At 39.7% G+C, this 57,671-nt stretch carries 58 protein-coding genes, 1 pseudogene and 1 other annotated feature (1 of these 60 running past the window's edge); of the genes and pseudogenes, 47 read left to right on the top strand and 12 right to left on the bottom strand.

Annotated features, from left to right (window positions below; all coding sequences use genetic code 11):
• Positions 1-80: the final stretch of a Gmad2 immunoglobulin-like domain-containing protein gene (locus tag AC1Q59_RS19015; RefSeq protein ID WP_492367442.1), read on the top strand. The gene continues 325 nt to the left of window position 1, outside the view; 80 of the gene's 405 nt are visible here — the last part of the coding sequence; its start codon lies off the left edge, out of view; the stop codon is at positions 78-80.
• Between the two features lie 24 nt (positions 81-104).
• On the opposite strand, the gene AC1Q59_RS19010 is transcribed toward AC1Q59_RS19015, so the two are convergent.
• The 3 genes from AC1Q59_RS19010 to AC1Q59_RS19000 form a co-directional block, all read right to left on the bottom strand.
• A complete protein-coding gene (locus AC1Q59_RS19010; protein WP_492367441.1) occupies positions 105-299 on the bottom strand; it encodes a DUF3813 domain-containing protein in 195 nt (64 codons plus the stop codon).
• Between the two features lie 2 nt (positions 300-301).
• Complete coding sequence (locus AC1Q59_RS19005; RefSeq protein ID WP_492367440.1) at positions 302-454, bottom strand: hypothetical protein; 153 nt, start codon at positions 452-454, stop codon at positions 302-304.
• Between the two features lie 98 nt (positions 455-552).
• The gene (locus tag AC1Q59_RS19000) at positions 553-1,365 is read right to left on the bottom strand and encodes a Cof-type HAD-IIB family hydrolase (protein WP_492367439.1); all 813 of its coding nucleotides are present in this window, start codon (positions 1,363-1,365) and stop codon (positions 553-555) included.
• A 238-nt stretch (positions 1,366-1,603) separates the two neighbouring features.
• Here AC1Q59_RS19000 and AC1Q59_RS18995 point away from each other — a divergent pair, with 238 nt between their 5' ends.
• From AC1Q59_RS18995 to moaA, 5 genes are all read left to right on the top strand, one after another.
• Positions 1,604-2,371, top strand: a complete 768-nt coding sequence (locus AC1Q59_RS18995; RefSeq protein WP_492367438.1) for a prolyl oligopeptidase family serine peptidase — start codon at positions 1,604-1,606, stop codon at positions 2,369-2,371.
• Between the two features lie 83 nt (positions 2,372-2,454).
• Positions 2,455-2,763, top strand: coding sequence for a metal-sulfur cluster assembly factor (locus tag AC1Q59_RS18990; RefSeq protein WP_492367437.1), 309 nt, complete (start codon positions 2,455-2,457; stop codon positions 2,761-2,763).
• 15 nt (positions 2,764-2,778) lie between these two features.
• Positions 2,779-3,117, top strand: coding sequence for a DsrE family protein (locus tag AC1Q59_RS18985; protein WP_492367436.1), 339 nt, complete (start codon positions 2,779-2,781; stop codon positions 3,115-3,117).
• Between the two features lie 165 nt (positions 3,118-3,282).
• Complete coding sequence (locus AC1Q59_RS18980; RefSeq protein WP_492367435.1) at positions 3,283-4,413, top strand: TIGR04053 family radical SAM/SPASM domain-containing protein; 1,131 nt, start codon at positions 3,283-3,285, stop codon at positions 4,411-4,413.
• Between the two features lie 132 nt (positions 4,414-4,545).
• Entirely contained in the window at positions 4,546-5,562 is a 1,017-nt protein-coding gene (gene moaA, locus AC1Q59_RS18975) for a GTP 3',8-cyclase MoaA (protein WP_492367434.1), read from the top strand.
• A gap of 45 nt (positions 5,563-5,607) precedes the next feature.
• Here the strand turns inward: moaA and ric are convergent, their stop codons facing one another.
• Entirely contained in the window at positions 5,608-6,303 is a 696-nt protein-coding gene (gene ric / locus AC1Q59_RS18970; protein ID WP_492367433.1) for an iron-sulfur cluster repair di-iron protein, read from the bottom strand.
• Between the two features lie 200 nt (positions 6,304-6,503).
• Between ric and AC1Q59_RS18965 the strand changes: the two genes are divergently transcribed.
• The 12 genes from AC1Q59_RS18965 (at position 6,504) to clpB (ending at position 21,472) form a co-directional block, all read left to right on the top strand.
• Positions 6,504-7,781 (top strand): molybdopterin molybdotransferase MoeA, encoded by a 1,278-nt coding sequence (locus tag AC1Q59_RS18965; protein ID WP_492367432.1) that lies wholly within the window; start codon positions 6,504-6,506, stop codon positions 7,779-7,781.
• The gene (mobB, locus tag AC1Q59_RS18960) at positions 7,757-8,329 is read left to right on the top strand and encodes a molybdopterin-guanine dinucleotide biosynthesis protein B (protein WP_492367431.1); all 573 of its coding nucleotides are present in this window, start codon (positions 7,757-7,759) and stop codon (positions 8,327-8,329) included. Before AC1Q59_RS18965 ends, mobB begins: the two co-directional genes overlap by 25 nt.
• 119 nt (positions 8,330-8,448) lie before the next feature.
• Positions 8,449-9,165, top strand: a complete 717-nt coding sequence (locus AC1Q59_RS18955) for a YwiC-like family protein (RefSeq protein WP_492367430.1) — start codon at positions 8,449-8,451, stop codon at positions 9,163-9,165.
• A gap of 297 nt (positions 9,166-9,462) precedes the next feature.
• Positions 9,463-10,494, top strand: a complete 1,032-nt coding sequence (gene argC / locus AC1Q59_RS18950) for an N-acetyl-gamma-glutamyl-phosphate reductase (RefSeq protein WP_492367429.1) — start codon at positions 9,463-9,465, stop codon at positions 10,492-10,494.
• A 14-nt stretch (positions 10,495-10,508) separates the two neighbouring features.
• A complete protein-coding gene (gene argJ / locus AC1Q59_RS18945) occupies positions 10,509-11,738 on the top strand; it encodes a bifunctional ornithine acetyltransferase/N-acetylglutamate synthase (protein WP_492367428.1) in 1,230 nt (409 codons plus the stop codon).
• A gap of 17 nt (positions 11,739-11,755) precedes the next feature.
• Positions 11,756-12,529, top strand: a complete 774-nt coding sequence (argB, locus tag AC1Q59_RS18940; RefSeq protein ID WP_492367427.1) for an acetylglutamate kinase — start codon at positions 11,756-11,758, stop codon at positions 12,527-12,529.
• Positions 12,526-13,668 carry an acetylornithine transaminase gene (gene argD / locus AC1Q59_RS18935; RefSeq protein ID WP_492367426.1) on the top strand — a complete coding sequence of 381 codons (1,143 nt, stop codon included), beginning with the start codon at positions 12,526-12,528 and terminating at the stop codon, positions 13,666-13,668. The genes argB and argD overlap by 4 nt, the downstream gene beginning before the upstream one ends.
• Positions 13,669-13,835: 167 nt before the next feature.
• Positions 13,836-14,291 carry a carbamoyl-phosphate synthase domain-containing protein gene (locus tag AC1Q59_RS18930; RefSeq protein WP_492367425.1) on the top strand — a complete coding sequence of 152 codons (456 nt, stop codon included), beginning with the start codon at positions 13,836-13,838 and terminating at the stop codon, positions 14,289-14,291.
• A complete protein-coding gene (gene carB, locus AC1Q59_RS18925) occupies positions 14,284-17,403 on the top strand; it encodes a carbamoyl-phosphate synthase (glutamine-hydrolyzing) large subunit (RefSeq protein ID WP_492367424.1) in 3,120 nt (1,039 codons plus the stop codon). The genes AC1Q59_RS18930 and carB overlap by 8 nt, the downstream gene beginning before the upstream one ends.
• A gap of 16 nt (positions 17,404-17,419) precedes the next feature.
• On the top strand, positions 17,420-18,376 hold the full coding sequence (gene argF, locus AC1Q59_RS18920) for an ornithine carbamoyltransferase (protein WP_492367423.1): 957 nt from the start codon (positions 17,420-17,422) through the stop codon (positions 18,374-18,376).
• A 205-nt stretch (positions 18,377-18,581) separates the two neighbouring features.
• On the top strand, positions 18,582-18,761 hold the full coding sequence (locus AC1Q59_RS18915) for a YjzC family protein (RefSeq protein ID WP_492367422.1): 180 nt from the start codon (positions 18,582-18,584) through the stop codon (positions 18,759-18,761).
• A 110-nt stretch (positions 18,762-18,871) separates the two neighbouring features.
• Positions 18,872-21,472 carry an ATP-dependent chaperone ClpB gene (gene clpB, locus AC1Q59_RS18910; protein ID WP_492367421.1) on the top strand — a complete coding sequence of 867 codons (2,601 nt, stop codon included), beginning with the start codon at positions 18,872-18,874 and terminating at the stop codon, positions 21,470-21,472.
• A 34-nt stretch (positions 21,473-21,506) separates the two neighbouring features.
• Here clpB and AC1Q59_RS18905 read toward each other — a convergent pair whose 3' ends face one another.
• Positions 21,507-21,698, bottom strand: a complete 192-nt coding sequence (locus AC1Q59_RS18905) for a DUF2929 family protein (RefSeq protein ID WP_492367420.1) — start codon at positions 21,696-21,698, stop codon at positions 21,507-21,509.
• A 217-nt stretch (positions 21,699-21,915) separates the two neighbouring features.
• Between AC1Q59_RS18905 and AC1Q59_RS18900 the strand changes: the two genes are divergently transcribed.
• From AC1Q59_RS18900 to AC1Q59_RS18885, 4 genes are all read left to right on the top strand, one after another.
• Entirely contained in the window at positions 21,916-22,665 is a 750-nt protein-coding gene (locus tag AC1Q59_RS18900; protein ID WP_492367419.1) for a hydrolase, read from the top strand.
• 83 nt (positions 22,666-22,748) lie between these two features.
• Positions 22,749-23,558 (top strand): Rossmann-fold NAD(P)-binding domain-containing protein, encoded by an 810-nt coding sequence (locus AC1Q59_RS18895; RefSeq protein WP_492367418.1) that lies wholly within the window; start codon positions 22,749-22,751, stop codon positions 23,556-23,558.
• A gap of 168 nt (positions 23,559-23,726) precedes the next feature.
• Entirely contained in the window at positions 23,727-24,686 is a 960-nt protein-coding gene (locus AC1Q59_RS18890) for a BMP family ABC transporter substrate-binding protein (protein WP_492367417.1), read from the top strand.
• Between the two features lie 18 nt (positions 24,687-24,704).
• Positions 24,705-24,893 (top strand): ComZ family protein, encoded by a 189-nt coding sequence (locus AC1Q59_RS18885; RefSeq protein ID WP_492367416.1) that lies wholly within the window; start codon positions 24,705-24,707, stop codon positions 24,891-24,893.
• Positions 24,894-24,931: 38 nt separating this feature from the next.
• On the opposite strand, the gene AC1Q59_RS18880 is transcribed toward AC1Q59_RS18885, so the two are convergent.
• A complete protein-coding gene (locus AC1Q59_RS18880) occupies positions 24,932-25,300 on the bottom strand; it encodes a hypothetical protein (RefSeq protein WP_492367415.1) in 369 nt (122 codons plus the stop codon).
• Positions 25,301-25,525: 225 nt separating this feature from the next.
• On the opposite strand from AC1Q59_RS18880, the gene AC1Q59_RS18875 reads away from it, so the two are divergent.
• The 9 genes from AC1Q59_RS18875 (at position 25,526) to AC1Q59_RS18835 (ending at position 35,800) form a co-directional block, all read left to right on the top strand.
• Positions 25,526-26,458 (top strand): beta-ketoacyl-ACP synthase III, encoded by a 933-nt coding sequence (locus tag AC1Q59_RS18875; RefSeq protein WP_492367414.1) that lies wholly within the window; start codon positions 25,526-25,528, stop codon positions 26,456-26,458.
• Between the two features lie 118 nt (positions 26,459-26,576).
• On the top strand, positions 26,577-27,815 hold the full coding sequence (gene fabF, locus AC1Q59_RS18870) for a beta-ketoacyl-ACP synthase II (protein WP_492367413.1): 1,239 nt from the start codon (positions 26,577-26,579) through the stop codon (positions 27,813-27,815).
• Positions 27,816-27,906: 91 nt separating this feature from the next.
• Complete coding sequence (locus AC1Q59_RS18865; protein ID WP_492367412.1) at positions 27,907-28,704, top strand: DUF2268 domain-containing putative Zn-dependent protease; 798 nt, start codon at positions 27,907-27,909, stop codon at positions 28,702-28,704.
• 256 nt (positions 28,705-28,960) lie between these two features.
• On the top strand, positions 28,961-29,944 hold the full coding sequence (locus tag AC1Q59_RS18860; protein ID WP_492367411.1) for an ABC transporter ATP-binding protein: 984 nt from the start codon (positions 28,961-28,963) through the stop codon (positions 29,942-29,944).
• A complete protein-coding gene (locus AC1Q59_RS18855; RefSeq protein ID WP_492367410.1) occupies positions 29,941-30,963 on the top strand; it encodes an ABC transporter ATP-binding protein in 1,023 nt (340 codons plus the stop codon). The genes AC1Q59_RS18860 and AC1Q59_RS18855 overlap by 4 nt, the downstream gene beginning before the upstream one ends.
• Positions 30,964-31,152: 189 nt before the next feature.
• Positions 31,153-32,823: a peptide-binding protein gene (locus AC1Q59_RS18850; RefSeq protein WP_492367409.1), complete on the top strand. Its 1,671-nt coding sequence runs from the start codon at positions 31,153-31,155 to the stop codon at positions 32,821-32,823.
• A gap of 124 nt (positions 32,824-32,947) precedes the next feature.
• Positions 32,948-33,898: an ABC transporter permease gene (locus tag AC1Q59_RS18845; RefSeq protein ID WP_492367408.1), complete on the top strand. Its 951-nt coding sequence runs from the start codon at positions 32,948-32,950 to the stop codon at positions 33,896-33,898.
• A gap of 15 nt (positions 33,899-33,913) precedes the next feature.
• Positions 33,914-34,828, top strand: a complete 915-nt coding sequence (gene opp4C, locus AC1Q59_RS18840) for an oligopeptide ABC transporter permease (RefSeq protein WP_492367407.1) — start codon at positions 33,914-33,916, stop codon at positions 34,826-34,828.
• A 225-nt stretch (positions 34,829-35,053) separates the two neighbouring features.
• Complete coding sequence (locus AC1Q59_RS18835) at positions 35,054-35,800, top strand: YjbA family protein (RefSeq protein ID WP_492367406.1); 747 nt, start codon at positions 35,054-35,056, stop codon at positions 35,798-35,800.
• A 264-nt stretch (positions 35,801-36,064) separates the two neighbouring features.
• On the opposite strand, the gene trpS is transcribed toward AC1Q59_RS18835, so the two are convergent.
• Positions 36,065-37,054 carry a tryptophan--tRNA ligase gene (trpS, locus tag AC1Q59_RS18830; RefSeq protein WP_492367405.1) on the bottom strand — a complete coding sequence of 330 codons (990 nt, stop codon included), beginning with the start codon at positions 37,052-37,054 and terminating at the stop codon, positions 36,065-36,067.
• Positions 37,055-37,161: 107 nt separating this feature from the next.
• Positions 37,162-37,401 (bottom strand) — a binding site (T-box leader).
• A 585-nt stretch (positions 37,402-37,986) separates the two neighbouring features.
• Between trpS and AC1Q59_RS18825 the strand changes: the two genes are divergently transcribed.
• The 5 genes from AC1Q59_RS18825 to AC1Q59_RS18805 all read left to right on the top strand — a co-directional run bounded on the left by AC1Q59_RS18825 (position 37,987) and on the right by AC1Q59_RS18805 (position 43,665).
• Entirely contained in the window at positions 37,987-39,630 is a 1,644-nt protein-coding gene (locus AC1Q59_RS18825) for a peptide ABC transporter substrate-binding protein (RefSeq protein ID WP_492367404.1), read from the top strand.
• 95 nt (positions 39,631-39,725) lie between these two features.
• The gene (locus tag AC1Q59_RS18820; protein ID WP_492367403.1) at positions 39,726-40,661 is read left to right on the top strand and encodes an ABC transporter permease; all 936 of its coding nucleotides are present in this window, start codon (positions 39,726-39,728) and stop codon (positions 40,659-40,661) included.
• Positions 40,662-40,665: 4 nt separating this feature from the next.
• Positions 40,666-41,580, top strand: a complete 915-nt coding sequence (locus AC1Q59_RS18815) for an ABC transporter permease (protein ID WP_492367402.1) — start codon at positions 40,666-40,668, stop codon at positions 41,578-41,580.
• A gap of 79 nt (positions 41,581-41,659) precedes the next feature.
• Positions 41,660-42,727, top strand: a complete 1,068-nt coding sequence (locus AC1Q59_RS18810) for an ABC transporter ATP-binding protein (protein WP_492367401.1) — start codon at positions 41,660-41,662, stop codon at positions 42,725-42,727.
• A 2-nt stretch (positions 42,728-42,729) separates the two neighbouring features.
• The gene (locus AC1Q59_RS18805) at positions 42,730-43,665 is read left to right on the top strand and encodes an ABC transporter ATP-binding protein (RefSeq protein ID WP_492367400.1); all 936 of its coding nucleotides are present in this window, start codon (positions 42,730-42,732) and stop codon (positions 43,663-43,665) included.
• Between the two features lie 36 nt (positions 43,666-43,701).
• Here the strand turns inward: AC1Q59_RS18805 and AC1Q59_RS18800 are convergent, their stop codons facing one another.
• Positions 43,702-43,890: a hypothetical protein gene (locus AC1Q59_RS18800; protein ID WP_492367399.1), complete on the bottom strand. Its 189-nt coding sequence runs from the start codon at positions 43,888-43,890 to the stop codon at positions 43,702-43,704.
• Positions 43,891-44,219: 329 nt separating this feature from the next.
• Here AC1Q59_RS18800 and AC1Q59_RS18795 point away from each other — a divergent pair, with 329 nt between their 5' ends.
• From AC1Q59_RS18795 to pepF, 6 genes are all read left to right on the top strand, one after another.
• Positions 44,220-44,795, top strand: coding sequence for a GNAT family N-acetyltransferase (locus tag AC1Q59_RS18795; RefSeq protein ID WP_492367398.1), 576 nt, complete (start codon positions 44,220-44,222; stop codon positions 44,793-44,795).
• 241 nt (positions 44,796-45,036) lie between these two features.
• Positions 45,037-45,432: a transcriptional regulator SpxA gene (gene spxA / locus AC1Q59_RS18790; protein WP_492367397.1), complete on the top strand. Its 396-nt coding sequence runs from the start codon at positions 45,037-45,039 to the stop codon at positions 45,430-45,432.
• Positions 45,433-45,772: 340 nt separating this feature from the next.
• A complete protein-coding gene (gene mecA, locus AC1Q59_RS18785) occupies positions 45,773-46,426 on the top strand; it encodes an adaptor protein MecA (RefSeq protein WP_492367396.1) in 654 nt (217 codons plus the stop codon).
• A gap of 107 nt (positions 46,427-46,533) precedes the next feature.
• A complete protein-coding gene (cls, locus tag AC1Q59_RS18780) occupies positions 46,534-48,051 on the top strand; it encodes a cardiolipin synthase (RefSeq protein WP_492367395.1) in 1,518 nt (505 codons plus the stop codon).
• Positions 48,052-48,198: 147 nt separating this feature from the next.
• Positions 48,199-49,398, top strand: a complete 1,200-nt coding sequence (locus AC1Q59_RS18775) for a competence protein CoiA (protein WP_492367394.1) — start codon at positions 48,199-48,201, stop codon at positions 49,396-49,398.
• Positions 49,399-49,585: 187 nt separating this feature from the next.
• Positions 49,586-51,403, top strand: coding sequence for an oligoendopeptidase F (pepF, locus tag AC1Q59_RS18770; protein WP_492367393.1), 1,818 nt, complete (start codon positions 49,586-49,588; stop codon positions 51,401-51,403).
• Between the two features lie 49 nt (positions 51,404-51,452).
• Here pepF and AC1Q59_RS18765 read toward each other — a convergent pair whose 3' ends face one another.
• The 4 genes from AC1Q59_RS18765 to AC1Q59_RS18750 all read right to left on the bottom strand — a co-directional run bounded on the left by AC1Q59_RS18765 (position 51,453) and on the right by AC1Q59_RS18750 (position 54,157).
• A complete protein-coding gene (locus AC1Q59_RS18765; protein ID WP_492367529.1) occupies positions 51,453-51,602 on the bottom strand; it encodes a hypothetical protein in 150 nt (49 codons plus the stop codon).
• A 281-nt stretch (positions 51,603-51,883) separates the two neighbouring features.
• A complete protein-coding gene (locus AC1Q59_RS18760; protein WP_492367392.1) occupies positions 51,884-52,762 on the bottom strand; it encodes a ClpXP adapter SpxH family protein in 879 nt (292 codons plus the stop codon).
• 178 nt (positions 52,763-52,940) lie between these two features.
• The gene (locus AC1Q59_RS18755) at positions 52,941-53,576 is read right to left on the bottom strand and encodes a lytic transglycosylase domain-containing protein (RefSeq protein ID WP_492367391.1); all 636 of its coding nucleotides are present in this window, start codon (positions 53,574-53,576) and stop codon (positions 52,941-52,943) included.
• Complete coding sequence (locus tag AC1Q59_RS18750) at positions 53,576-54,157, bottom strand: CYTH domain-containing protein (protein ID WP_492367390.1); 582 nt, start codon at positions 54,155-54,157, stop codon at positions 53,576-53,578. Before AC1Q59_RS18750 ends, AC1Q59_RS18755 begins: the two co-directional genes overlap by 1 nt.
• A gap of 135 nt (positions 54,158-54,292) precedes the next feature.
• Here AC1Q59_RS18750 and AC1Q59_RS18745 point away from each other — a divergent pair, with 135 nt between their 5' ends.
• From AC1Q59_RS18745 to AC1Q59_RS18725, 5 genes and pseudogenes are all read left to right on the top strand, one after another.
• Positions 54,293-54,667, top strand: a complete 375-nt coding sequence (locus tag AC1Q59_RS18745; protein ID WP_492367389.1) for a UPF0738 family protein — start codon at positions 54,293-54,295, stop codon at positions 54,665-54,667.
• A gap of 28 nt (positions 54,668-54,695) precedes the next feature.
• Entirely contained in the window at positions 54,696-55,328 is a 633-nt protein-coding gene (gene yjbM / locus AC1Q59_RS18740; RefSeq protein WP_492367388.1) for a GTP diphosphokinase, read from the top strand.
• 22 nt (positions 55,329-55,350) lie between these two features.
• A complete protein-coding gene (locus AC1Q59_RS18735) occupies positions 55,351-56,145 on the top strand; it encodes an NAD kinase (RefSeq protein ID WP_492367387.1) in 795 nt (264 codons plus the stop codon).
• Positions 56,146-56,165: 20 nt separating this feature from the next.
• Positions 56,166-57,050: an RluA family pseudouridine synthase gene (locus AC1Q59_RS18730; protein ID WP_492367386.1), complete on the top strand. Its 885-nt coding sequence runs from the start codon at positions 56,166-56,168 to the stop codon at positions 57,048-57,050.
• Between the two features lie 210 nt (positions 57,051-57,260).
• Positions 57,261-57,671 (top strand): annotated as a pseudogene (locus AC1Q59_RS18725) (IS4 family transposase); the annotation flags it as partial.

Here is a 57,671-nt window from a genome sequence, read left to right as displayed (position 1 = left end):
CATTAATTTTATGCCTTTTTGAAAAAGGTGCTAACGAAAAAATCATTCATTCTTTGCCGATTGTCCTAGAAAAAAGTTAAGACAGGGGTCTAGCCCCTGTCTTATTAGCCTTTTAGGGAAAGGTTATCAAGCTCTTCCTGCATTTGACTTAACTGGCTTTGTTCGGCCCGTGTTGAATTGGCGAATGCTGAACTAATAGCATTTTGCGCTTTTTGAAATGCCATTTGCTGCTCATCAGCACCAGTATTTTTTGCCAAATCAACAAATCGTCTTGCATCTTGAAATAGCCTGTTTCCCATATTTAAACTCCTCCAAGAGAAGATTCATTCACATTCTTTAACTTTTCAGCCTCAGCTTCAGCATAAGTACTGTGATATGGGATACGCTCAGCGTGTTTTGAAACTGCATCTACACCCTGTTGCACAAATCGTTTAGATTTACTTCGTCTGCCCATTCGAATCCCCTCCATTTGAAGTTTGAAACAGCTATCCCGCTGTCTCGTTTGTTAGTATGCTCTGCCTTAATTATTTTACAAAAGGAGGTTATTGGATATTATTTTAGGTTCAACAATTCCTTTAAATAAAGTGCAACCCCATCTTCTTCATTTGTCAGTGTTACATGATTGGCAATGGATTTGACTTCATCAATAGCATTGCCCATAGCAATACCATGCCCAGCATAATCAAGCATCTCAAGATCATTGTCTTCATCACCAAAGGCAATAATCCTTTTTGCCGGAATGCCGTAATAATCAGCAGCCTTTTTAAGCCCGCCAGCCTTACTTAAACCGGCCTTCACTATTTCAATGACAGGCCATGGCGCTCCCCAGCTTCTATGATTGATAACTTCCGCATGAACGGCCGAAAGATGATCTCGGATAGATTTTACATCGTTCTCGTCCGTGTGGATAAGCAGGCTAGTTGGAGAATCATTCAATAAATTACGCAGATCTCCTGTTGTTACATTCGGCTCGCCAAATCCAAATATTTCAAGAAGCTTTTTGTCCTGATAATGAAAATATACATCATCAATAACCTCAGCGATGATATTATGAAAGCGAAAAGAAGTGCATGCCTCCACAATTTCTTTAGCAACATCTATTTCAAGCGGAGAATGATACATGCCCCAGTTTTTATCCTTTGGATGATGAACAAAGGCACCATTAAAATTGACAATTGGCGTATCCAGATTCATTTCATGATAATAGGTTTCGCTGGAACGGAATGGCCTGCCGGTTGCAATCATAACCACATGACCTTGTTCTCGTGCTTTTTGGATAATCTTTTTTGTGCTTTCTGAAATGGTCTTATCATCCTTTAATAAGGTACCGTCAAGGTCTAAGGCAATTAAATGTTTTTCTGGCAAAATGTTCACACCCTTTTTTATAATATTTAACCAGCAATGAAGGCACAATGCTTATTGCTTGGGAAAAAATGGTCTAACATGGTACACTATCAATGATATTTAACAATAATGAATGGATATGAACGTTAGTTTTAGACTATATCCACTATGTTAACAAATAAACCTATTTTTTTGTAATAAAGTGTATCTTTTTAACAATTGTTTAGATAGGGTTACAGGAAATTTAGGAGGCCTTTACATGATTGGTGTTGAAAAAATTAAAATAGCCGATGTACCGCTGCTCCACATTGCCCAACAGGATCAATGGAATGATGAATTGCCATTTGTCATTTTTAACCATGGTTTTACAAGCAGAATGGAATTTAATCTCCATTATGCTTACCTCTTAGCGGAAAAAGGCTTTCGGGTTGTCCTGCCTGGTGCCCTTTATCATGGAGAAAGAAATGCTGGACAAGATGGATATAAGTTAAGCTTACACTTTTGGGACATCGTTTTGCAGACGATTGAGGAACTTGAAATTATTAAAGAATCCTTCGAAGACAAAAACATCATAGATCCAAAAAGGATAGGTGTTGTTGGCACTTCCATGGGCGGCATTGTAACCTTAGGTGCACTTGTGAAATATCCATGGATCAAAGCGGCTGTCAGTCTGATGGGGAATCCGCACTACGAGAAGTTCTCAGGGATGCAAATCGATGAGCTAAAAAAGAAAGGCTATGAGATTCCCCTTTCGGAGAGAGAATTATCACAATTAAGAGTTAGGCTCAGGGATTACGACTTAAGCTTGCAGCCAGAAAAGCTCAACGGCAGACCTCTGCTTTTTTGGCATGGAGAAAAGGATCCAGTTGTCCCTTTTAAACCAACATATCATTTTTATGAAACAATTATTCCTTTATATCAGGAAAATCCGGAAAAGCTAAAGTTTATCCGTGACAGCCATGCTGGGCATAAGGTAAGTGCTGCAGGAGTTTTGGAAACGGTGAAATGGTTTGAAACCTATTTGTAAAATTCCTGGTGTGCCTGGTTTTCTATTCAGCCAATAATTTGATATGATATCAGTAAATAGGCAAAAAAAAGGAGCGTGTGAAGATGGATCAGGACGTAAAAGACAGCATAATGGGTGCTCTAGAGCTTGTGGTAGACCCAGAACTTGGCATGGATATTGTAAATCTTGGTTTAGTATATGATGTCAAAATGGACGAAGAAGGGTTAACTACGATTGAAATGACATTAACATCGATGGGATGTCCTTTAGCTGGAACAATCGTTGAAAACGTTAAACAGGCGTTAGCAGACATTCCAGAAGTTAAGGGTGTTGATGTAAATATTGTCTGGAATCCGCCATGGTCAAAAGACCGCATGTCAAGATATGCTAAGATTGCATTAGGAATTCGCTAATTAAAGGAGATCTTTATGAAAAATAAAGTTATTTTAGTGAGCTCTGATCAGCTTGGAAAAGGGGATAAAGAGCTAGGGGAAGGTGTTCTTGAAACCTTCTTTACCTTATTAAAACAAAGGGAAGACCTCCCTGCAGCCGTTTTCTGTATGAATCGCGGGGTTTTTACGCTGACTGATGAATCCTTTGTCTCTGTTCACCTTAAGGAGCTTGAGGAAAAAGGTGTAGAGGTCGTCGCATGCAAGACATGTGTAGATTATTATGGAATAGAAGAAAAATTAGCAGCTGGCAAGATCAGCGGAATGCCTTATTTTATCGAGTTAGCATCTAAATATGAAGTTATCACTATTTCTTAGACAGCAGGAAACTTTCCTGCTGTTTTCTTTTTCTTCTTCTTTCTCTATTTATCCGTGAGTATGTGAGATATAGCACTTATTAAATGTTCAATATTTCCTATAATCAAATGGGAAAGATCACTAAGATATACATTTAACACGGAATTCTAGAAGGAGGATTATCCTGTGGCATTTAACCGTGATTTTGATAAAGATCCTTTTATTGTTATTTGGGAATTAACTAGAGCCTGTCAGCTTAAATGTCTGCATTGCCGTGCAGAGGCACAATATAGAAGAGATCCACGTGAATTATCCTTTGAAGAGGGAAAAGCATTAATTGATCAAATTTATGAAATGGACAATCCAATGCTAGTATTTACGGGCGGGGACCCGTTAATGCGCGAGGATGTATTTGATATCGCCGAATACGCAGTGAAAAAAGGTGTACGTGTTTCCATGACACCAAGTGCAACTCCGAATGTAACGAAAGAAGCAATTGAAAAGGCAAAGAATGTAGGATTATCCCGCTGGGCATTCAGCCTTGATGGGCCAAACGCTAAGGTTCATGACCATTTCCGCGGAACATCAGGTTCCTTCGATTTAACTATTGAGCGGATTAAATATTTGCATGAACTTGAAATCCCAGTACAAATCAATACAGTTATTTCACGTTATAACATCGATTATCTTGATGAAATGGCCGAATTAGTTGATAAGCTTGACTGTGTGCTTTGGAGTGTCTTTTTCCTTATTCCAACAGGAAGAGGGCAGGAATCTGATATGATTTCCCCCGTTGAACATGAGAAAGTGTTTATTTGGCTTTATGAACTGAGCAAAAAAGTCAAATTTGATATTAAAACAACTGCAGCACAGCATTACCGCCGTGTAGTTATCCAGCATAAAAGGCGGGAAGAAAAGGCGCAAAATAAGGATATTCAATATTTGGATGCCTTAACCCAACAAGGTTTGACTGGTTCTATTGATGGCTTAGGCAGGGCGCCAAAGGGTGTTAATGATGGTAATGGTTTCGTATTTATCTCTCATATTGGTGATGTTTATCCAAGCGGATTATTGCCAGTTAAAGCGGGAAATGTCAGAGAGCAGCCATTAGCAGAAATTTATCGGGAATCCCCAATTTTTAAAGATTTAAGAAACCCTGATAAATATAAAGGGAAATGCGGGGTTTGCGAGTTTAGAAATGTTTGCGGCGGATCACGTTCTCGTGCATATGCCATGACAGGTGATTATATGGAAAGTGAGCCATACTGTGTCTATATTCCAATGGCATTAAGAAAAAAAGAATCTTCCGCACAATAAGGGTCATTCCCCCGGAACCTCACTGGGGGCAGGGCCTTTTTATTTTATTCTATTCTTAAAACAGACGTATATATATAACCTAAGGGCGATGTGGTAAAATAGTTTAAAATCCCTCTTATTGGAGCTGATAGAATGGAAAAAGAAATGATAAGGGATCAGTTAAATAGGCCATTAAGAGATTTGCGGATTTCGGTAATTGACCGGTGCAATTTTCGCTGTACCTATTGTATGCCTGCAGAAATTTACGGGCCAGATTTTGCTTTTTTGCCAAAAAGCGAATTATTGAGCTATGAGGAGCTTGAACGTCTCGCCAAGGTATTTGTCAATCTGGGGGTTGAAAAAATAAGGCTTACAGGCGGTGAACCCTTGCTGAGAAAGGACCTTCCTTTACTTATTAAGAAGCTTTCAGCCATTGAAGGATTGCACGATATTGCTTTGACAACCAACGGCGTGCTTCTCAAAAGGTTTGCAAAAGACCTGAAAGATGCTGGTCTGCAGCGTGTGAATGTCAGCCTCGATTCGCTGGACAGCGAATTATTCGGAAAAATAAATGGCAGAAATGTCGGTGTCGATGTAGTCTTGTCCGGAATTAAGGCCACACAGGATGCTGGATTAGGCGTCAAAATCAATATGGTTGTGAAAAAAGGATTAAATGATTCTGAAATCATTCCAATGGCAAAGTACTGCAAGGAACAGGGGCTGCAGCTTCGCTTTATTGAATATATGGATGTAGGAAGTACTAATGGCTGGAAATTAGATGATGTTGTGACGAAAAAGGAAATTTACGAGATTTTAAAGGAACGGTATTTACTGGATCCCGTAGATCCCAACTATTTTGGCGAGGTTGCTAAGCGCTACCGTTACAAGGATTCCAAAGTAGAGGTCGGATTTATAACATCTGTTTCTGAGTCATTTTGTTCAAGCTGCACCCGGGCAAGATTATCAGCCAATGGCGAAATATATACCTGTCTCTTTAACGGAAACGGTCATGACATAAAGAACTTCATGCGTAAAGGGGTTTCAGATGAGGAAATCTCAAAGCGAGTAATAGATATTTGGAGCGGCAGAAATGATCGCTATTCCGATGAGCGCACGGAAGAGACAGTGAAGAACCGTAAAAAAATTGAAATGTCCTATATTGGGGGATAATAAAAAACTCTGTCTATTTGATTATTAGACAGAGTTTTTTTGTTATTATATATATCTTGGGAAGAGAATATTATTTTCGAGATGAACATGCATGAATGTTTGGCCTTCAAGAGCTTCAAGGCGCTTATATACAAGTGTGTATGTCCCGCATGCATCTAAAGGCAGCTGATAATCAGATGTCACTTCACGAAGCATGCTTAAAATTTTACCTACTTCATCGTGCTCTTTTTCGAGCTCAGTAATATAATTGACCATTTCTTCACGGTTTTCTGCTGCAGGATCATCAAGCTTCTTCAGCATTGGGAAAACAATGTCCTCCTCTTTCTGAGTATGCTCAATCATTTCCTTTTTAAATTGATAGAATAGCTCATAAACCTTAATTAGTTCTGGGTGGTTATCACCATGCACCTTTGATACCTTTGTTACATATGGGCTTAACTGGGCAAGCTCATCTAAAAGCGGCGCATGATAACGTGTGCTGATATGGCTGATGATGTCCGCAGAGCTGCTATCTGTCCAGACTTCCATATTATCAGTATTGTTTGCTTCTTTTGCAAAGACTTCATTTAGCTCATCCTTCAATTGTTCTAAATCAGCTGAACGCTCTGCTGCTGCAGTACTTAATGGAATATTTCCTCCGCAGCAAAAGTCGATGCGGTAGCGTTTAAACACGTCACTTGTTTTTGGCTGCTGGTTAACAATATCTTTTACTAATGTAGTTTCAGAAAAAGGCATATTCATATTGGATATCCTCCCTAAGCGTCATTATTTACATTCTTAGCATAAAGGAAATAGATAGCCTTTCAGGTGACCACAATCACACTTTCCTATGTTTTTTTCGAAAAACATTAAAAAACAGCGGCTGTGAGGTTTGTTATGTTGAAGGTAGTACTCCAAATATATAATATAAGGGTAGAATGCGTGGCAGGGAGCTGATACATATGACAGAAAGAAGAACTCCAATCCCAGTTGGAGAAGCAGTTAAACGTGTAATGAAATATCAAATGGACGGAAAAACAGAACAAATCTCAATTAATGAAAGCCTTAACCGATATTTGGCTAAGGATATTACAGCAACAAATGACGTTCCCCATTTTAACCGTTCACCGTATGACGGTTTTGCTGTCCGCTCGGCTGATACAGCTCAAGCTTCACAGACGAATCCTGTGGAATTTGAGGTTATCGATCATATTGGAGCGGGAGCAGTAACAAAGGAAAAAGTAGGTCCATTTCAGGCAGTAAGAATTATGACAGGCGCACAAATGCCAGATGAATGTGATGCGGTTGTTATGATTGAGCTGACAAAGACCTATGAAAAAGATGGGACAAACTACATGTCCCTGAAGCGCTCTCATAAGTCTGGGGAAAATGTTTCCTTTAAAGGTGAGGATGCAAAAAAAGGGGAAGTTCTCATTAAAAAAGGAACAAAAATCAATCCGGGTGTTCAGGCAATCCTAGCAACATTTGGCTATGCAATGGTACCTGTTGCGAAAAAGCCGGTTATTGGCGTGTATGCTACAGGCACCGAACTGCTGGATGTGGACGAGGCGTTAGAGCCAGGGAAAATCAGAAATAGCAATGCCTACATGATTGCAGCACAAATCGAACGTGCTGGAGGAGAAGCAAAATATTTTGGGAAGCTTCCAGATGATTTTGATACATGCTTTGAAGCAGTAAAAAATGCCATTGATCAGGCAGATATGCTTATAACAACTGGCGGTGTTTCAGTTGGCGATTTTGATTATCTGCCAGCTATATACGAAAAGCTTCAAGCAGAGGTTCTTTTTAATAAAGTGGCTATGCGTCCGGGAAGTGTAACAACAGTTGCTCAATTAAATGGCAAGCTGCTATTTGGCCTATCCGGCAATCCCTCTGCCTGCTATGTAGGGTTTGAACTTTTTACCCGGCCAATTGTCAGGAAGATGCTCTTCTCTAAAAAGCCGCATCTTCGCAAGGAACAAGCTGAGCTGCAGGTGGACTTTTTGAAAGCGAATCCTTTTACGAGATTTGTTCGAACTGCCCTTTCAGCGGCAGATGGAAGATTAACGGTTTCGCCAAGTGGTGTTGATAAGTCAAATATTGTTATGAGTTTAGCTGGAGCAAATTCTCTAATGGTCCTGCCTGGGGGAACAAGAGGGTTTGCTGCAGGATCAACAGTAGACGTCCTGCTGTTAGAAGACTTTACAGGAAGTGAATGGCCTTGGCAGGAAAGCCAGTAATCCTGCAGGTAACCGGGTATCAAAATAGCGGAAAAACAGAGCTGGTAAAGAAGCTTATTCAGCATGCCGCAAAAAAGGGGTATAGGACTGCGACGATTAAACACCATGGTCATGGCGGCAAGCCACATATTAAGGAAGAGAAAGATTCTTCCAAGCATGTCTCTTCAGGAGCAATTGCTGCGATTGCACAAGGGGAGGGCAGACTCCTGCTGCAGGCGGAAAAGAACAGCTGGACAGTAGACGAACAAATCGAACTGCTTGGTCCGCTGCGTCCTGACCTTATTTTAATAGAAGGGCATAAGAAAGAGAACTATCCGAAGATTGTCATCCTAAGAGACCAAAATGATCTGCACCTTCTAAAGGACCTTCCAAATATTGCAGCCGTTTTATATTGGAACCATCCTCTAAGGGGAAATTCTTTACCTTTTACAGAGGAAGAATTGACTGAATTGAAAAGAAGCTTTACATCCCTTGTTTTTTATAGCATTCATGAAGAATCCTTTTACGAATGGTTCTGTCAATATTTATACAAATTTTTGGATGAATAAAGGAATGGACAAGAAACCGTCAATATTTTGGCGGTTTTCTTTGTTCTGTGACAAGGTGCACTTAATTTTAAAAAGTTTATGTTTATATTGGAGATAGCAAGTTTAAGGAGGGTGTAAAGGTGAAAGATCTATGTATGCCAAAACAGCATGGAGCATGGGCGATGGTTATCATCCCATTTTGGCTTGGTGTGGCAGCATCGGGATTTACTTGGGCCCACATTCCTTTTTTTATGGGATGGCTTTTATTGTACCTGGCAACCTACCCAATGCTGATGCTATTTAAAAGAAAAAAAATCCAATATTATCGGAAATGGACACTAATCTATTTTGTCCCGGCAATCTTGCTGCTTATTATCCCGTTTTTGTACAGACCGGCTATTATCCTATTTGGGCTTATCATGATTCCGTTTTTTGCCGTCAATGCCTACTTTTCAGCGAAAAAGCAGGACAGGGCACTGGGAAATGATTTAAGTGCCATAGCTGTGTTTTCAATAGCGGGACTAGCTAGCGCCTTTTTGCCTCAAGGCGAAATCAATGAGATGGCAATCCTTATCTGCATTACATCATTTTTATTTTTCACAGGCTGTACGTTTTATGTAAAAACCATGGTCAGGAAAAAGAAAAATCTTACTTATAAGCGAGTTTCGTGGGGATATCATATTCTTATTGTTCTTTTATGGGCTATCTTTCGAGAATGGCTTATTGCGATAGCTTTGATCCCAAGCCTCATACGCGCATTTTATTTTTATGGCAAGGGCTTAACAATGAAAAAGCTCGGCATCCTCGAAATAGTCAACGCGGCCATCTTTTTCGTGGTTATGCTTATCAAAATATAGTACCTAGTACATGCTGATTTACACTTCCGCGGAAAAATGAAATTCTCTGTGCTGCAATCAACTGCTAAAATTGTATATTGAAAACAGAAAACGCCGGATTGGCGTTTTTTATTTTTGGACAAAACATGCAGGCATTAGACAGGTAAACTCATTGGAAAGATTGAAAACTTTTAGAAAAAGGGTTGATTTTATCTTTCTATCTTTCTATAATAAAGGAATAAATCGCTGTTAATAAATATAAATAAAAATGATTAAATATACAAACAATATTCAAAGGAAAGAATGAAGGGAGAAGCTATGAAGGTCTCAATTATAGGTACTACAGGTTATGGGGGAGCGGAACTGCTTCGTATACTGCACCAGCACCCTGAATTTCAAATCCAATCCATACACTCATCAAAACTGGAGGTTCCCATTTCTGAGGAATACCCCCATCTATATGGAGTTATAGATAAAGAACTTCAAAAAATTGATCCAGATAAGATTGCCAGCGAATCAGATATTGTGTTTTTCGCAACACCTTCTGGTATTTCGGCAAAATTAACAGGAGAGTTCATTAACAAGAATATTAGAATAATAGACCTTTCGGGAGATTTAAGACTGCCGGCAGAACAGTATAATGAATGGTATAAAAAGGAGCCAGCAGATCCGCAAATTAAGGAAAAGGCTGTCTACGGCCTAACTGAATGGAATAGAGAGGCAATTATAAACGCTGAATTAATTGCCAATCCGGGCTGCTACCCGACATCAGCACTCCTTGGTCTTGCGCCAGTCGTCAAGGCTGGGCTTATTGATCCTTCCAGCATAGTTGTTGACGCAAAGTCAGGAGTTTCCGGTGCGGGCCGGTCACTTGCAAGAACTTCAAGCTTTTCAGAAGCTAATGAAAATTTCAGAGCTTATAAGATTAATCAGCATCAGCATACTCCAGAGATTGAGCAGCAGCTCCTTCAATGGAATAAAGACATAGAACCGATTACGTTTACCACACATCTCTTGCCAATTACAAGAGGAATTATGACAACAAGCTACGTCAAACTCAACGGTAAACATACCACAAGCGAACTATTAGAACTGTATAAAGAAACATACAGCCGGAATCCTTTCGTCCGCGTTCGGCCTGAAAACAGCTATCCATCAGTAAAAGAGGTTGCGGGTTCCAATTATTGTGATATCGGCTTGCATGCCGATCCTAGAACAGGAAGGCTGACAATTATTTCAGTTATTGATAATTTAATGAAGGGGGCAGCTGGTCAGGCTGTTCAAAATGCAAATATCATGTGCGGACTAGAAGAAGAAACGGGATTGAATTTTGTTCCAATGTACCCATAAGGAGGAAGGTTGTCATGCAAGCATTGAAGTCAGAGGCAGTTAAGGAAATAGCCGGAGGAAGCATTGTTTCTCCAAAGGGGTATAAAGTAGCAGGCGTTCACGCTGGCCTAAGAAATGCGAAAAAAGATGTAGGCGTGATTATAAGTGAAATCCCTGCAAATTGTGCAGCAGTATATACAACAAGTATATTTCAGGCAGCGCCTTTAAAGGTTACACAAGAAAGCATTGCCAAAGAAGGATTGATTCAGGCAATGGTGGTCAACAGTGCCTGTGCTAATGCTTGTACTGGTGAAAAGGGGCTTAAAGATGCCTTCCAAATGAGAAAGTGGACGGCTGAAAAGTTTGGATTGAAAGAACACCATGTAGCGGTTGCCTCAACTGGCGTCATTGGAGAGTTTTTGCCAATGGATAAGATAGCAGCAGGAATCGAGTTGCTTGAACCAGCAAGTGACAGCAGTCATGCAGATGATTTTCAGACGGCTATTCTTACAACTGATTTGGTGATGAAAAACTGCTGCTACACGGTCGAAATTGACGGCAAGCAAATTGTCATGGGCGGTGCAGCTAAGGGGTCAGGAATGATTCATCCAAATATGGCGACTATGCTTGGGTTTATCACAACAGATGCTAATATCGAAAGCAAATATCTGCATCAAGCATTAAGATCTATTACTGATACAACTTTTAACCAGATTACTGTTGATGGAGATACATCAACAAATGACATGGTACTTGTTATGGCAAATGGAAAAGCCGAAAATCAGCCGTTGACACCAGAACATTCAGATTGGGATGTGTTTGTTGAGCTTCTTGCCAAAACATCTGAAAGCTTGGCAAAACAAATTGCCAAAGATGGAGAAGGAGCTACTAAATTAATCGAGGTTGAGGTCAAAGGGGCAAAAACTGATCTTGAAGCAAGAATGGCTGCAAAACAGGTTGTTGGCTCCAATCTAGTAAAGACAGCCATCTTTGGTGAAGATGCCAACTGGGGCAGAATTATCAGTGCTGTTGGCCAGAGCAATATCAATGTAAATCCTAATACGGTTGATATCGCTATTGGGCCAATTTCAATGCTAAAGAACAGTGAACCTCTTGAGTTTTCGGAAGAAGAAGCAAGTGAATATTTAAGAAACAAAAATATTCATATTTCTGTTGATCTTCATCTTGGAGAAGGAAAAGGCAAAGCATGGGGCTGTGACTTATCCTATGATTATGTAAAAATTAATGCAAGCTATCGCTCATAAGTAAGGGGGCATTCATTTTGAAAACAGTTTTAATCAAATGCGGCGGCAGTGTTCTAGATGAATTAACCTCCTCCTTTTTTAGCAGTCTAAAAGATTTGGAGAAACAAGGCTACCGGCTGTTATTTGTCCATGGCGGGGGTCCGGATATCAATAAAATGCTAGATTTATATAATATAGAGCATGAATTTGTAAATGGGCTAAGAAAAACGACGGCTGAGGCAATGGAAATCGTCGAAATGGTATTGTCCGGAAAAACAAACCGGAAGCTTGCTGCCATGCTAAATGCAAATGGCTTTAAAGCATTTGGGCTAAATGGCAGTGATGCAAAGGTCTTACAGGCTGAATTTATTGATGAAGAGAAACTGGGCTTTGTCGGCGATATTAAAAAGGTAAATATTGAAGCGATTTCCATGCTTCTTAACGATAACTATACACCTGTAATTACTCCCATTGCTTCTGGGGAAAATGGAATGAGGCTTAATGTCAATGCTGATTATGCAGCGGTTGCTATTGCCAAGGCCCTGAATGCTGACCATTTCCTTTTTGTAACAGATGTAGATGGAATTATGATCGATGGCCAGGTAGTTCAGCAGATCGACACGGATGAAATCGATAAGTATATTATTGATAAGCAGATAACGGGCGGCATGATTCCAAAGGTGAAATCTGCCATTGGCGCAATTGAGAGCGGCCTTCAAAGTGTAAGAATTGTTTCTGGGAAGAATCCATTTTTTGAAGGTGACCAATGGAACGGCACCGTGATCAAAGCAGGAGAGAAGGTTTATAAATGAGCTATTTATTTCCGATATATGCCCGTTGGGAGGTTGAGCCAGAAACCGCAGAGGGCAGTATTATGATTGGCAAGGATGGGAAAAGATACTTAGATTTTACGTCTGGCATTGGTGTGTGCAGTCTTGGGCACCGCCCAAAGAACGTCCAGGATGCGATAAGCAAGCAGCTTGACAAGTTTTGGCATGTATCTAACCTATTTATCCAGAGCGAACAAGAAACAGCTGCTAAGCTTTTAACTGAAGGTGCCGGGATGGACCTTGTATTCTTTGCAAATAGCGGTGCAGAGGCTAATGAAGGTGCCATTAAACTGGCTAGAAAAGCAACGGGAAGAGATAAGATTATCACGTTTGTTAACTCTTTTCATGGCCGAACATTTGCAACAATGGCAGCAACGGGCCAGGATAAAATCAAAACAGGCTTCGGTCCAATGCTTGAAAAATTTGTTTATCTTCCTTTTAACGATACTAAGGCTTTACAAGAGGAAATAGATCAGAATACTGCTGCTGTTATGCTCGAGGTTGTTCAAGGTGAAGGTGGTCTATACCCTGCTGAACAGGAGTTTTTAAACAGCATTCAGCAATTGTGCAAAGAAAATGGCGCTCTTTTCATTATTGATGAAGTCCAGACAGGGATTGGCCGGACAGGAAAGCCATTTGCGTTTCAGCATTACCAATTGACTCCTGATATTGTTACATCTGCTAAGGCACTTGGAAATGGCCTGCCAATCGGTGCGGTTATTGGGAGAAAGGCACTTGAGGATGTTTTTGGCCCTGGAAGCCATGGTTCAACATTTGGCGGAAATCCAGTATCTGTTGCAGCAGCCATAGAAACCATGAAAACCATCTTTAACGAAGAGTTTTTGGCATCTGTTGAACAAAAGAGCCAATATCTTTCTAAGAAACTAGCAGAAAACCTAGAATCTTTGGCTGAAGTGACAACGATTCGCGGATTGGGAATGATGATTGGCATTGAAACAACCATCGAACTGCCAATATTATTAAAGAAATTAAGGGAAAAGGGCCTGCTTGCCCTGCCGGCCGGGCAGAACACATTGCGGCTTCTTCCTCCATTAACAGTAACTGAAGAAGAAATGGATGAAGCGGTTGAAATTCTTCATATGGTTTTAAAGGAATTTTAGATAAAAAAAGCTGGTAATATTTTTTCTGAGTTAGCTGGAGTGGAGGCTAACGGCCTAGTTTAACATAGTGAATTTTCAAGAACAGCCATTTCGGCTGATTCTTTTTCACTAGAAATGCATAAAAATAAGACGATTTAAATAAATATGCGAAAAGGTTGAGGTGGATCATGAAAGGATACTTATATATTAATGATAATTTGACAGGTGAAGGTAATTGGCTTTCAGGTCTGCCAACTGAAGATATCAGTGCAGAGATCGTTTTTTATTCCGGAATGACGGGTTTTCAGGAAGTTTTAACAAGTCCGGAATACAAAGGGAAGATTGTTGTATTTACTTACCCAATTATTGGTTGCAGCGGAATTAGTGAGAAATTCCTGGCTGTTAAGCCGACTGTCGCTGGAGCAGTGGTGTATGAAGCTAGCAAATACCCATCCCATTTTGAAAAAGCAGCTTCATTGAATATGTATCTTAAAAAATGGAATATCCCGTTTATTGATCATGTGGATACAAGAGCTATTGTTAAAAAAATTCGTGGCAAACAATCAGTTAAAGCAATAATCACAGCTAAGCAAAACGAGATGCAGCATGATATGGAAAAAAGGAGTGTAATCAGCTATGTCTAAAAATCCCACTATTCAATCTATTCTAGTTATTGGTTCCGGTCCGATAGTTATAGGCCAGGCCGCAGAATTTGATTATGCAGGGACACAGGCATGTGCAGCCCTGAAAGAAGAAGGATACAAAGTTATCCTTGTTAATAATAATCCAGCAACCATTATGACTGATCCTACGTTTGCCGATCAAATTTACTTTGAGCCATTAACAGTTGACAGTATCGAAAAAATTATTAAAAAAGAGCGACCGGATGGAATTTTAGCAACATTGGGCGGTCAAACGGGATTAAACTTAGCCTTTAAGCTTGATGAGCAGGGCATTTTGGAAAAGTATAATGTAAAGCTTCTAGGGAGCTCGATTGAGTCCATTAAAAAAGGCGAGGATCGTGAGGCCTTCCGAAAATTGATGAATGAATTGAATGAACCTGTTCCGGAAAGTGAAATTGTTCATGATGTTGAAAAATCCATTGAATTCGCAGAAAAAATAGGGTTTCCAATCATTATTCGCCCAGCATATACACTTGGAGGCACTGGCGGCGGCATCGCCAATGATATGGATGAATTGATTTCCCTTGTGGGCGGAGGTCTCCATGAGAGTGCGATTGGCCAATGTTTAATTGAAAAAAGTATTGCAGGCTACAAAGAGATTGAATTTGAGGTAATGCGCGACTCAGATGATACAGCAATCATTGTCTGCAGTATGGAAAATATTGATCCTGTGGGCGTCCATACAGGGGATTCTATCGTTGTAGCACCGGCTTTGACCTTAGCAGATGATGAATTTCAAATGCTTAAAAAGGCCTCACTTAAGATCATCTCAGCTTTAGGGGTTATTGGAGGGTGCAACATTCAATTTGCTTTAGATCCAAATAGCAAGAATTATTATCTGATTGAGGTAAATCCTCGTGTCAGCAGATCTTCTGCTCTAGCTTCAAAGGCTACAGGATATCCAATTGCCAGAATTGCTGCAAAGCTCGCCATCGGGCATACTTTGGCTGATTTAACCAATCCGCTGACTGGTCAATCATTTGATCATTTTGAGCCATCTGTGGACTATGCTGTTGTAAAATTCCCTAAATGGGCATTTGATAAATTCCCATTCGCTGACCGAAAGCTTGGCACACAAATGAAGGCCACAGGTGAAGTCATGGCTATTGACAGAAATCTGGAGCGTGCATTAATGAAGGCTGTTCATTCTTTGGAGGGCAGTGGAATTGATTTAAAGGTTCCAGCGCTGCAAAAAATGACTAATGAACAATTAGAGGAACTACTTAAACAGCAGACTGATGAGCGCTTCTTTGTCACCTTGGAGTTATTAAGACGCGGCTATACTGTTGAAACATTATATGAGATAACGAAAATTGATTATCTTTTCCTAAATACTTTGAATGGACTTATTGAGTTAGAAAAAGAAATTTCAAGCTTGAATATGGATTCTGTAACGAAAGAGAAGCTTCAGCTATTTAAGGAGAAAGGCTTTAGTGATGCATATTTGGCAGCGGAGTGGGGAGTATCAGAGAAGGAACTGAGAAGTTTCCGCAAATCAATGGATATTTTTCCTGTTTATAAGACAGTTGATACATGTGCGGGGGTCTCTGCAGCTGACTCAAATTATTATTATTCCAGCTATTTTGGAGAGAATGAGCAGGTACAAAGCAATAAACGAAAAGTGCTGATTATTGGAAGCGGGCCAATCCGTATCGGCCAAGGGGTTGAATTTGATTATTGCTCCGTTCAGGGGGTCTTTGCCTTAAAAGAAGAGGGCATTGAAACCATTATGATTAATAACAATCCAGAAACGGTAAGTACAGATTATTCGACTGCGGATAGACTCTATTTTGAGCCGCTTATCATAGAAGATGTTTTAAATGTTATTGAGACAGAGGGAATAGATGAAGTCATTATCCAATTTGGCGGGCAGACTGCGGTAAATCTTGCTGCTGAATTAGAGACATATGGAGTAACAATACTTGGCACTGATTCACAGACAATTGACATGCTTGAAGACCGCAAGCTGTTTTATCAGCTCTTGGACGATTTGCAAATACCTCATATTGAGGGTGATGTTGTACTGAATGAGCAAGAACTTGATAAAGCAGTTGAAAAAATCGGCTTTCCAATTCTAGTCCGTCCATCCTATGTTATTGGCGGAAAAGGGATGGAAATTATCAATAACCAATCTGAATATGAAAAGTTTATTGAAAAAGGCGGGATTCCTTATCCGATTCTTGCAGATAAATTTTTACAGGCAACAGAAGCTGAACTTGATCTAGCGACAGATGGGGAATTTATTTTTGCACCAATGATTATGGAACATGTTGAAAAGACAGGTGTCCATTCGGGTGATAGTATTTCCATCCTTCCTCCAAAGCATTTATCGCCTGTTGTGCAGGATAAAATGGTTAATTATGGTAAATTAATTAGTCAAAAGCTAAATTATAAAGGGCTAATGAATATCCAATATATTGTTGATGGTGAGAAGGTTTATGTGCTAGAGGTTAACCCGCGTGCCAGCAGAACAATACCAATTATCAGCAAGGTTACTGGAATCCAATTGGTTCACATTGCGACAAAAATATTGCTTGGGAAATTAAAATTGTCGAAAGATGAAACAGTAATAAATACTGAAACCGCATTTACATGTGTGAAATACCCTATTTTTTCCAATTATGCATTAAAAGGCTTGGATATTAAGGTTGGACCTGAAATGAAATCAACCGGGGAAGGCATCTCTTTGGCTAATAGCTTTGATGAGGCAATAAGAAAAGCTTACCATACTAATTTAAAGAAGTCAGACAAATGGCAGGTTGTTATCACAGATAATCTCGAGCAGGATGTTTGGTCAGACCTTGCTTCTAAAGCTGGGGTTGAAGCGATTTTCTCTGCTGATGCAGATTCGTTTCTTAAAGAAGAAAAAACCATTGCCCTATTTAATCCAAATCAGCAGGACTGTGATATTCAAATGAGGGAAACAGCCGTGAAAAATCGCGTCATCACCTTTACTGAAAAAGAAACATTTATTGCATTTTTGAATTCGCTGAAAATACAGGACTGGGAAGTCTTTTCTATTGGGGAATGGCAGGAACAAGCAAATATAAAAATGATGATCGGTTCCAAATAAAGAGGAGTGAAAACAGATGGCTTCAATACAATTGGCTAGCAAAAGCCTTAATATAAAAGGAAAGGATTTCCTTACACTTGAGGAATTTTCACCAGAAGTTATTCATGGTCTGCTTGCAAAAGCGAAAGCATTAAAGAGTGCTTCATTGCTTGGTGAACATCCATCTCCATTAAAGGGGAAAATTTTAGGAATGATTTTTGAAAAGTCTTCTACACGTACACGCGTGTCTTTTGAAGCAGGCATGATTCAGCTGGGAGGAAATGCCCTATATTTAAACAGCCAGGATCTTCAGCTTGGCAGAGGGGAGTCAATCGCTGATACAGCTAAGGTTCTTTCCCATTATGTAGATGCGATCATGATCCGCACCTTTTCACATGATACCATTGAGGAGCTTGCCTTACATGCAACGATTCCTGTAATCAATGGATTAACGGATTTATATCATCCATGCCAGGCAATGGCCGACTTGCTGACGATTCAGGAAGAAAAGGGCACATTAGCAGGTTTAAAGCTTACCTATGTTGGGGATGGAAACAATGTAGCACATTCGTTAATGATTGCGGCAGCAAAAGTGGGTATGCATTTTACGATCGCCAGTCCTAAAGGATACGAGCCAGAAGCATCCATTGTCAAAAATGCAATGGAATATGCTAAAGCTAGCGGCGGAAGTGTAAAGGTTTTGAATGATCCAATGGAAGCAGTGCTAGACGCAGACGTTATCTATACAGATGTTTGGACAAGTATGGGACAGGAAAGCGAAAACCAGCACAGACTTCAAGTATTTAACAGCTATCAAATAAACGATGCACTTGTTGAGGGTGCTAAAAAAGACTTTACTTTCCTTCACTGTCTTCCAGCTCACAGAGGCGAAGAAGTAACAGCAGAAATCATTGACGGGACAAACTCTGTTGTCTTCCAGCAAGCTGGCAACCGACTTCACGCCCAAAAAGCAATCCTTGCGGAATTACTATAGCACTTTAAAGCATCGGGGTCCTGTCCCCCGGCACTTTAAAGCGTTAGCGCAATGGGGGCCTGTCCCCCAATAGTTTAAAGCGTTAATGTGATAGGGTCAGTCCCCCAGCGGGATTGGCCCTTTTTTTGGCAAAATATTCTTTCATGATGATTTTAACTAGGGAAATAATATAAAGGATTAAATGATAAAGGAGGGGATCCCAAAGATGGGACAAAACCGTCAATTTAAGGCTGGCCAGAAGGCACCAAATAACGGTATTTATATTGAAGTTGGTGAAACAGGAAGCAATGTAGTGAACCCTCAAATGATCAAGCTAAAAGCTGGAGACAGTTTCCCGGAAAACGCGAATCACAACCGCGTCTGGACATACCAAAGGAAGCCTTAAATCTGTTTGTGAACATATTATGTATCCTCATTCGCCATCCTTTTAAGGATGGCTTTACATATGCTATAATTTATTTAAAGGTCAAAAAAGGTCAAAGGAGGTTACTGTTTATGGATTTGAACCGGATGACAGAGCGCTTACAGAGTGGGTTTGTGGCAGCCCAGACTCTAGCCTTAAAATGGCAGCATCAAGAAGTTGATGATATACATCTGTTTCTTTCCCTGCTTGAACAGGACAATAGCCTTGTTTTATCTATCCTTGAAAAGCTTAATATTTCTGGCGAAAAAGTCAAAACACAATTACAGCAGGCGCTTAGGAAAAAGCCGCAGGTGTCCGGAACTGGTGCCGAACAAGGAAAACTTTATATAACGGCTAGGCTGCAGAGAATTTTAGCGGATGCTGATTCGATCATGAAACGGTTTAATGACGAATTCCTTTCTGTTGAACATATTTTTATGGCAGCTACAGCCAGCAGCCAGTCGGAAATTGCCTCCATTCTAAGGGCAGAAGGCTTAAATGCGGACAATGCAGAACAAGCCATTAAAGAGCTAAGGGGGAATCAGCGAGTGACATCTCAAAATCCAGAAGCAACCTATGATGCATTAAAAAAATATGGCAGAGATTTAGTTGCTGAAGTAAAAGCTGGAAAAGTTGATCCGGTTATTGGCAGAGACGGAGAAATTAGAAATGTAATCCGCATTCTTTCCAGAAAAACAAAAAATAACCCAGTCTTAATCGGTGAGCCAGGGGTAGGGAAAACAGCCATTGTTGAAGGATTAGCGCAAAGAATTGTCCGAAAAGATGTTCCGGAAGGCTTAAAGGACAAGACGATATTTTCTTTGGACATGAGCTCGCTTATTGCAGGGGCAAAATTTAGAGGGGAATTTGAAGAACGCTTAAAAGCGGTCCTTAACGAAATTAAAAAAAGCGATGGGCAAATTTTGCTCTTTATTGATGAGATTCATACCATCGTGGGCGCTGGGAAGACAGAAGGTGCCATGGATGCTGGAAATATGCTCAAACCTATGCTTGCCAGGGGAGAACTTCATTGTATTGGCGCGACCACACTTGAAGAACACCGTAAATATATTGAGAAAGATCCGGCATTGGAAAGACGGTTCCAGCAAGTTCTTGTTCAGGAACCAAACATCGAAGATACCATATCCATTCTTAGAGGATTAAAAGAACGTTATGAAATTCACCATGGGGTCAATATTCATGATAGAGCATTAGTAGCGGCAGCCACCTTGTCCGACCGCTATATTACGGACCGCTTTTTGCCCGATAAAGCCATTGATTTAGTGGACGAAGCGTGTGCTATGATCCGTACTGAAATTGATTCAATGCCTGCAGAGCTTGATGAAGTAACTAGAAGGATGATGCAGCTGGAAATTGAAGAGGCTGCCTTAAGAAAAGAAAGTGATGAGGCCAGCAAAGCAAGATTGCATGTGCTGCAAAAGGAACTGGCAGAACAAAAAGAAAAGGCCCATGAAATGAAAGCGAAATGGCAGCTTGAAAAGGAAGGCATTCAGCAGGTTCGAGAAAAACGTGAGCTTCTTGAGAAACTAAGGCGTGAACTTGAAGAAGCAGAAAATGACTATAATTTAAATAAAGCGGCTGAACTTCGTCATGGCCGAATCCCGGCATTAGAGAAAGAACTAAAACTTCTGGAACAAGAAGTGAATGAAAAAAAGGGCGATCGTTTATTAAGAGAAGAGGTAACAGAAGACGAAATTTCCAGTATTGTGGCAAAGTGGACTGGGATTCCTGTTGCCAAACTTGTTGAGGGCGAAAGAGAGAAGCTGCTGCGGTTGGAGAGTATTCTCCATGAAAGGGTAATTGGGCAGGATGAAGCAGTGGAACTTGTATCTGATGCAGTTCTCCGTGCCCGAGCTGGGATAAAGGATCCTAATCGTCCAATTGGCTCTTTCATTTTTCTTGGACCTACGGGTGTTGGTAAAACAGAATTGGCGAAAGCCTTGGCGCAAAGCTTATTTGACAGTGAAGAGCAGATTATCCGCATTGACATGTCTGAATACATGGAAAAGCATGCGGTTTCAAGACTGATTGGCGCCCCTCCAGGATATGTCGGCTATGAAGAAGGCGGCCAGCTGACAGAAGCAGTCAGAAGGATGCCGTACTCAGTTATTCTTCTTGATGAAATTGAAAAAGCGCATCCAGAGGTCTTTAATATTCTCCTGCAAATGCTTGATGATGGCAGAATTACAGATTCACAAGGAAGAACCGTTGATTTCAAGAATACGGTAATTATCATGACTTCAAATATTGGCTCGCATTTCTTGCTTGAACGCGTCGGCGAGGCTGAAAATATTAATGAAGAAACTCGTGAAAAAGTGATGGGTCAGTTAAGAGCGCACTTCCGCCCTGAATTTTTAAATCGGGTGGATGAAATCATTCTATTTAAGCCGCTGGCCTTAAATGAAATCAAGGGAATTGTTTCGAAGCTGATTAAGGAACTGCAAAATCGCCTGTCAGATCAGAATATCGATTTAACTATATCAGAAGATGCCAAGGAATATATTGCTGAAAATGGATTTGATCCTGTATTTGGTGCAAGGCCGCTAAAACGGTTTATACAAAGAAATGTGGAAACCAAGCTGGCTAGAAAGATTATTGCAGGCGATGTTAAGGATAACTGCGAAGTACTGATTTCTGTGAAAAACAGTGAACTTTCCATTGAGGTCAAATAAAAAAGTCATCCTCGTGCAGGATGACTTTTGTTTCTTAATGAAGGCCTTCTTTTCCCGCTGGTTCAGCCGGAATAATAGCTGATACAACAAAAATAAGGATTGTTGCAATAACACCAAGAATGGAAGCCGCTTGGAAGTCGTACGCTTCGCCAAGCATTGAACTAACAACATAAGTTAACATATGAACAAGAAGAAAAGTCCAGAAAAATGTCCAAAAGAACCTCATTATTTTCACCTCTGACAAAATAAAATCTCATATCATCTTATCATAAGCCTTGCAATAAAGGAAGTATAGGCGATCTTAAAATTAGCTGTGATAAAGATCAATCAAAGGTCTTTTACTTGGTAAAACCACCCATCCCCGTTTAAATTAGGCATTTCCCCCGTTCATTTTAAAAAATGCATCATACATTAATAGAAGTATGGTATAAAGGAGTGCTATCATGGAAAACCGGAACTTTCTGCTGGATACCGAGTGGAGTATGATCCACTATCCCGATAAGCCAAGTGGTTTCGGTATCCTCATTATCGGTGATGAAAGACATTTTGTTCATAGCGAAGGAAGCTTTTGGACGCAAAATGAAGGGAAATTTAATCTAATAAAGAAGCTCAATGAAGAGGGCTATACAATATTCTATTCAAATCTTTACGGGAAAAATTGGGGCAGCGATAAAGCTGTTAGGATGGCAAAAAGATTATATGAACACATGATGAGAACAGAAATATTAAATGGGAAAATCCATTTAATTGCTGAGGGCATGGGGGCACTGATTGCCCTAAAACTAATGCATGAAATGAGCAACAGTGATGAAGCCAGTCTGATTCGTACCTGTGTGTTAATTAATCCGATTCTTTCACTAAAGGATCACCTAGAGCAGGAAAGGGAACATTATTTTTTTTATAAAAATCTAGTAAAAGAGCTCGCAATGGCATTTGAAATGGATGAATCCCTCGTGCCTGCATCGATACAGGACCACCAAGGGAACTTTGAAAAATATCGTGTGCCTGTGAAAATCATTCATGTTTTAAAGGACAGCCGAGCGTATAAACAGGCAAAACGTTTAAAAGCATTATCAGTAAATTCCAGAAAAAAAGAACTCCCCATCTCGATTTGCTATCTTCTTCCAGAAAAAAGCAAAGAAACGGGTTCCCATATCATTAAATTTTTAAAAAGACATGAGCTGATACTATAAAAAATCTTTATTGCTCTGTCCAAATGAAATAAATCCACATTCTTCGCATAGGATACATGGAGAAAGTCCGGGGAGGTTTCGTAATGGACAGGGCAATTATAATTGGCGCATTTGAATTTTTAGGATTTCATTTTTGCCAAACCTTGCTCGAGGAAGGCTATGAGGTCGTTGGTGTTCACAATAGCAAAAATGAGGAAATAGATTTTCTTGAGCTAAAGCGGATGACAATTGGCAGAAATGCAAACTTTCAGGAAGAATCACTTGCCCAATGGCTGGGTGAGGGGGAAATTGATGAACAAACATTGGTTATTATTGATTATTATGATCTTTTCATAAGAAATGCACCAGACTTACCAGCTGTAAATAAACTTATGGATTTATTTTTTTCAAGGAATGAAGCAGCACTTAAACAAAATCATTCAAAAGTGGTATGGCTATTGCCCATTCAATGGCTGCTTCCAGAAAACAGGCTGGAGTTAAATCGGATAAAGACCTACAGCCATCGATATTTTCTGCCCTCGATATATGGCCCATGGCAGCCTGATGCTTTCTTGCTGCAGCAGGGGATTTCAAAAGATCATAGTCAGCTTACACTGAATAAGCGTGAATGGATAGACGATTGCCTTTATATTGATGATATTGTTGAAGAAATCTTAAACATGACAGAAAGACGGGAGATGGCATCCCTGATTTTAAGGAGCAGCATTGATAATCATTGGCAAAAATGTGCTGAATTTATATCTATTCCTGAAAAATTTATAAATATAAGGTTAAGCGATGAAGAGGCTGAATTTAAAAGCATTGAAAGAAAACAAGTCAAATGCAAATTGCCTATTAGTGAAGGAATTGAAAAGCAAATCAGGCATTACAGGCTTTTTATCAGTGCAAAATAGTTAGTATACCCATTTATTTCATGAAGCTCGCTTTATTTTATAAAAAAAACTTTTCAAATTTTGGCGGTTAAGGGTAGAATGAAAATAGCCGGGTGTTTACTTCTAAATTCGAAAGATATTGGAAATAGATAAACGAATGCGGCTTTTGTTTGGAGGCGGATCAAAAGGATGCATAAAGTAGTTATACCTTTTGGGATTCTATTCTGCCTGCTTTTCTTGGTCTCTTGTGGACAAGCAATTTCTACGGGAAAGCTGGAAAAGGTTGGCTTGCTCGTGCCAGATACGGTCAATGATCAGGTATGGGGAACAAAAGGCTATAAGGGAATGCTAAAAATTCAATCCCACCATAAGGTTGAAGTATATTATAAAGAAGGAATGAATTCTCAGTCAATAGTTGAGCGGGCAGTGAAGGAATTTGATCAAAAAGGTGTAAATATCATTTTCGGCCATGGAAATGAGTATGCAGAATACTTTAATCATATCTCAAAGGATTACCCTGATATTCATTTTGTCAGTTTTAATGGCGATGCCAAAAATTCAAATACTACGAGCCTTAATTTTGAAGCCTATGCGATGGGATTTTTCGGCGGTATGATTGCTGGGCATATGACGAAATCTGACACAGTCGGGATCATTGCAGCGTATGAATGGCAGCCTGAAATTGAAGGCTTCTATGAAGGTGCAAATTTTCAAAACAAAGAGGCAAATGTATTAATCGAATATACCGGCAATTGGGACGATGATAAAAAAGCAATTGAACTGCTGGATAAAATGCTTGATAAGGGGGCAGATGTTGTTTATCCTGCAGGAGATGGCTATAATGTCCCGGTCATTGAAAGGGTAAAAGAAAGAGGAAAATATGCGATAGGGTATATTTCAGATCAGTCCGACCTGGGGCAATCAGCTGTTTTAACAAGTACAGTCCAGCATGTGGATATGCTTTATGAATTGGTAGCTGAATGGTTTAACGAAGGAAAATTAGAATCAGGGAATCTATGGTTTGATTTTCAGGATGATGTTATTTCTTTAGGAAAGTTCAGTTCTGATATTGATCAAGAATATATTACATACATAAATAAGGCAATAGAAGAGTATAAGAAGACTGGAAAACTTCCTAATCACAATTAAAACAATGGAGGCAAAAAAATGCAGCAATCAGAAAAAACAATGGAATTCTTGCAAATTGCAATGAAATACTTGCCGGAAGCAAAGGAACAGCTGGAAAAGTCAGGAGTTGAATTATCTTTGGACATGATTCAGCCATTTATGGAGCTTTTCACAAAGGTAATGTCTGAAGCCTATGAAATGGGTAAAGCGGATGCAAAGAACGAATAAAGGAGAGTGAAGGCTGCCCCTCAAAGGGGGCATTACCTTCACTCTTTTTTTATGAAATTCTGGATAAATGGACTGATCTTTTTGTACAGAGGCTTTAATTCGTTTGCTGTTTTCATCAGGGTATCTGCATGCTCCATTAATTCAGCCCAATTCACATTTCCAAGATCCATCTTATTGCCATTGGCGGAATGTTGGTCTCTCTGCACATGATCCGGCCTTTTGCCAAAAAGCCAATCCTCCTGTGTGCCATGATGGTGATCTGATCCAAGTTCATCAATTCCTTCAAATGCCTCTTGGTCTTGCCAATGGTGATTTTGTTCATTTTCATGCACATGGCCGCTTCCCCAGCCAAACATCAAATCGCTAAATCGATCACTCTTGGGATAATGGTCTTTTTTATCTTCCAATGATAATCTCCCTCCCTTTTACCTATCTGTAATAATTTATGAATCCGCCGCCAATATGGTATGGACTCATAAACAGATTGCTTATATATAGAACCTTGTATGAAATGGTTGCTAACTAATATAGTTATTTGTTAAAATTAGTACCAAGTCATAATATTTGATAATAATGTATAAGAATAAATGAAAATATTTATCCATATGAGTAAAGAAAGGGAGTTGGACCCTATGAATGCTGGAATCCTTGGAATTGGCAGATATTTGCCTGAAAAAATCCTTACTAATGCTGACCTGGAAAAAATGGTTGAGACATCTGACGAATGGATTAAGTCCAGAACAGGAATTGAACAGAGAAGAATAGCTGATGATAATATTAATACATCAGATATGGCTTATGAAGCGGCAAAACTGGCAATAACGAATGCTAATATAACTGCAGAGGAAATAGATTTAATATTAGTAGCAACAGTTACACCAGATCATCCTTTCCCGTCTGTCGCCTGCATGCTTCAAGAACGGCTTGGTGCTTGTAATGCAGCTGCAATGGATGTTAGCGCAGCCTGTGCCGGTTTCATGTATGGCATGATTACAGCCAAACAATTTATCGAAACAGGAACATACAAGCATGTCCTTGTTGTCGGGGTTGAAAAGCTATCAAAAATAACCGATTGGACCGATCGGAATACAGCTGTGTTATTCGGAGACGGAGCTGGTGCAGCTATTTTAGGGCAAGTATCTGAGGGTAGAGGAATCCTCTCTTTCGAGCTTGGAGCAGACGGTACTGGCGCAAAGCATCTTTACCAGGATGAATATATTATGATGAATGGCCGGGAAGTATTTAAGTTTGCTGTACGGCAAATGGGAGAAAGCAGTGTACATGTACTGGAAAAAGCCGGTCTTAACAAAGAAGATGTGGACCTTCTAATCCCGCATCAGGCAAATATTCGAATCATGGAAGCTTCCAGACAGCGTCTTGAACTTCCTGAAGAAAAAATGACAAAAACCGTTCATAAATACGGGAATACCTCATCTGCCTCCATTCCAATGGCCCTTTACGAAGAGTGGGAAAATGGAAAAGTTAAAGATGATGATTTAATCGTCATGGTTGGATTTGGCGGCGGTCTTACATGGGGTGCCATTGCTTTAAGATGGGGAAGATAACGGTTTTATAGTATAATCGAATCTTATTGATTGAGGCGGAAGGGGAAGTGCCCTTCACTGCAATCAAAAAGTGTATAAACTCCCTTTTAGCTGAAATGGATTGAAGGAGATGAATAGAGTGGATAAAAGAAGAGTTGTTGTTACAGGAATCGGTGCCGTAACACCTGTCGGAAATGACGCTGAAACATCATGGAAAAATATCCTTGAAGGTGTATCTGGCGTTGGTCCATTAACAAGGGTGAATGCGGATGAATATCCAGCAAAGGTAGCAGCAGAAGTTAAAGATTTTAATATAGAAGATTTTATTGAAAAGAAAGATGCTAGAAAAATGGATCGGTTTACCCATTATGCGGTAGCGGCTTCCTTAATGGCAGTAAAAGATGCTAATCTTGAAATTACTGATGAAAATGCACCACGTGTTGGGGTTTGGATTGGTTCAGGAATCGGCGGAATGGAAACGTTCGAAAATCAGTTTGAAACTTTTTTAAACCGTGGCTATAGAAGGGTCAGTCCTTTCTTCGTACCTATGATGATTCCAGATATGGCAACGGGCCAGGTTTCTATTACCCTGGGAGCAAAGGGCTTTAACTCATGTACTGTTACTGCTTGTGCGACAGGTACCAACTCCATTGGGGATGCTTTCAAAGTTATACAGCGCGGCGATGCTGATGTTATGGTAACAGGCGGAGCTGAGGCACCAATTACAAGGATGTCTGTTGCTGGTTTCTGCGCAAATACAGCATTATCAACAAACCCGGATCCAAAGACAGCAAGCCGTCCGTTTGATAAAAACCGTGATGGTTTTGTCATTGGCGAAGGAGCAGGAATTGTTGTTCTTGAAGAATTGGAGCATGCACTTGCACGCGGTGCGAAAATTTATGCTGAAATTGTCGGATATGGTGCAACAGGCGATGCTTACCATATTACCGCACCGGCACCAGCTGGAGAAGGCGGAGCAAGAGCGATGAAAATGGCGGTCAATGACGCTGGCCTAAAACCAGAGGAAATCGATTATATTAATGCCCACGGTACCAGCACAGATTATAATGACAAATTCGAAACCTTTGCTATTAAAGAAGTTTTTGGCGACCATGCCTATAATTTAGCCGTAAGCTCAACAAAGTCGATGACAGGCCATCTTCTTGGAGCAGCGGGTGGGGTTGAAGCTATCTTTACTGTATTATCCATTAAGGACGGAATCATGCCTCCAACCATTAATTATGAAACACCGGATCCAGAATGTGATCTTGATTATGTAACCAACAAAGCCAGACAGAAAGAAATTAGTGCTGCTATGAGCAACTCCCTTGGATTTGGCGGACATAACGCAACCATTGTGTTTAAAAAATATAAATAATCATTACATTAGGAGCTGTCTAAGATCAGCTCCTTTTTGATTATTAGCAAATGCTCACCTCAAACATAAAATGATTCTTGAGGTGATTCATTTGGGGATTATTAGAACAGATGGGTGGCTGGACGAGGACTATACAGCACCATTAAAAATCTGCACGAGGCTTTCAGATAAGTTCGAGAAAGAGGATCCTAGAAAGATATATGAATATTTGCTCCAATTTGGCATGTACGAGCCAAATCGCCAAACCCTAAAGAACTTTGAACAATTAAAAGACCGCCGTTATTGGGAGAAAGCCGAAAGTATATTTAAAAAATATAAAAAAAAATGGAATGGCCCCGATATCCCTATCTATATTTTTCCTCTTGCAGCAAAGACGACATTTTTTCGGAGTGCCCAGCCTGCAAAAGCCGGTGTAGCATTCAAGGATAAGCTTTTCCTATTTCTTACGCCACTTGATGATGAAAAAGAACTGGAGGCTCTCATGATCCATGAATATCATCATACCTGCCGGTTAAATAAGCAAAATAATAGACTAAAGGAATTTACGCTATTGGATTCCGTTATTCTTGAGGGCCTGGCTGAACATGCAGTTGAGGAAATCTTAGGTGAAAATTATATAGCCAGCTGGTGTAATTATTATTCAAGTGAAGAGGTGTCCTATTTTTGGCGGAAATTTATTAAGCCTAACCTCCAGGTAAAAAAAGAACACCCATTGCATGATGAAATCTTATACGGCAGAAAGGGATTCCCGGTAATGGCAGGATATTCAGCAGGCTATAATATTATTTCTAAATACAAAAGCAAAAGGAAATTCAACATTGAGGAAAGTTTTAATATGGAAGCTGATTCCTTTTTAAAAATATTTCAAAATAACATCAAGGCTGAGTGATCATTGCTCAGCCATTGTTTGTTTTTTTATCAAACATCCGACCTCATCGCATTTATTATAAAAAAATTGAATATTTTAAAAACTCCTTGAATTCACAACCTTCATGTAATAATATACAGTTAAATAATCAAAATTTTCCAAAAGAGTGAATATCTATAAATAGTACCCCATCTTATATCATTCGACAATTTTCTTAAAATAATAGATTTGTTTCCAGTGATCAGATATATTAATAAATCTTCAGACGGAGGGCGTTATGACAGCACTATTGGAACTAAAAAATTTAAAGACCCATTTTAAGAGAAAGAAAACAACCATTCCTGCTGTTGATGGTGTTGATTTAGTCATTAGAAAAGGGGAGACTGTTGCACTAGTTGGAGAATCCGGTTCTGGAAAAAGCATAACTTCATTATCTATTATGCGCTTAATACCAACTCCTCCAGGGGAGATTGTTGATGGAGAAATTCTCTTTGACGGGCTTGATTTAGCCAAGCTTTCTGAAGATGAGATGTGCAAAATTCGCGGCAACGAAATATCAATGATTTTCCAGGAGCCGATGACATCATTAAACCCAGTGATGACAATTGGCGAGCAAATTATGGAGGTACTTATCTACCATCAAAAAGTATCAAAACGAGCGGCTAGAAAGAAAGCAGAAGAAATGCTTGAATTAGTAGGTTTTTCGCGTGCTAAAGCTCTTATTGATGAATATCCGCACCGTCTGTCTGGCGGGATGAGGCAAAGGGTGATGATCGCCATGGCAATGAGCTGTAACCCAAAGCTTCTCATTGCAGACGAGCCGACCACAGCCCTCGATGTAACCATACAGGCACAAATTCTGGATCTAATGAAAAACCTAAGCAATAAGTATAATACATCGATTTTAATTATAACCCACGACCTCGGTGTTGTTTCAGAGATTGCAGACCGTGTGGTGGTTTTATATTGCGGACAAGTAGTTGAAGAAGCCGCTGCAGCTGATTTGTTTGATGAGCCACTGCATCCATATACTGTTGGATTAATGGGGTCCATTCCATCACTTGATAGTGATGGGGATCGCCTTTACTCAATAGAAGGGACTGTCCCGCCTCCCGAGCACTTTCCGCAAGGGTGTCGATTTGCCCCTAGGTGTCCGCATGCATTTGACCGCTGCAGAATAGAGAATCCGGACTTAATCTCAGTAAAGGCTGCGCGTTCCGTTCGCTGCTTTTTACATGATAAGGGGGGAACAGCCAAATGAATCCGGCATCAGCTAAAGTGATAAAGGGTGGTAATTTAATTGAAAACTATGAATATATTTTACAAATAAATGACCTTAAGAAGCATTTTCCGGTTAAAGCAGGTTTTCTTCAGCGGACAATAGGATCTGTAAAAGCTGTAGACGGCCTGACTTTTCATGTAAAAAAAGGAGAAACCCTCGGAATTGTCGGAGAATCCGGGTGCGGCAAATCAACAGCAGGACGAACGATTATCAGACTCTATGAACCTACTAGCGGGGAAATCATTTTTAAGGGAAAAAACATAGCCCATATGAATGAAAATGAGCTTCGCCGCTCAATTAGACGTGACATTCAAATGGTTTTTCAGGATCCCTATGCTTCCCTGAACCCGCGGAAAACCCTTAAATCCATCATCAGCGAGCCAATGATTACCCACCAAATGTACAGTCAAAGGGAAAGAAAGGAAAAACTAGAGGATCTGCTGGAAAAGGTGGGACTAAATCCACTATTTTTGACAAGATACCCGCATGAATTTTCTGGCGGACAGAGACAGAGAATTGGAATTGCCCGTGCCCTTGCTGTCAATCCTGATTTAATTATTGCTGATGAGCCTGTATCAGCTCTTGATGTATCTATACAGGCGCAAATCATCAATCTCATGAAAGACCTGCAGGAAGAATTGGGTTTAACCTATGTATTTATTTCACATGATTTAAGTGTTATTCGCCATATCAGTGATCGGGTCAGTGTCATGTACTTAGGTAAAATCATGGAATTTGCAGGGAAGAGCGATTTATTTGATCAGCCACTTCACCCATACACACAGGCACTGCTTTCGGCTGTGCCCGTCCCTAAGAAAAAGGGAATAAAGCCGAGGGATAGGATTATCTTAAAGGGGGATCTGCCAAGCCCGGCAAACCCTCCGGCAGGCTGTGTGTTCCATACGAGATGCCCGGCAGCAACCCAGATATGCAGTGAACTCATCCCTGAATATAAAGAGATTAAAAAAGATCATTTTGTTGCCTGCCATTTATATTAAGAAAAGAGCCCTATAGTTCTATTAATTTTTTGCTGAAAAAGGGGCTGTCTCAAAGTAAGGGGTGAACATCCTGATGAGGCAGCCCCTTCGAATAAAAATTTTTGAAGGGGGGCGTTGCATCGCAAATAAATAAGGCAATGACAAGAAAGTTAATAAAATTTTTCATGATAGGAAGAAGGGGGAATTTGAATGAAAAAAACGGCATGGTCGCTGATTAGCTTATTGCTTGTACTGTCCATGTTCCTTGCTGCATGCTCGGGAGGACAGCAGACTTCTCAAGAGCCTGCAGAAGAAGAAAAGCCAAACGAAACGCAAAAAGAGGAACCAAAAAATGAAGGACCTGTTCAAGGCGGCGACTTAGTAGTTGGTTCAACAGGTTCACCAACTATGATTAACACACTCTATTCAAATGATGCTTCGAGCTCCGATATTGAAATGATGATATTTGATAGTTTAATGGGATCAGACCTTGAATTCAATCCTGTTACTGATGGCGGATTAGCTGAAACCTTTGAAGCTTCAGAGGATGGAAAAGAATTCACCATAAAAATTGTTGAAAATGCGAAATTTCATGATGGGGAGCCATTAGACGCAGATGATGTTGTTTTTACATACAACATTCCTCTAAGCCCAGATTATGATGGCCCACGTAAATCTTATTTTGAAAATATCGAAAAGGTTGAGAAAATTGACCAATATACTGTTAAGTTTACATTAAAACAGGTTGATGCCCAATTTCCTGTTGTAAGCCTTGGTTTCGGTATTTTGCCTGAGCATATCTTAGGTGATGTGCCGATTGCTGACCTTGGAGAACATGAATTTAATACGAAAAATCCGATTGGTTCTGGTCCGTTTAAGTTTGAGGAGTGGAAAGATGGCGAGTATGTGAAGGTCGTTGCTAATGAAGAATACTGGGATGGCCGTCCATATTTGGATTCTGTAACATATAAAATTGTTCCAGATGCAAACGCAATCTTAGCACAGCTCCAAGCTGGAGACATTGATTATTATGCAGGCATCGCACAGCCGGATGTGCCAACTGTAGAAGGCTTTGCAGATTCTGTAGGTCTTCGCCTAGAATCAGGTCTAGCTCTTTCTTATACGTTCCTGGGATTCAACCAAAGAATAGAAAAATTTAAAGACAAAAAGGTCCGTCAGGCTATCACCCATGCAATTGACCGTGAAGCGATTGTTGAGCACGTAATGGCAGGGCTTGGCGAAGTCGCTCATGTTCCTGAAAGCCCATTAAGCTGGGCATATAATCCAGATGTGCCTAAATTTGAATATGACCCCGAAAAAGCAAAGCAAATGTTAGCAGAAGCTGGCTGGAAACCAGGTCCTGATGGCATTTTAGTTAAAGATGGAGAAAGATTCTCTGTTGAAGTGAAAACAAACCAAGGAAATAAGGTTCGCGAAGATATTGTTGTCATCCTTCAGCAGCAATTGAAAGAAGTAGGCATTGAAATTAAACCGCAAATTGTTGAATTTAGTGCGTTAATTGCTGATATTGACCCAGGCGTATGGAATTTTGAAGGAATTGTTCTTGGCTGGAGCTTAGGAATTGATCCAGATCCAAGCGGTATTTTCCATACGAAGGAAATTGAAAAAGGTCTAAACTTTACCGGGTATTCAAACCCTGAAATTGATGTGTTAATGGACCAGCAGCTTCAAGAGCTTGATAAAGAAAAACGTAAGCAAATGATCGGCGAGATTCAAGCAGCACTTGCAGAAGATCAAGCCTATACATTCCTGTATTATCCGAAAGAATTCCGTGCCCTTCCTAAGAATTTAGAAGGTTACGAGTTCCATCCGAAAGATCAAATGTACCATATTAACAGATGGTGGCTAAAACCTGAATAATAAATTAGTAATCTAGAAAAGTAAGGGGAAAATACCCTTTCCCTTACTTTTTTTATCCCTGAAAACTCTACTTGGCCTTTAGGGCTATGTATTAGAATAAACTATTTGAGAGGGAGAAAAGGCGATGGTCACATATATTATTCGGCGAACATTAATGGCTATTCCCTTGTTATTTGGAATTACCATCCTATCCTTTGCAATTGTTCAGGCAGCTCCGGGCGGACCAACATCCCTGCTCATGGACCCAAGCATGAAACCGCAAGACCGTGTAAAGTTTGAAGAAAAATATGGGTTAAATGATCCTGTCCATGTTCAATATGTCAAATGGCTTGGCAATATGGTTCAAGGTGATTTCGGAAACTCTTTAATAAAAAGGGGAGTTCCGGTCAGTGAATTAATTATGAACAGGCTTCCTAATACATTATTGCTAATGATTTCATCCACACTCCTGGCAGCATGCATCGCTATCCCGTTTGGCATCTATTCTGCGATGCGACCCTATTCGAAACTCGATTACTCTGTTACTGTTACTTCTTTTCTCGGGATTGCGATGCCTAACTTTTGGTTTGGATTAATTCTTATCATGGTTTTCGCAGTTCATTTCGGGTGGTTTCCAACAGGCGGTGTGGCAACACTTAACGCACCATTTAGCCTTTGGGACCGAATTCACCATTTGATCATGCCGGCGATTGTCCTGGCAACGGCCGATATGGCGGCTCTTACCCGGTACACAAGATCCTCCATGCTTGATGTGCTGAAGCAGGACTATATCCGCACAGCAATGTCAAAAGGATTTAAAGAAAAAAAGGTTGTGCTGAAGCATGGTTTGCGAAATGGAATGATTCCTATCATTACGTTGTTTGGCCTTATGCTTCCTTCCTTTATCGGCGGAGCAGCCATCACGGAAAAAATATTTTCGTGGCCAGGAATTGGTTCGCTGTTTATTGATTCAGCCTTCCAGCGGGATTACCCAGTCATAATGGCATTAACGGTCATATCCGCTGTCATGGTTGTAATAGGAAATCTAATAGCTGATATCTTATACGCGATTTTTGACCCGCGTATCGAATATTAGGGAGGGGGCAAGTCAATGTCACAGATCAATGTGAAAGTATCTCAGGATGATCTTCAGCTCGACCCCCGGTTAAATTCAAAAGCAGATACATTAACTAAGATATTTTTTAGGAAGTTTATGAAAAATAAACTGGCTGTTATTGGTTCCATCGTTTTATTTATCATAATTGTTATGTGCGGTTTAGCGCCGATCATAGCACCATATCCGTTTGAACAGATGAGTTTATTGGACAAGCTGAAAGCCCCGAACAGCGATTACTGGCTTGGAACCGATCGATATGGAAGGGATATCTTCACTCGCCTTCTTTTTGGAGGAAGAATATCGTTGCTAGTGGGATTTGCATCTGTTGCCGGGGCAATATTAATTGGTGTGACTGTTGGTGCTATTGCGGGTTATTATGGCGGTATTGTTGATGCTATATTAATGCGTTTTGTTGATGTAGTCATCTCGATTCCAAGTTTCTTCTTATTGATTACGATTGTCACTATTTTTGATCCAAGTGTCGGAAATCTTATTCTTGTATTTGCTTTAACTAGCTGGACAAGTACAGCGCGGATTGTCAGAGGGGAGTTTTTAAGCCTTAGGTCAAGGGAATTTGTCCTCGCCTCCAAAACGATAGGGACAAAATCATATAAAATTATTTTTGGGCATATATTGCCAAATGCAATGGGACCCATTATTGTAACAGCAACCTTATTAGTTGGGTCGGTTATTTTAGCAGAGGCTGCTCTAAGTTATTTTGGATTAGGAATTTCACCCCCTACACCAACCTGGGGAAATATGCTTGAAGATGCGCAAAACTATACCGTTATGTTAACAGCTCCCTGGTATCCTTTCTTCCCAGGATTATTAATTCTCATTACTGTATTGTGTTTTAACTTTATAGGTGATGGTCTTCGTGATGCGCTTGATCCTAAATCTGTTGACTAACAAATGATAGGCAAGTGTCTGCCTGGCTGCTGGCTAATCGAGCTTGACAATCTCAAAGCTGTAAATGAGACATTCATATGTGTTTGAGTGACCTTTGCTATTGGCAAAGGTTTTTCATTTTCCTTTGAATGCTATTGGAGTTTCTCATTGTAAAAATAGGAATAATTTTACTTGCCACTGCCCATACTGAGTGACAAACAGTTTGTTAGAAGTGGGGGTAAAAAAATGTTATATCTTCATGACGTATGGGTAAATTGGTTTGAAGGCGAAGAGAATGGATACAATGTTTGCCACTTTCATGAATGGCGCAAGGATGATGGAGTAGAACTGCTGGATCAAGTACCGTTATTAAAAATTGAACCTATCCTATTTGATTACATTGAAAATGACCTGTCAGAACTGCCGCAGCAGCTTTTGGATGATATCTATCAAAAGGCATATCTTAGAAGAAATCACGAACGTGTGCAATTGGATTATTGCTTTGTTGTTTCTGATGGATCTGGAATTATGGCAATTGACACTATCGGATACAATATTCCGATTAGAAAAAGCAGGCTTATCCCCAGACAAGAACAGCTCGCATTTGAAATGCTGGAAAACCAAGAGGCAATTAAATATGAATTTAATGACCAAAGAGCTATGAAGGATTTTCATATCCTGTCGCCATCACCTCAATTAATGGGAGGATTAACAAGAAAAGAAAGGCAATTAAAACAGCTAATGTTCATGGCCCTTGACCAGCTTTATTCTTCCAAAAATGTAGCTGAAGTACGCTATTGGTACACAGAATGGAGCCCGGAAAATTATAAAGATATACAGCAGATGGAATTCGAAGATGCATGGCTAAAGCTTTATGAAGAGAGTAAATATGGATGGACAAGCAAGCATGAGCACTTCTGCGAAAATCTAATAAAAGGTCAGCCGTTTTTTGAAAAGCTTTGGGAAATGGAGCATGGGCCAAAGGTCAATTAAAGGAGCGGAAATGCTCCTTTTTTTAGTTGTTTAAGATACAGGATGTTAAATCTTAAAGTTGATTCTAACTGCTAAGTTGATTGGAACGGAAGGCGCGTAGACATCTGGGGATCAGCGTTGAAGCGAGACCCCGCAGGAGCGCAAGCTGTGAGGAGGCTCGCAAAACGCACCCCCGGAAAGCGAAGCGCCTGGAGAGGAAATCAACGGCCAATTTTACAGAAGCAAATAAAAAATCTACCACCATTGTGATAGATTTTTTTAATATTATCTGCGTTTTCTTCCAAGGCCCATGGCATTTTCCATCTTTTTAAGCATTTTATTAGCAACCTTTTGAGCTTTTTCAGCTCCTAGATCAAGGGTTTCGTCCAGCTTGCTTGATTCCATAAGATGAAAGTATTTTTCCTGAATCGGCTGTATTTCTTTAACAACAACCTCAGCCAAGTCAGTTTTGAATTCCCCGTACCCTTTTCCGTCATACATTCTCTCCAGTTCAGAGATCTCTTTTCCAGAAAAAATGGAGTAAATCGAAAGCAGGTTTGAAACACCGGGCTTATTCTCTTTATCAAATTTTACAATACCTTCGGAATCAGTTACAGCACTTTTAATATTTTTCTCGATTTGTTTAGGATCATCAAGAAGCTTAATGGATGCTTTTTTATTTGGATCGGATTTGCTCATTTTTTTCGTTGGTTCCTGAAGGGACATGACTCTGGCACCAACCTTTGGAATACTTGCCTCAGGAAGGGTGAAGATTTCATTATATTTCTTATTAAATCTTTCGGCCAAATCACGGGTTAATTCGATATGCTGTTTTTGATCCTCGCCAACTGGTACAAGATCTGCATTATATAAAAGGATATCTGCAGCCATTAATGGGGGATAGGTCAGCAATGACGCAGATACAGCTTCCTTCCCTGCAGACTTATCCTTGAATTGAGTCATTCTTTCAAGTTCGCCAATATAGGAAATGCATTGCATAATCCATCCGGCTTGAGCATGAGCCGGCACCTCAGACTGAATAAATAGTGTTGCTTTTTCAGGGTCAATGCCAACTGCTAAGTATAGGGCAGCTAAACTGCGAATGTTTTTCCTTAGTTCCAATCGGTCCTGCGGAACGGTTATGGCATGCTGATCCACAATACAGAAGTAGCAATTATACTCGTTCTGAAGCTCCACAAATTGCTTTAGGGCACCCAGGTAATTGCCAAGAGTAATCATACCGCTTGGCTGGATGCCTGAGAATATTGTTTTCATTTTTCTTCCTCCTTTTAAGCTCAGCTTGGCCATGACTTATAGGTTAGAATGGCGGAATAATTATATGTTATGTATAAAGAACAAAAAGGACCATCCATCCCCATAAACATAGGGACGAATGGTCCGTGTTGCCACCCTAATTACTCATTACTTTTGAGTCACTTTAGCTCCAGGTAAACAGCCTGGAATCCTCTGTAACGTGAGGAACGGAACGTGCAGGTCAAATGTGAGAACCGCCGAATGCAGGCTCAAAAGTCCATTCTACTTACCGTGTTGCTTGTTTGCACCAGCCACAAGCTCTCTGAAAACAAATAGGTAAATATACTCCTCTTTATCATAGCCTCTTGCTATATTCATACTACTTGTAATAATATAGCAATTGGGTTTGAAAATCAAGTTGCACTAAAAAATGCATAAATATTATATCAGACAAATAAAAATTCTGAATAAGTATTCATATTTTGTATTTAGACCTTGACGAAAATTGACGAAAAAAATATTTTTTTTTGGTCCATAATATATTGATAAATAAATATTTCGAGAGAGTTTCAATGTTTTTTGAGAATTATCTTACTTGAAATATAATTTCAAACTAATTATAATAAATCTAGCAAACTGTCTCTTTACAAAATTGTTACAAATATAGCAAATTCGTTAAGTCTTTAGCTAAGTAAATTATTATTGTATAAAAGTAAGTTAAATGTTTCCATGTAATGGTCGTATCCTCTTTTTTTAAAATTGTCAGAATAATAGAGGAATTGATTCTTATATGATTAATGCAAACTTACTTTTTTAATGACTTAACTAAATTTGTCTGTTTATTTTTCACTGTAATTCACAGACTATTTAAGAAATATATTCATGAGCTACATTTGTGTTTCTTGAATGTATTTTGTAAAGAAAGCGTTTGCAAAAAATAGGAGGTAGAGACCGTGAAGAAAAGATTATCAGTTCTTTTTAGTATGCTGCTAGTTCTTAGCATGTTCCTTGCAGCGTGTGGCGGCAATGACAATGCCGGCAATGATAACGGCGGTGACAAAGACGGAAGCAAGTCAGATGTTCCGCAAGAATTACGTGTAAATATCAACTCTGAACCACCTTCACTTCACCCTGGTTTAGCGAAGGATTCAACTTCAGGTACTGTGCTTCGACAAACATTCGAAGGATTAACTCGAATTGGAAAAGATGGCAAGCCGATCGAAGCAGCAGCAGAAAAAATTGAAGTTTCAGAAGACCAAAAGGTTTATACCTTTACTCTTCGTGATGCACAATGGTCAAATGGCGACCCTGTAGTAGCTAAAGATTTTGAATATGCTTGGAAATGGGCGTTAGATCCTAATAACCAATCAGAATATGCTTATCAGCTTTACTATATTAAAGGTGCTGAAGCAGCTAACACTGGTTCAGGAAGCATGGATGATGTTGGTATTGTAGCGAAAGATGACAAAACATTAGAGGTAACTCTAGAAAATCCAACACCATTCTTCTTAGAACTTACAGCATTCTATACTTATCTTCCAATTAACAGCAAAATTGCTGAGGCAAACAAAGATTGGGCAAATGATGCTGGCGAAAACTACACTTCTAATGGTCCATTCGTTATGACAGAGTGGTCTCACAGCGACAAGATTGTCCTTGAAAAGAATGACACATATTGGGATAAAGATGCAGTAAAACTAGAAAAAATTGAAATGATCATGATTAATGATCCTAACACTGAGTTATCAATGTTCGATAATGGCGAACTTCATTGGGCTGGTGCACCAACAGGCGCTCTTCCAACAGATGCCATGCAAGCTCTTAAAGATGACGGACGTCTGATCACAAAACCAATTGCTGGTATTTACAACTATAAATTCAACACAACTGTTGAACCTTTCAACAATGCAAATATCCGCAAGGCATTTACATTTGCAATTAACCGTCAGGAAATCATTGACAATATCCTTCAGGGCGAACAGCTGCCAGCACAGGCAATCGTACCGCCAACTATGTTCCCAGAGAACGAAGAGGGATATTTCGCTGATAATGATGCTGAAAAAGCAAAAGAATATTTACAAAAAGGTTTAGAAGAGCTAGGGCTTAAAGATGTTTCTGAGCTTCCGGCTATCACACTTTCATACAACACTTCAGAAGGTCACCAAAAAATTGCTCAGGCTATCCAAGATATGTGGAAACAAAATCTTGGTGTTGAAGTAACTCTAGATAACCAAGAGTGGGCAGTGTTCCTTGATAAGATGCATTCACTTGATTATCAAGTAGGACGTATGGGCTGGTTAGGAGACTTTAACGATGCAATTAACTTCCTTGAAATGTATCGCGACGCCGATGGCGGAAACAATGATACAGGCTGGGAAAGCAAAAAGTTCCAAGATCTTCTAGCTCAATCTGCTGTAGAAACTGATGCAGAAAAACGTCAGCAGCTATTAAAAGATGCTGAAGCAGTAATTATGGATGAAATGCCAGTAATGCCTATTTACTTCTATACTGAGAACTGGGTACAGGCTGACAACTTAAAAGATGTTGTTATTTCTGGTCTTGGTGATGTTCAGTACAAGTGGGCATATTTTGAATAATAAAACCTTATAAACGAAAGGTATATAAGGGAGCCTGTCTCCTTTATATACCTTCGTTTCTGCTTTAAGGATGTAAAAATTGGAGGTGTCTGACAATGGCGAAATATATTGGAAAGCGCTTGCTGTACATGCTTATTTCTCTTTGGCTCATCATAACGGCAACGTTTTTCTTCATGCGCATTGCACCAGGAAACCCATTTACTTCAGAGAAAAAACTTCCTCCGGAAATTGAAGCAAATCTAAACGCACATTTTGGATTAGACAAACCTTGGTATGCTCAATATGGAGATTATCTTTTAAGAATTTTGAAATGGGATTTTGGTCCGTCTTTTAAATACAAAGCACAAACCGTAAATGACTTAATTAGTGAAGGTTTTCCTGTATCCGCTGCTCTTGGTCTGGAAGCCATTTTGCTAGCTGTGGCATTTGGTATTATCTTAGGAATTATTGCAGCATTAAAGCATAATAAATGGCAGGATTACACTGCGATGATTGTCGCTGTATTGGGGATTTCTGTTCCATCCTTTATCATGGCTACCTTTTTACAATATTTTCTTGCCATTAAGATGGGAATTTTCCCAGTTGCGAGATGGGAATCTTTTATGCACACTGTATTGCCGGCTATAGCATTGGGATCAACACCAATGGCTTTTATTGCCCGTCTAACTCGTTCCAGCATGCTTGAGGTATTAAGCAACGATTATATTAAAACTGCAAAAGCAAAAGGGTTATCAAGCGGAGTTATTACAGTGAAACATGCTATCCGAAATGCGCTTTTGCCAGTTGTAACATACATGGGTCCGCTGACTGCGGGAATACTGACAGGAAGCTTTGTAATCGAAAAGATTTTTGGTATTCCTGGATTAGGTTCTCACTTTGTTACTAGTATCTCAAATCGTGACTATACAGTTATTATGGGTGTAACAGTGTTCTATAGTATTTTGTTACTCCTATCTATTCTCCTCGTTGATATCGCATATGGAATTATCGACCCACGAATTAAACTTGCCGGCGGGAAGAAAGGAGAGTAAATAAATGCAAATATCGAAAGATAAATTTCAGCTCGTCGGAACTCACTTAACTGACGCAGAAAAAATTTCAAAACCAAGTCTTTCATTTTGGAAGGATGTATTTGTCCGATTCAAAAAAAATAAGCTTGCTATATTTGGATTAGTTCTTCTAATCATTTTAATTATCATGGCGATCGCAGGACCGCATATGACACCTTATGATTATGCGACAAATGACTTAAGCAATAAAAATAAAGCTCCATCTTCTGAACACTGGTTTGGAACAGATGACCTTGGCCGTGATGTGTTCACACGTACATGGGAAGGTGCTCGTATTTCAATCTTCATCGGTGTTGCAGCGGCGCTGATTGATCTGTTTATCGGTGTTTTATGGGGCGGGATTTCAGGCTATAAAGGCGGACGCACAGATGAATTTATGATGCGTTTAGCTGACGTCTTATATGGCGTGCCTTATTTATTGCTTGTTATTCTGTTAATGGTTGTACTTGGCCAAGGACTGGGTACGATGATACTGGCCATGACAATTACCGGCTGGATTAATATGGCACGGATTGTCCGTGGACAAGTATTGTCATTAAAGAGCCAGGAATATGTACTTGCAGCAAAGACACTTGGAGCAAGTACATCAAGAATAATGGCCAAACACTTAATACCAAATTCTATGGCTCCAATTCTTGTTACCATGACATTAACGATCCCAAATGCGATTTTTACGGAAGCATTTTTAAGTTATTTAGGTCTAGGGTTAACACCTCCACTTGCCAGCTGGGGAACAATGGCTAACGATGGTCTGCCAGCATTGCGCTATTATCCATGGCGTTTATTCTTCCCAGCTACATTTATTTGTTTAACCATTTTTGCGTTTAACGTTGTTGGTGACGGCCTTCGAGATGCCTTAGACCCGAGACTTCGCAAATAATAAAAGTGTAGGCGGTTTGCCCCAGGGTCTTACGTTTTTAGACCCTGTAAACGCCGACCTGGATAATGGGAGTGAGAAAATGGAAAAAGTACTGGAAGTAAAAGATTTAGAAGTCTCATTCCAAACTTATGGAGGCCATGTTAAAGCGGTACGCGGTGTCAGCTTTGATCTTCATAAGGGGGAGACACTTGCTATTGTGGGTGAGTCAGGCTCTGGAAAGAGTGTTACCTCTCAGTCAATTATGAAATTAATACCAATGCCGCCAGGGAAGATTACAGGCGGGCAAATCCTGTTTAATGGTGACGATATTGTTCCAAAGACAGAAAAAGAAATGGAGAAAATCCGCGGAAAAGAAATTAGCATGATTTTCCAGGATCCAATGACTTCCCTGAATCCAACAATGAAGATTGGGTATCAGATTATGGAAGGTTTGATAAAGCATCAAAATATGTCCAAGCAGGATGCGAAAAAACGGGCGGTCGAGCTTTTAACATTAGTTGGGATCCCGATGCCGGAAAAACGTGTGAATCAGTATCCTCACGAATTTTCCGGTGGGATGAGGCAGCGTGCAATGATTGCCATTGCTTTAGCAGCGAATCCAAAGCTTTTAATTGCCGATGAACCGACAACAGCTCTTGATGTTACCATCCAGGCCCAAATCCTGGATTTGATGAAGGAATTACAGAATAAAATGGAAACTTCGATCATTTTCATTACACACGACCTTGGTGTTGTTGCAAACGTAGCCGATCGTGTGGCAGTTATGTATGCAGGCCAAATTGTTGAAATGGGTACTGTGGATGAAATATTCTATGATCCCCGCCACCCATACACATGGGGACTGCTTGCCTCCATGCCTAGCTTAGAAAATGATGAAAAAGAAGAATTGGCTGCTATTCCTGGCACACCGCCAGACCTTACAAATCCTCCGAAAGGAGATGCATTTGCGCCAAGAAATAGGTATGCACTTGCAATAGATTTTGAAGAAGAGCCGCCAATGTTCCAGGTTTCCGACACGCATTTTGCGAAAACCTGGCTTCTTCATCCGGATGCTCCTAAAGTTGAGCCGCCGGAAGCTGTAAAAAAACGGTTGCGCCAATTATCCTCCAACTATAAAGAGCCAGTTTTGCTGAAGGAGGGTAAATAATCATGGCTGAAAAATTACTTGAAATCAAAAATTTAAAACAGTATTTTAATATTGGTAAGCCTAATATGGTAAGGGCTGTTGATGGAATATCCTTTGATATTTATAAAGGGGAAACACTAGGTCTTGTTGGTGAATCTGGTTGTGGAAAGTCAACAACCGGCCGTACGATAATTAGGCTTTATGATGCAACAGACGGCCAGGTCCTATTTAACGGGGAAGATGTCCATGGCAAAAAGTCTGCAAAAGAATTAAAGAAGTTTAACCGGAAAATGCAGATGATTTTCCAGGATCCGTATGCTTCTTTAAATCCGCGGATGACGGTTGCTGATATCATTGCCGAGGGCATTGATATTCATGGATTGGCAAAAGGTAAAAAGGGACGTATGGAAAAGGTTTATCAATTGCTTGAAACCGTTGGACTGAATAAAGAACACGCAAGCCGATATCCGCATGAATTTTCAGGCGGACAAAGGCAGCGTATTGGTATTGCCCGCGCTTTAGCGGTGGAACCGGACTTTATTATTGCTGACGAGCCGATTTCTGCTCTCGATGTTTCGATTCAAGCACAGGTTGTTAACCTAATGAAGAAGCTTCAGCGTGAGAAAGGTTTAACCTATCTGTTCATCGCTCATGACCTTTCTATGGTTAAGTATATAAGCGACCGAATTGGTGTTATGTACTTTGGTAAGCTAGTTGAGCTTGCGCCTGCAGAGGATTTATACAACAAGCCAATGCATCCATATACGCAAAGCTTATTATCAGCAATTCCGCTGCCCGATCCTGAAACAGAGAGAACCCGCAAGCGGAAGTCATATGATCCAAAGGTTCATCAATATGGTGAGAATGAAAAGCTTGAAATGCGTGAAATAACTCCTGGACATTTTGTCTATTGTTCTGAGAAGGAAGAAAAGGAGTTAAAGAAGAAATACGCTAAATAACGAAAAACGCAAGCGCCAGGGGCACTTGCGTTTTTTCTATTTATTCTTTTTTCCTCCGACTGCTTTCCAGCCAGTCTGGAATTTCAAAGATTGCTCAACAAATTGGTTGCGGTTTTTCCCGCCAAAAAGTCTTTCACCGAGTGCATTTGTAAGAACTCCTAATACAGCAGTAAGCCCAATGATTAAAATCGCCACAATCGCAAGATCCATTATGTACCCAGGCATCTTAATCCCCCATTTTGAATTTTTTGATAAAATCCCTTGTTTCTATTGTATTAAAGTTTTGCCTGTATTGAAAGAGGGTATATGCCAAATACTTTAATTATAGTGGAATTTCTGGATTAAATTCTTCAATAATTATTAAGGTTAATGTGGTTTAATATCTTAGTTGATTGGAACGGAAGGCGCGTAGACTCCTGGGGGATCAGCGTTGAAGTGAGACCTCGCAGGAGCAGTCGCTCCGAGGAGGCTCACAAAACGCCCCCCGGAAAGCGAAGCGCCTGGAGTGGAAATCAACGGCTGCAGTTAGCAAAGCTTATTAAAGGAGAGATCATATGCATTGGTATGAAAAATTGAATCAATATTTTCCTGTAGAGGAAATGAAATCAAAGGAACATATGGAAAGTTTATTGAAGGAGCGCTCTGATATTTATCATAAAGATGAAGGGCAATACCATGTTCTAATGTATGCGGAATTTGATTCATTTATTTTTATTGACTATTTATTTGTGTCAAGTGAATCCCGCGGACAAGGGCTTGGCCATAAATTAATTGAAAAACTAAAAGATAAAAGGAAGCCAATAATTCTTGAAGTAGAGCCTGTTAACTATGAGGATACAGATACAGAAAAAAGGCTTCGATTCTATAAGAGGGAAGGTTTTGAACACGCCCAATCAATCGGTTATAGAAGGCGGTCTTTGGCGACAAAAGAGATTAACGAAATGGAAATTTTGTATTGGGCTCCAAATAATGAAAGTGAAGAATTAATTTATGAATCTATGGTAAAGACTTATGAGCTGATCCACACCTACCGTGACAAACATTTCTACGGTGAATCGTACCAGCCGGCCGAGGAAGTTCTTACTTTTGCAGAGGACTCAAGTAATCAAAATATTTTAGATGAAATTTGAAACTTTTCAGCTTCTCAAACGTCTTATATATTAGGGCAATGTAAATGATCAATCTGTTTTATTAATGTCATAGTATTTACATAAAAAGATGTACCAAATCAACTTTATTTGGTGTATAATAAATAATATAAATTACTTTTTTATAGTAATTTTAATTTATGAAAGATTTACTTGTTCATTAATAAACATATGATCATTTAGATAGATTTCTACGTCTATATTTAAGGAGTGAATTTGTAATATGGTTACATTATACACTTCACCAAGTTGTACTTCTTGCCGTAAAGCCAAGCTATGGCTGGAAGAGCATGATATCGAATATAAAGAAAGAAATATTTTTTCAGAGCCTTTATCAATTGAGGAAATCAAAGAGATATTGAGAATGACTGAAGATGGTACTGACGAAATTATTTCAACAAGATCAAAGATATTCCAAAAACTTGAAGTGAATTTAGAAACATTGCCATTGCAGGATTTATTTAAACTCATCCAGGATAACCCTGGTTTGCTTCGCCGTCCAATTATCATTGACGAGAAGCGTTTACAGGTTGGTTATAATGAAGATGAAATAAGACGTTTCCTTCCAAGAAGGGTGCGCACATTCCAGCTAAGAGAAGCACAGCGTTTAGTAAATTAATAAGCAAAAAGGCCTTCTTTTTCATAAAAGGAGGCCTTTTCTAACTGATTGAGGCTAAAGGTTTGAGATAAGTTGAAAACTTTGATAAAATAGGGGAAATTCAAACCTTTGGAGGATTGAATTTAAATTTCATTTTGCTATCTAGGCGTTTAATGGTTTTTCAAATGTTGTGACATTTGCATTCCCTTTATTCTCTTTTTATCATAAAATAAAAGTACAAGGTGCAATAATCAAAACCTTCTATTTAAAGGGATTGAACCATATTAAAGAAATGGGTGCAAAACAACGGATTAGATAAGGGTTTATCCCTTTAACCAATTCCGGAAGGGAGAGTTGCAAAATGGAAATTGAACGTATCAATGATCATACTGTAAAATTTTATATTTCGTATGTTGATATAGAAGAAAGGGGCTTCGAGCGCGATGAGATATGGTATAACCGTGAGCGCAGCGAAGAACTCTTTTGGGAAATGATGGATGAAGTTCACCAGGAAGAGGAGTTTACCGTTGAGGGACCGCTTTGGATCCAAGTACAGGCCCTCGATAAAGGGCTTGAAATACTTGTGACAAAAGCACAGATTTCAAAAGACGGCCAAAAATTTGAGCTGCCAATTCTTGATGAAAAACTTAAAGATCTTCCTGTTGATGAAAATATAGAAGAACTGCTCGATCATACATTCAACCATGATTCTGATTCTGAAGATGAAGATAAATTGGATTTTCTCCTTACCTTTAGGGATTTTGAGGACGTCATTTCACTGGCAAAGCGCGGCGGGCTGGATTTAATTCCAACGAAGCTTTATGCCTTTGAGGGTAAATATTATTTATTTGTTGAATTTCCTGAAGAGCTTTTTGATGAGGATGATATTGATAACCTGTTATCTATTTTACTTGAATATGGCATAGAGACACAAATGACCATTTATCGGGTGGCAGAATATGGGAAGTTGATCATCGGCGAAAATGTATTTAAAGAATTAAGAAAGTATTTTTAACAAATTTCCGATTTCTGATTCGAAATCGGCTTTTTTTTTGCTTTTATAATAAAATATAAATGTTATTTCCTTTTGTGGGAATTTTTATAGGGCAAGCAGGTGAAAGTGTGAAAAATACGGTTAGACTTCTTTTATATGTTGTTGTGCTCGCAGGACTAGTATTTTTATATGATAATTATATTCAGCAGACAGGTGCTTTCTTTTGGGTTGTCAGTCTTCTAATGACTATTTCCGTCATTTTTATTGCATTTGTTATCTTCCTTGAAAACCGCCATCCTTCACAGACGTTAACATGGCTTGTCGTTCTGGGAAGCTTCCCGCTGTTTGGGTTCTTCTTTTATCTCTTATTTGGCCGGAATTACCGAAAAGAGAAAATGTTCCGTGAAAAATATTTTTTGGATAAAAAAGCCTTTTTAAGAGTTGAAGGTGAGGCCGAGCTGATTGCAAATGAAAAGATGAGGCAATTAGGCGATCACCAGCGAAAGCTTTTTCATTTGGCGCATAAGATTGGCAATAGCCCAATTTCTTTTGCAACGAAAACTCAGGTGCTGACAAACGGTGATGAGACCTTTTCACATATACTGGATGCCCTAAAGCAGGCTGCTCACCATATTCATCTCGAGTATTATATTGTTCGTCATGATCATATAGGTCAAGAAATTAAGGACATTTTAATACAAAAGGCAAAGGAAGGGGTAAAGGTCCGTTTCCTCTTTGATGCTGTGGGGTCATGGCAGCTTTCAGATAAATATGTGGATGAACTTAGGCAATCAGGGGTGGAAATGATTCCTTTCGGCCCAGTTCGTCTGCCATTTTTAAATAGCAAATTTAATTTTAGAAATCATCGCAAAATCATCGTGATCGACGGCAGTATCGGCTTTGTAGGCGGCTTAAACATTGGAGATGAGTATTTAGGCAGGGATAAAGGGTTTGGCTTCTGGCGTGATACCCATTTAATGCTAAAGGGTGAGGCAGTCAGAACATTGCAGCTTATCTTCCTGCAGGATTGGTATTATATGACTAACCAAAGCATGCTATCAGCGGATTATTTGTCACCCGCGCTTGAGGAAAGCATACATGGAGGGGTTCAGTTAATTGCAGGAGGGCCTGATAATGAATGGAGTGTCATCAAGAATATTTTCTTCTCTATGATAACGTCGGCGGAAAAGTCTGTCTGGATTGCTTCACCATACTTTATTCCGGATGAAGATATTTTTTCCGGATTGAAAATTGCTGCCTTAAGCGGTATTGATGTGAAGCTTCTGGTGCCAAAACGTCCGGATAAACGAATTGTTTTTTATGCTTCACGTTCCTATTTTCCAGAACTTCTTGAAGCTGGAGTAAAAATTTATGAATATGAAAAAGGCTTTATGCACAGCAAAATTGTCATTGTTGACGGAGAGCTAGCCTCAATAGGCACATCTAATATGGATATGCGAAGCTTCCATCTAAACTTTGAAGTGAACGCCTTCCTATACCGTACAGGAAGTACACAAAAACTCGTCACCGAATACCTTAACGACCTTAAACACTCAAGAGAAATCAACCGAAGCATATTCGAAAGAAGACACATTGGCTATCGCATCATCGAGTCAACCTCAAGATTATTATCGCCGCTTTTATAAGGGACCACTTTAAAGCGGTGGGGGACAGTCCCCCGATGGTTTAATGCGTTAAACCATCGTAGGACTGTCCTCTTTTTTTGAGGGATGAAGGATTTTTTGTAAATTTGTCGAAATTTAACTGATGTAAAAAAGAAAGGAGCTGATGAGTTGCTAGTTTCGCTAACTAAGCAAGGGAAATTAATTAATGCGGTAAAAAACAGCCGCACACAGCTGTTGGAACTTAGAAGACAGGAGGTTTTTTATTGTCCCGAGTGCGGGGAAGATGTGAGCTTAAAAGTTGGAACGAAAAAGATTCCTCATTTTGCCCACAAACAGGGATCAGCCTGCTCAGAGAGCTATGAGCGGGAATCCGAGTACCATTTATCCGGAAAGCTCCGTCTATTTCAGTGGCTTGAAACCAATGGCGTCTCACCAAAGCTCGAGCCATATTACAAAGATATAGCCCAGCGCCCGGATATTGGCTTTGCTTATAATGGTGTTGAATATGCCATCGAATATCAATGCTCAACGATTCCGGAAGAATTATTTATTAAACGCACGGAAGCCTATTTATTGGCAAATATTACCCCCATCTGGATTCGGGCCGGAAAGAGTATGAAGAGAAAGGGCAGCACCCAAGCTGTTTTATCAGGATTTGATTATTTATTTCTCTCCAATATGCTTTCGAACCAATGGACAGTTTTGGGTTTTTGTCCCATCACGAATGAATTCATCAGCCTTCAGCAAATTCTCCCGTATTCCGCAAAAAATGTCATTTCCAAGTTCAATGTGAAGCCTTTACAAAAGACCGCGCTATCCGATCTTCTTCAGCCAATCCATTCTTCACCCGTTAACAGCAACATTTGGATGCATGAAATAAGAAAAGCGAAAACCATCACGATTCCCCTTTATGGCTCCATGAAAAACAAATTTCTTCAAGAGCTGTATGTTAATCGCCTGAGTCCTTCGCTGCTGCCGCCAGAAATTGGTCTCCCCGTCTACCATGGGGTGCATATCGAAACCTCGCCAATTGAATGGCAAAGCTACATTTTCATAGACTCCCTTACTACCCGTAAAGATCTTTCATTAGAATCCATCCTACATGCATTTTCCAAAAGAGTTAGGAATAAAGATATTAAATTGAGAAATCTTCCTCTGAGCAAAGGGGGGAGTGCTGCCAAAGCAGTACAAGAATATATCACCCTTCTGAACAGCATTCAAGTCCTGGAACCAGCAGGAGAAAATTACATTCGAAAGAAAAGACCAATTATTATAGCAGAAAACCAAAAAGACCACTTAGAAAACGAAAGGATTTTTTATAAGAAATACGGCAAAATAATCATGACCTCTATTAAGCCAAACGGTTGATATTTTCTTTTTCAGTCAGTGTGTTAAGGTTAGTTTAACTGCTTAGTTGATTTTCGCTGAAATCAACGGTCAGTTTAAACTGACCCCTTCTTAAAAAGAAAAGCCCATTATTAAAGGACTTTATATGCTAGAGCTAGAAATAATTTATTTAATGATCTTTGTAAAATATGGAATGGAGGATGGATTTATGGCTAATGAAGCAGGAGTGAAAGCCCTTCCAGCTAGAAAAGAAGTGCCTGAAGAACTGACATGGAGACTCGAAGATATCTTTGACAATGATGAGGCATGGGACAAGGAATATAAAGAGGTTAGTCAACTGATCCCTGATGCACAGCAATACCAGGGAAAGCTAGGAGAGAGTGCTGACCTATTATATGAAGCGCTCCAATATCAGGACAGGCTGCTTGAGCGCCTTGGAACCCTCTATACATATGCCCATATGCGCTATGACCAGGATACCACCAATTCCTTTTATCAAGGAATGGATGACAGAATCAAAAATCTCTATTCCCAGGCAGGCAGCGCCCTAGCCTACATTGTACCGGAGCTTTTGTCAGTGGATGAAGAAAAAATAAATGGCTTTTTAGAGGAAAAGAAAGAGCTTCAATTATATAAACAATCATTAGAAGAAATTAACTTGCAGCGCCCACACGTCTTGTCAGCTGAACAGGAAGCAATGCTGGCACAAGCATCTGAAGTATTTGATGCTTCAAGCAATACCTTTGGCATGCTGAATAATGCTGATCTTGAATTCCCATCCATTAAGGATGAAAACGGCGAAGAGGTAGAAGTAACCCATGGCCGCTACATCCGTTTTCTGGAAAGTGACGACCAAAGGGTCAGGCATGATGCCTTTAAGGCGGTTTATGATACGTATGGAAAATTTAAAAATACTTTTGCAAGCACACTAAGCGGAAATGTGAAGAAAAATAATTTCTATGCAAAAATAAGAAATTATCAATCAGCTCGCGAGGCCGCTTTATCTGCTAACAATATTCCTGAATCCGTATATGATAATCTAGTGGAAACAGTGAATAATCATCTGCATCTTTTGCATCGCTATGTCAAGCTGCGCAAAAAGGTGCTTGGCCTTTCTGATCTTCATATGTATGATCTATACACACCTTTGGTGAAAGAAGTGAAGATGGACATTAAATATGAAGAAGCAAAGGATATTATTTTAAAAGGATTAGAACCTCTTGGCGATGATTATTTGAAGGTTTTAAAAGAAGGCTTTGAAAATCGCTGGGTAGATGTACTTGAAAATAAAGGAAAGCGGAGCGGTGCGTATTCCTCCGGCTCTTATGGAACAAATCCATATATACTTATGAACTGGCAGGATAATGTAAATAACCTCTTTACCCTTGCACACGAATTCGGGCATTCCGTCCATAGCTATTATACGAGAAAGTCGCAGCCATACCCATATGGAAATTATTCAATTTTCGTTGCTGAGGTTGCTTCTACATGCAATGAAGCTCTTTTAAGCCACTATTTAGAGAAGACCGTTGATGATGACAAGAAACGATTATATTTGTTAAATCATTATCTTGAGGGGTTTAGGGGCACTGTTTTCCGACAGACCATGTTTGCGGAATTTGAACATCTTATCCATCAGATGGGACAAAATGGCGAGGCATTAACAGCTGAATCGTTAACGCAAAAGTACTATGATTTGAACAAAAAATACTTTGGTGAAGAAAACCTGGCCATTGATGAAGAAATCGGGCTAGAATGGTCTAGAATCCCTCATTTTTATTACAATTACTATGTCTACCAATATGCAACAGGATTTAGTGCAGCAACCGCTTTAAGCAAGCAAATATTGGAGGAAGGCGGACCGGCAGTCGAAAGATATATTGGTTTCCTAAAAGCCGGAAGCTCCGATTATCCAATTGAAGTTCTTAAAAAGGCGGGGGTCGACATGACAAGCTCAAAACCAGTTGAGGACGCATGCAAAGTTTTCGAAGAAAAGCTTAATGAAATGGAAAAATTATTAGGATAAGCTTAAAATGCAAAAAAGGAGACCAGAGTATGGTTCTCCTTTTTTGCCGTTAAAACCCTTTAAAGCTCCTCCGGTTATTAAGCGATGAAATGAAAATGAATAAAGATAAAAATAACAGTGGTGAACTAATTAAGATTGGAAAAATTTTTAAAAGTGCAAAAAAGTTTAATATAAAAGAAATAACTACAAAACAGAGCATGATGATAAAGGGAATCCTCTTCATTTCAATCCTCCAAATTTGTACATGTCATTTTTGTCCTATAAAAAATATATTCTTTATTTCCTGTATTATGAGGGGATTTGACAATAATGTGAATAAAAGCACAAACTCATTGATAAATAAAAAAGGACGTGTTATATTACAGATATGAAGTTGATCACAACAAACATTACCCCTTGTTTGCCGTGAAAAATTTCTCCCATCCCCTTTTTTCGTATGAAAACAAAGACCATGCATAAAATGCATGGTCTTTGTTTTGTTTACATATTTTGATATCTCCAAAACACTCCGTATTTCACCGGAATTCTTTCAACCATTTGTTTTAACTGAAGCTTTTTCATTTCTCGTTCCGCTTCATTAATGGTTAAATTGTAAACTACTGCAATTTCCTTGGAAGCAACAAATTTAAAATATTTTATAAATGTTTCGATTGGCGGAGGATCCATGCGCTCGGGCTTTTCAGCCAGCATTTCCTCTATAATTTGTTCATATACTTCATATGGGTAAAAACCGGTAACTTTAATTCCTTCATCCTCTATATGTTCATTAAAGAAGACCAGGGTGGGAATTTCCTGCACATCCATTTCGGACGTAATTTTTAAGTCACATTGAAAAGCTTTAGCTGCGCTGTCTGAATGAATGTCGTTGATAAATTCTGCTACATCCAGACCAGTATTTTTGGCACAGCCTTTAAGCACATCAAAGCTTGAAACATTTTGCTTATCCAGAAACAGTACCTCTTGAAGCTTTCGTAAGAACCTGATCCCAGATTTTCGTCCCTGCAGCTCTGCAGCTTTTATAGCTATTGAAGCAAGGTGAGGAGATGAGATCGGATTCTCAAACCAAAGTGAGCCATCACATGACATTCCTGAACGCGTGGCTGTTTTTTCCCAATGCTCAGCCATGTTTTCATATCCATGCTTTTTCCCGATATTTAAAGAAGCAAGTCTGCCGCTCAAGACATGCTTGATCGAAAAATAACGGCCATATTCAATAATTAGTTTTTTAATAATTGGTTCGAGTGCCCAGCATTCTGGACAAAGTGGATCAATAAACATGAACAATTCAAGCGGCTTTTTCTCGCTGCCATAACAATGAGGAGATGTCGGCTTTCTTTCGAATGATTCCTGATTGTTCAATGGTTCTCACCTTTCATCATTTCATTTTCGCACATAATGGATTTAGTAAGCTAAGTTCATTCTATCAATGAGTGATTTTTAACTCAAATAAATAGCTTAGACATTGTTCCTATATCTTTAGTTTAAATTGAAAAACGTCTATTGCAAACAATAGACGCTTAAAATCCAATATGTAATTTTAGGAAAGAAAGGTGCTTGTTATTTTTCTAACGTATTCCTCTGTTTCTTTAAAAGGAGGAATCCTTCCGCCGTATTTATCCACATTTCCAGGGCCTGCGTTATAGGCTGCTAGGGCAAGTTCAATATTGTCATCATATTTGTCCATCATCTGGCGCAAATATTTGGCTCCAGCAAAAATGTTTTCCTCAGGATCAAAAATATTCCGCACTCCCAGTCCTTTTGCTGTTTCTGGCATGAGCTGCATAAGGCCAGAGGCACCTGCGTGGCTTACTGCATTTGGGTTGAAATTAGACTCCTGTTTTATAACAGATTTTAAGAGCTTAGCAGGTATTTTAAAGGCATCTGCTGCTTTTTCAATCATGTCATTGATGGAAGGACTTAGGCTTTTAAATTTCTCCATGCCGGCCTGGCTGAAGGGAGGGAGAACCGGTGCTGGTACAGCATTCATCTCTTTAGTGGAAACATTATTCTCTTTGTTAATAGCAGGTAATGCCTGATCTGTATTAGTTTCAGCGATTATTTTAGCAAGGAGCTCCTGGAATAGGGAGTCTTGCTCAGGCTGCATGGAGCTGGTTTGGCTGAAGTTCTTTAATGCCTGCAATTCCAGCATGACTTTTAATTGTCCGGCGTTCATTAGTATGACTCCTTTTTCACTCGGTAAAAACGCTTAATTTTATTTTCTGTTTCTCTTAATGGAATTCGTAAATCCTGCAGCAGGCCGGTAAATACCTTTTGGCCTGTTTCTCTGCTGCTTACTTCATATTCTAACTCATAATCTTCCTTATTTAAATATAAACTATGGTCCAGAACTATAAGGCCGTCTTTGTATGCTTTCTGGGCGCGCTTTGTTTTTAAAGAGCCAAAATACGTAATGGATTCTGCAGAAACACCAAGTTGATTGATGACCTCTATCATGGCTGGATGATTGATTTTGCCTGAGCGCAGGATAGCCTCTTTTTCTGAAACGCTAAGCAATTCCGTTGTTTCAAGAAGTCCCTCTTTGTGCGGCTGCTTTAATGTCAATTCAAAGCTGCTTTTTTTTTCTCTTAGCCTAAGAGCACAGCCTTTTTCTTTTAAAGCAAATACTGGTGTATCAAAATAGTGGTTCTCCTGTGTAAAAAAGTCACTATCGTTTATATTAAAAAACTTTTTAAGAAGTTCAAATTCTTCCTTCAAAAGCAAATTTTTAAACTCAATTTCAAGATTTTGCTCCATTATGATTCATCCTTTCAAAACAAACATCTTTCGCTGCGTTCATTTTATTATCTCTTTCTCCATTCAATCCCGCAAATTTTTTTAGATTATTTCAATGCTTATGATAAAATAGTAGGGAGTTTGGAGGTTGAAAATATGAAAAAGAAAATAACAATTACGGATGCAATATTTAATGAGAATAAGAATGAATTAATGTTAAGTACAGATGAACAAATTTCTGTTGGAAGTCTTAAGCCAATGGAACAAATGCTGGTTGACTCAGATAACCTATCATTTATTTACATAACTGATCATCTAGACGACTATACTTACATAGTAATCCCAGAACCTTTTTGGTCTGTCCTTAAAAAAGCAATGGATCAAGATTCCAGCGTTTACTTAACAAACGGGAACGAAGATCTGCAGCTTTCAGGGCTTCATGAAGAGCTTGCCTACTTAATTGAAAATATAAAGGGAAACAGCAATTACGGAGAAGTAATGGTTGAAAAAGTGGAGGGAATCTTTAATTAAGTGATTTTCATCTAAGGTGGTGTTGTTCATGAAGGATTGGGAACAATTTTTACGTCCATACATGCAGGCCGTGGAGGAACTTAAGGTTAAGCTAAAAGGCATGAGAAAACAATTTCAGCAGGAAAATTTGCACTCCCCGATTGAATTTGTCACAGGCCGTGTTAAGCCTGTGGCAAGTATTTTGGATAAAGCTATTCAAAAAGGGATTACGCTGGATAATCTTGAAAAAGAAATGCAGGATATTGCTGGCCTTAGGATGATGTGTCAATTTGTGGATGATATTAAGAAGGTTGTTGAACTGTTAAGGAGCCGGAATGATTTTGAAATCGTTGAAGAAAGGGACTATATTTCCCATAAAAAAGTAAGCGGGTACCGATCCTATCATGTTGTCATCCTTTACCCAGTTCAGACAATTAAAGGAGAAAAAAAAATTCTTGTTGAAATTCAAATAAGGACACTTGCCATGAATTTTTGGGCAACCATTGAGCATTCATTAAATTATAAATATAAAGGCCAATTTCCGCAGGATATCCAAATGCGGCTGCAAAGAGCAGCAGAGGCTGCTTTTAGACTTGATGAGGAAATGTCCCTGATTCGCGGAGAGATCCAGGAGGCACAGGCCTTCTTTACAAGAAAAAAAGAACAGCAGCAGGATTCATAGAATTGATAAGGAGCAAAGGAAGATGAAGTTTGCCATTACCTCAAAAGGTGATAATGTATCAAATACTCTCATGCATAAAATGAAAACTTATTTATTGGATTTTGATCTTATCTATGACGAAGAGCAGCCAGACATAGTGATATCAGTCGGAGGCGATGGAACCTTACTTTATGCCTTTCACCGGTATACTGCTCGTCTGGATAAAACGGCTTTTGTCGGGGTTCACACCGGACATCTTGGCTTTTATGCCGACTGGGTTCCAGAAGAAATTGAAAAACTGGTTATAGCCATTGCCAAAACCCCTTATCATATTGTTGAATATCCATTGCTTGAGGTTATCATTAGATATCAGCATGGCGGACGGGAGACGCGGTACTTAGCCTTAAATGAATCAACCGTCAAAGCGGTCGATGCAACTCTTGTGATGGATGTGGTCATACGCAGCCAGCATTTTGAAAGATTTAGAGGTGATGGCCTTTGTGTTTCCACGCCATCAGGGAGTACAGCCTACAATAAAGCATTGGGAGGAGCGATATTGCATCCTTCGATTCAGGCGATCCAGCTGGCTGAAATGGCTTCCATCAATAATAAGGTCTTCCGGACGGTCGGTTCTCCGCTTGTTCTGCCAGCCCACCACACTTGTATGCTAAAGCCGGTGAACGACTCAGATTTTCAGATTACCATTGATCATCTAAATCTGCTCCATAAGGATGTTAAATCCATTCAATTCCGCGTTGCAGATGAAAAAGTCCGCTTTGCCCGTTTTCGGCCTTTCCCATTTTGGAAAAGGGTTCATGATTCATTCGTTGCAGATTAAGAAAAAGGCAGGAGCAAAGTATGACAAGGTTTCAGCTGCAATGGGTTATTGCTGATGAGGACAAAAACAAATTAATCAGGGATTTTTTAAAAGAAAAAAACATCTCAAAAACAGCCCTTACAGATATCAAATTTCAGGGCGGATCTATAATGGTCAACGGTAAAGAAGAGACTGTCCGTTATGTGCTTCAGCCAAAAGACCTGGTGACGGTTGAGTTTCCTGAAGAGCACCCGAGTGAAGGGCTAAAGGCTGAGACTATTCCATTAGATATTTTGTACGAAGACGAGTATGTGCTTGTGGTCAACAAGCCTGCGGGTATGAGCACGATTCCTTCGAGGGAGCATCCTGCAGGAAGTCTTGCCAATGCACTAATCGGCTATTATAAGCAAATGGGCCTCAAATCTTCGGCCCATATTGTAACTAGGCTTGACAGAGACACCTCTGGAATTGTCTTAATTGCTAAGCATAGACATGTTCATCACTTATTTAGTGAACAGCAGAAGTCCAGGGAAATTCATAGAATGTACGAAGCGTTTGCAGGAGGATTCGTGCAAGAAGATTCTGGGATTATTGAACAGCCAATTGCCCGGAAGCAAGACAGTATTATCGAAAGGGAGGTTAGCCCTGAAGGCCAATACGCCCTTACCAGGTTTCAGGTTCTTCAGCGCTTTCCGGAATTCACCTATCTGCGTCTCAAGCTGGAAACAGGACGTACCCACCAGATTCGCGTACACCTTTCCTATCTGGGGTATCCTTTGCTCGGAGATGATCTGTACGGAGGCAGCCTGGACCTTATTTCCAGGCAGGCTCTCCACTGTTGTAAGCTTGCTTTTTACCATCCCTTTTTAAAAAAACACATGGAATTTAACCAGGACCTCCCCGACGACATGAGGCAGCTTTTATAGCAGCCGGGGAGGTTCTTTACTGCGTTAAATCATTGGGGGCCTGACCCCCGACGGATTAACGCATTAACGCAATGGGGGACTGACCCACTAGCGTTGCACAGATGGAAAAAAATGCAAAAACGCTATTTTCTTTACACAAAACAAAAAGGCTCCTAATGTAGAAGAGAGACCATACTTGTTCCCTAATCTTCTACAAAAGGAGCTCATAACGTGAGTAAAAGTATAGGTCAAGAATTGGTAATTTGTCAATGTTTATCTTTACTTCCTTTAGAGGATTTTGATTGTCCTCTGATTGATTACGGAAAAAAATTAACTACAAAATCATTAATAAAAACCTTTGTTAGCGCGCAGTTAGATGAGTGGAAGTCCTACTCCCACATGGAAGAAAAGTTAAGGGCTTACCCAAAGTTGCGTAAGGAAATAGGTATTAAAGAAATAAGCGGCTCTCAATTAAGTCGACGAATCAATGATCTTCCCACCGAGAAAGTAAAGCGAGTATATGAAAAAGTGTTCGAACTTGTTCATAACCTTACTCGAGAACATCCAGGGATTCCTAACGGAATCGGAAGGTTAAAAATTATTGACTCTACCGAACTTAAGCTTCCAATGTCTTTTTGTGAT

The organism is Cytobacillus sp. MT66, assembly GCF_058792595.1.
The sequence above is the reverse complement of the archived record's forward strand: the minus strand, read 5'-3'. Positions and strand labels throughout refer to the sequence as shown.

Bases quoted from the DNA above. Each gene is read 5' to 3' on its own strand.
- AC1Q59_RS18815 (WP_492367402.1), top strand. From the start codon at position 40,666: ATGCAAATATCGAAAGATAAATTTCAGCTCGTCGGAACTCACTTAACT.
- AC1Q59_RS18810 (WP_492367401.1), top strand. From the start codon at position 41,660: ATGGAAAAAGTACTGGAAGTAAAAGATTTAGAAGTCTCATTCCAAACT.
- AC1Q59_RS18755 (WP_492367391.1), bottom strand. From the start codon at position 53,576: ATGAACGCCGGACAATTAAAAGTCATGCTGGAATTGCAGGCATTAAAG.
- spxA (WP_492367397.1), top strand. From the start codon at position 45,037: ATGGTTACATTATACACTTCACCAAGTTGTACTTCTTGCCGTAAAGCC.
- AC1Q59_RS18985 (WP_492367436.1), top strand. From the start codon at position 2,779: ATGAAAAATAAAGTTATTTTAGTGAGCTCTGATCAGCTTGGAAAAGGG.
- AC1Q59_RS18990 (WP_492367437.1), top strand. From the start codon at position 2,455: ATGGATCAGGACGTAAAAGACAGCATAATGGGTGCTCTAGAGCTTGTG.
- AC1Q59_RS18800 (WP_492367399.1), bottom strand. From the start codon at position 43,890: ATGCCTGGGTACATAATGGATCTTGCGATTGTGGCGATTTTAATCATT.
- AC1Q59_RS18965 (WP_492367432.1), top strand. From the start codon at position 6,504: ATGACAGAAAGAAGAACTCCAATCCCAGTTGGAGAAGCAGTTAAACGT.
- AC1Q59_RS18730 (WP_492367386.1), top strand. From the start codon at position 56,166: ATGACAAGGTTTCAGCTGCAATGGGTTATTGCTGATGAGGACAAAAAC.
- AC1Q59_RS18820 (WP_492367403.1), top strand. From the start codon at position 39,726: ATGGCGAAATATATTGGAAAGCGCTTGCTGTACATGCTTATTTCTCTT.
- opp4C (WP_492367407.1), top strand. From the start codon at position 33,914: ATGTCACAGATCAATGTGAAAGTATCTCAGGATGATCTTCAGCTCGAC.
- AC1Q59_RS18745 (WP_492367389.1), top strand. From the start codon at position 54,293: ATGAAAAAGAAAATAACAATTACGGATGCAATATTTAATGAGAATAAG.
- AC1Q59_RS18860 (WP_492367411.1), top strand. From the start codon at position 28,961: ATGACAGCACTATTGGAACTAAAAAATTTAAAGACCCATTTTAAGAGA.
- clpB (WP_492367421.1), top strand. From the start codon at position 18,872: ATGGATTTGAACCGGATGACAGAGCGCTTACAGAGTGGGTTTGTGGCA.
- AC1Q59_RS18915 (WP_492367422.1), top strand. From the start codon at position 18,582: ATGGGACAAAACCGTCAATTTAAGGCTGGCCAGAAGGCACCAAATAAC.
- AC1Q59_RS19005 (WP_492367440.1), bottom strand. From the start codon at position 454: ATGGGCAGACGAAGTAAATCTAAACGATTTGTGCAACAGGGTGTAGAT.
- AC1Q59_RS18855 (WP_492367410.1), top strand. From the start codon at position 29,941: ATGAATCCGGCATCAGCTAAAGTGATAAAGGGTGGTAATTTAATTGAA.
- AC1Q59_RS18930 (WP_492367425.1), top strand. From the start codon at position 13,836: ATGAAAGGATACTTATATATTAATGATAATTTGACAGGTGAAGGTAAT.
- AC1Q59_RS18795 (WP_492367398.1), top strand. From the start codon at position 44,220: ATGCATTGGTATGAAAAATTGAATCAATATTTTCCTGTAGAGGAAATG.
- AC1Q59_RS18995 (WP_492367438.1), top strand. From the start codon at position 1,604: ATGATTGGTGTTGAAAAAATTAAAATAGCCGATGTACCGCTGCTCCAC.
- ric (WP_492367433.1), bottom strand. From the start codon at position 6,303: ATGAATATGCCTTTTTCTGAAACTACATTAGTAAAAGATATTGTTAAC.
- mobB (WP_492367431.1), top strand. From the start codon at position 7,757: ATGGCCTTGGCAGGAAAGCCAGTAATCCTGCAGGTAACCGGGTATCAA.
- AC1Q59_RS18765 (WP_492367529.1), bottom strand. From the start codon at position 51,602: ATGCTCTGTTTTGTAGTTATTTCTTTTATATTAAACTTTTTTGCACTT.
- AC1Q59_RS18895 (WP_492367418.1), top strand. From the start codon at position 22,749: ATGGACAGGGCAATTATAATTGGCGCATTTGAATTTTTAGGATTTCAT.
- AC1Q59_RS18750 (WP_492367390.1), bottom strand. From the start codon at position 54,157: ATGGAGCAAAATCTTGAAATTGAGTTTAAAAATTTGCTTTTGAAGGAA.
- AC1Q59_RS18805 (WP_492367400.1), top strand. From the start codon at position 42,730: ATGGCTGAAAAATTACTTGAAATCAAAAATTTAAAACAGTATTTTAAT.
- yjbM (WP_492367388.1), top strand. From the start codon at position 54,696: ATGAAGGATTGGGAACAATTTTTACGTCCATACATGCAGGCCGTGGAG.
- AC1Q59_RS18850 (WP_492367409.1), top strand. From the start codon at position 31,153: ATGAAAAAAACGGCATGGTCGCTGATTAGCTTATTGCTTGTACTGTCC.
- argJ (WP_492367428.1), top strand. From the start codon at position 10,509: ATGCAAGCATTGAAGTCAGAGGCAGTTAAGGAAATAGCCGGAGGAAGC.
- AC1Q59_RS18875 (WP_492367414.1), top strand. From the start codon at position 25,526: ATGAATGCTGGAATCCTTGGAATTGGCAGATATTTGCCTGAAAAAATC.
- argC (WP_492367429.1), top strand. From the start codon at position 9,463: ATGAAGGTCTCAATTATAGGTACTACAGGTTATGGGGGAGCGGAACTG.
- AC1Q59_RS18845 (WP_492367408.1), top strand. From the start codon at position 32,948: ATGGTCACATATATTATTCGGCGAACATTAATGGCTATTCCCTTGTTA.
- argF (WP_492367423.1), top strand. From the start codon at position 17,420: ATGGCTTCAATACAATTGGCTAGCAAAAGCCTTAATATAAAAGGAAAG.
- AC1Q59_RS19010 (WP_492367441.1), bottom strand. From the start codon at position 299: ATGGGAAACAGGCTATTTCAAGATGCAAGACGATTTGTTGATTTGGCA.
- mecA (WP_492367396.1), top strand. From the start codon at position 45,773: ATGGAAATTGAACGTATCAATGATCATACTGTAAAATTTTATATTTCG.
- trpS (WP_492367405.1), bottom strand. From the start codon at position 37,054: ATGAAAACAATATTCTCAGGCATCCAGCCAAGCGGTATGATTACTCTT.
- AC1Q59_RS18890 (WP_492367417.1), top strand. From the start codon at position 23,727: ATGCATAAAGTAGTTATACCTTTTGGGATTCTATTCTGCCTGCTTTTC.
- AC1Q59_RS18835 (WP_492367406.1), top strand. From the start codon at position 35,054: ATGTTATATCTTCATGACGTATGGGTAAATTGGTTTGAAGGCGAAGAG.
- moaA (WP_492367434.1), top strand. From the start codon at position 4,546: ATGGAAAAAGAAATGATAAGGGATCAGTTAAATAGGCCATTAAGAGAT.
- AC1Q59_RS18900 (WP_492367419.1), top strand. From the start codon at position 21,916: ATGGAAAACCGGAACTTTCTGCTGGATACCGAGTGGAGTATGATCCAC.
- AC1Q59_RS18885 (WP_492367416.1), top strand. From the start codon at position 24,705: ATGCAGCAATCAGAAAAAACAATGGAATTCTTGCAAATTGCAATGAAA.
- carB (WP_492367424.1), top strand. From the start codon at position 14,284: ATGTCTAAAAATCCCACTATTCAATCTATTCTAGTTATTGGTTCCGGT.
- argD (WP_492367426.1), top strand. From the start codon at position 12,526: ATGAGCTATTTATTTCCGATATATGCCCGTTGGGAGGTTGAGCCAGAA.
- AC1Q59_RS18735 (WP_492367387.1), top strand. From the start codon at position 55,351: ATGAAGTTTGCCATTACCTCAAAAGGTGATAATGTATCAAATACTCTC.
- AC1Q59_RS18905 (WP_492367420.1), bottom strand. From the start codon at position 21,698: ATGAGGTTCTTTTGGACATTTTTCTGGACTTTTCTTCTTGTTCATATG.
- pepF (WP_492367393.1), top strand. From the start codon at position 49,586: ATGGCTAATGAAGCAGGAGTGAAAGCCCTTCCAGCTAGAAAAGAAGTG.